The sequence below is a fragment of the Arsukibacterium sp. genome (assembly GCF_033721375.1).
Taxonomy (GTDB): domain Bacteria; phylum Pseudomonadota; class Gammaproteobacteria; order Enterobacterales; family Alteromonadaceae; genus Alishewanella.
In genome coordinates this window covers 115,344-173,014 of record NZ_JAWWAP010000010.1, presented here as the reverse complement: position 1 = coordinate 173,014, position 57,671 = coordinate 115,344, and the positions used below count along the sequence as shown (strand labels likewise).

General features: G+C 51.3%; 50 protein-coding genes (2 of these 50 cut by a window edge). 25 read left to right on the top strand and 25 right to left on the bottom strand.

Annotation, left to right across the window (positions count from 1 at the left end):
• A protein-coding gene (gene gorA, locus R3187_RS16175) for a glutathione-disulfide reductase (protein ID WP_318968097.1) crosses the window boundary here: on the top strand, nt 1-697 show its 3' portion. The gene continues 659 nt to the left of window position 1, outside the view; only the last 697 of its 1,356 coding nucleotides appear in the window; its start codon lies off the left edge, out of view; it ends in the stop codon at nt 695-697.
• An 8-nt stretch (nt 698-705) separates the two neighbouring features.
• The gene (locus tag R3187_RS16170) at nt 706-2,709 is read left to right on the top strand and encodes an alkaline phosphatase family protein (RefSeq protein WP_318968096.1); all 2,004 of its coding nucleotides are present in this window, start codon (nt 706-708) and stop codon (nt 2,707-2,709) included.
• Here R3187_RS16170 and map read toward each other — a convergent pair.
• Nucleotides 2,681-3,484, bottom strand: coding sequence for a type I methionyl aminopeptidase (gene map, locus R3187_RS16165; RefSeq protein WP_318968095.1), 804 nt, complete (start codon nt 3,482-3,484; stop codon nt 2,681-2,683). The genes R3187_RS16170 and map overlap by 29 nt on opposite strands.
• Nucleotides 3,465-3,716 (bottom strand): ParD-like family protein, encoded by a 252-nt coding sequence (locus R3187_RS16160; RefSeq protein WP_318968094.1) that lies wholly within the window; start codon nt 3,714-3,716, stop codon nt 3,465-3,467. The genes map and R3187_RS16160 overlap by 20 nt, the downstream gene beginning before the upstream one ends.
• 238 nt (nt 3,717-3,954) lie before the next feature.
• On the opposite strand from R3187_RS16160, the gene katG reads away from it, so the two are divergent.
• Nucleotides 3,955-6,180: a catalase/peroxidase HPI gene (gene katG, locus R3187_RS16155; protein WP_318968093.1), complete on the top strand. Its 2,226-nt coding sequence runs from the start codon at nt 3,955-3,957 to the stop codon at nt 6,178-6,180.
• Nucleotides 6,181-6,285: 105 nt separating this feature from the next.
• On the opposite strand, the gene R3187_RS16150 is transcribed toward katG, so the two are convergent.
• Nucleotides 6,286-8,736: a TonB-dependent receptor gene (locus tag R3187_RS16150; RefSeq protein ID WP_318968092.1), complete on the bottom strand. Its 2,451-nt coding sequence runs from the start codon at nt 8,734-8,736 to the stop codon at nt 6,286-6,288.
• 189 nt (nt 8,737-8,925) lie between these two features.
• Between R3187_RS16150 and R3187_RS16145 the strand changes: the two genes are divergently transcribed.
• A complete protein-coding gene (locus R3187_RS16145) occupies nt 8,926-9,291 on the top strand; it encodes a MerC domain-containing protein (RefSeq protein WP_318968091.1) in 366 nt (121 codons plus the stop codon).
• Between the two features lie 8 nt (nt 9,292-9,299).
• Here the strand turns inward: R3187_RS16145 and R3187_RS16140 are convergent, their stop codons facing one another.
• The 7 genes from R3187_RS16140 to bfr (R3187_RS16110) all read right to left on the bottom strand — a co-directional run bounded on the left by R3187_RS16140 (nt 9,300) and on the right by bfr (R3187_RS16110) (nt 19,160).
• Nucleotides 9,300-10,376, bottom strand: a complete 1,077-nt coding sequence (locus R3187_RS16140) for a hypothetical protein (protein WP_318968090.1) — start codon at nt 10,374-10,376, stop codon at nt 9,300-9,302.
• 17 nt (nt 10,377-10,393) lie between these two features.
• Nucleotides 10,394-11,461 (bottom strand): hypothetical protein, encoded by a 1,068-nt coding sequence (locus R3187_RS16135; RefSeq protein ID WP_318968089.1) that lies wholly within the window; start codon nt 11,459-11,461, stop codon nt 10,394-10,396.
• A gap of 344 nt (nt 11,462-11,805) precedes the next feature.
• Nucleotides 11,806-14,682, bottom strand: coding sequence for an insulinase family protein (locus R3187_RS16130; RefSeq protein WP_318968088.1), 2,877 nt, complete (start codon nt 14,680-14,682; stop codon nt 11,806-11,808).
• Nucleotides 14,683-14,843: 161 nt separating this feature from the next.
• Nucleotides 14,844-15,734 carry a ZIP family metal transporter gene (locus tag R3187_RS16125; protein ID WP_318968087.1) on the bottom strand — a complete coding sequence of 297 codons (891 nt, stop codon included), beginning with the start codon at nt 15,732-15,734 and terminating at the stop codon, nt 14,844-14,846.
• A gap of 171 nt (nt 15,735-15,905) precedes the next feature.
• Nucleotides 15,906-18,059: a S9 family peptidase gene (locus tag R3187_RS16120; protein WP_318968086.1), complete on the bottom strand. Its 2,154-nt coding sequence runs from the start codon at nt 18,057-18,059 to the stop codon at nt 15,906-15,908.
• A 157-nt stretch (nt 18,060-18,216) separates the two neighbouring features.
• Complete coding sequence (bfr, locus tag R3187_RS16115) at nt 18,217-18,684, bottom strand: bacterioferritin (RefSeq protein ID WP_318968085.1); 468 nt, start codon at nt 18,682-18,684, stop codon at nt 18,217-18,219.
• 2 nt (nt 18,685-18,686) lie between these two features.
• Nucleotides 18,687-19,160, bottom strand: coding sequence for a bacterioferritin (gene bfr / locus R3187_RS16110; protein WP_318968084.1), 474 nt, complete (start codon nt 19,158-19,160; stop codon nt 18,687-18,689).
• A gap of 222 nt (nt 19,161-19,382) precedes the next feature.
• On the opposite strand from bfr (R3187_RS16110), the gene R3187_RS16105 reads away from it, so the two are divergent.
• The 3 genes from R3187_RS16105 (at nt 19,383) to R3187_RS16095 (ending at nt 24,207) form a co-directional block, all read left to right on the top strand.
• Nucleotides 19,383-20,897 carry a S10 family serine carboxypeptidase-like protein gene (locus R3187_RS16105; RefSeq protein ID WP_318968083.1) on the top strand — a complete coding sequence of 505 codons (1,515 nt, stop codon included), beginning with the start codon at nt 19,383-19,385 and terminating at the stop codon, nt 20,895-20,897.
• 86 nt (nt 20,898-20,983) lie between these two features.
• A complete protein-coding gene (locus R3187_RS16100; RefSeq protein ID WP_318968082.1) occupies nt 20,984-22,354 on the top strand; it encodes a class II fumarate hydratase in 1,371 nt (456 codons plus the stop codon).
• A 158-nt stretch (nt 22,355-22,512) separates the two neighbouring features.
• Nucleotides 22,513-24,207 (top strand): amidohydrolase, encoded by a 1,695-nt coding sequence (locus tag R3187_RS16095; RefSeq protein WP_318968081.1) that lies wholly within the window; start codon nt 22,513-22,515, stop codon nt 24,205-24,207.
• On the opposite strand, the gene R3187_RS16090 is transcribed toward R3187_RS16095, so the two are convergent.
• Complete coding sequence (locus tag R3187_RS16090; protein WP_318968080.1) at nt 24,204-25,244, bottom strand: AraC family transcriptional regulator; 1,041 nt, start codon at nt 25,242-25,244, stop codon at nt 24,204-24,206. The genes R3187_RS16095 and R3187_RS16090 overlap by 4 nt on opposite strands.
• An 89-nt stretch (nt 25,245-25,333) precedes the next feature.
• Between R3187_RS16090 and R3187_RS16085 the strand changes: the two genes are divergently transcribed.
• Nucleotides 25,334-26,569, top strand: a complete 1,236-nt coding sequence (locus R3187_RS16085; protein WP_318968079.1) for an alkane 1-monooxygenase — start codon at nt 25,334-25,336, stop codon at nt 26,567-26,569.
• A gap of 34 nt (nt 26,570-26,603) precedes the next feature.
• Here R3187_RS16085 and R3187_RS16080 read toward each other — a convergent pair whose 3' ends face one another.
• Entirely contained in the window at nt 26,604-26,990 is a 387-nt protein-coding gene (locus R3187_RS16080; RefSeq protein ID WP_318968078.1) for an HPF/RaiA family ribosome-associated protein, read from the bottom strand.
• A gap of 206 nt (nt 26,991-27,196) precedes the next feature.
• On the opposite strand from R3187_RS16080, the gene R3187_RS16075 reads away from it, so the two are divergent.
• The 7 genes from R3187_RS16075 (at nt 27,197) to R3187_RS16045 (ending at nt 35,306) form a co-directional block, all read left to right on the top strand.
• On the top strand, nt 27,197-27,943 hold the full coding sequence (locus R3187_RS16075) for an RNA methyltransferase (protein WP_318968077.1): 747 nt from the start codon (nt 27,197-27,199) through the stop codon (nt 27,941-27,943).
• Nucleotides 27,944-28,047: 104 nt separating this feature from the next.
• Nucleotides 28,048-28,932, top strand: a complete 885-nt coding sequence (gene cysM, locus R3187_RS16070) for a cysteine synthase CysM (RefSeq protein ID WP_318968076.1) — start codon at nt 28,048-28,050, stop codon at nt 28,930-28,932.
• A 171-nt stretch (nt 28,933-29,103) separates the two neighbouring features.
• Nucleotides 29,104-30,405 (top strand): porin, encoded by a 1,302-nt coding sequence (locus R3187_RS16065; protein WP_318968075.1) that lies wholly within the window; start codon nt 29,104-29,106, stop codon nt 30,403-30,405.
• Nucleotides 30,406-30,426: 21 nt separating this feature from the next.
• Entirely contained in the window at nt 30,427-32,058 is a 1,632-nt protein-coding gene (locus R3187_RS16060) for a BCCT family transporter (RefSeq protein ID WP_318968074.1), read from the top strand.
• Between the two features lie 39 nt (nt 32,059-32,097).
• Nucleotides 32,098-33,945: a putative nucleotidyltransferase substrate binding domain-containing protein gene (locus R3187_RS16055; protein WP_318968073.1), complete on the top strand. Its 1,848-nt coding sequence runs from the start codon at nt 32,098-32,100 to the stop codon at nt 33,943-33,945.
• 7 nt (nt 33,946-33,952) lie between these two features.
• Nucleotides 33,953-34,696: a 3'-5' exonuclease gene (locus R3187_RS16050; RefSeq protein ID WP_318968072.1), complete on the top strand. Its 744-nt coding sequence runs from the start codon at nt 33,953-33,955 to the stop codon at nt 34,694-34,696.
• 100 nt (nt 34,697-34,796) lie between these two features.
• Nucleotides 34,797-35,306 (top strand): DUF4442 domain-containing protein, encoded by a 510-nt coding sequence (locus tag R3187_RS16045; RefSeq protein ID WP_318968071.1) that lies wholly within the window; start codon nt 34,797-34,799, stop codon nt 35,304-35,306.
• A 100-nt stretch (nt 35,307-35,406) separates the two neighbouring features.
• On the opposite strand, the gene R3187_RS16040 is transcribed toward R3187_RS16045, so the two are convergent.
• Nucleotides 35,407-37,425 carry a PhoX family phosphatase gene (locus tag R3187_RS16040; RefSeq protein WP_318968070.1) on the bottom strand — a complete coding sequence of 673 codons (2,019 nt, stop codon included), beginning with the start codon at nt 37,423-37,425 and terminating at the stop codon, nt 35,407-35,409.
• A gap of 221 nt (nt 37,426-37,646) precedes the next feature.
• On the opposite strand from R3187_RS16040, the gene R3187_RS16035 reads away from it, so the two are divergent.
• Nucleotides 37,647-38,102, top strand: coding sequence for a GNAT family N-acetyltransferase (locus R3187_RS16035; protein ID WP_318968069.1), 456 nt, complete (start codon nt 37,647-37,649; stop codon nt 38,100-38,102).
• A gap of 262 nt (nt 38,103-38,364) precedes the next feature.
• Nucleotides 38,365-40,455 (top strand): TonB-dependent siderophore receptor, encoded by a 2,091-nt coding sequence (locus R3187_RS16030; RefSeq protein ID WP_318968068.1) that lies wholly within the window; start codon nt 38,365-38,367, stop codon nt 40,453-40,455.
• Between the two features lie 50 nt (nt 40,456-40,505).
• Here the strand turns inward: R3187_RS16030 and R3187_RS16025 are convergent, their stop codons facing one another.
• Nucleotides 40,506-41,210 (bottom strand): 2OG-Fe(II) oxygenase, encoded by a 705-nt coding sequence (locus R3187_RS16025; protein WP_318968067.1) that lies wholly within the window; start codon nt 41,208-41,210, stop codon nt 40,506-40,508.
• A 14-nt stretch (nt 41,211-41,224) separates the two neighbouring features.
• On the opposite strand from R3187_RS16025, the gene R3187_RS16020 reads away from it, so the two are divergent.
• The 3 genes from R3187_RS16020 to R3187_RS16010 all read left to right on the top strand — a co-directional run bounded on the left by R3187_RS16020 (nt 41,225) and on the right by R3187_RS16010 (nt 44,518).
• Nucleotides 41,225-41,629: a thioesterase family protein gene (locus R3187_RS16020; protein WP_318968066.1), complete on the top strand. Its 405-nt coding sequence runs from the start codon at nt 41,225-41,227 to the stop codon at nt 41,627-41,629.
• A gap of 83 nt (nt 41,630-41,712) precedes the next feature.
• On the top strand, nt 41,713-43,440 hold the full coding sequence (gene ggt / locus R3187_RS16015; RefSeq protein WP_318968065.1) for a gamma-glutamyltransferase: 1,728 nt from the start codon (nt 41,713-41,715) through the stop codon (nt 43,438-43,440).
• 10 nt (nt 43,441-43,450) lie between these two features.
• Nucleotides 43,451-44,518, top strand: a complete 1,068-nt coding sequence (locus R3187_RS16010) for a cupin-like domain-containing protein (RefSeq protein ID WP_318968064.1) — start codon at nt 43,451-43,453, stop codon at nt 44,516-44,518.
• 31 nt (nt 44,519-44,549) lie between these two features.
• Here R3187_RS16010 and R3187_RS16005 read toward each other — a convergent pair whose 3' ends face one another.
• From R3187_RS16005 to R3187_RS15970, 8 genes are all read right to left on the bottom strand, one after another.
• The gene (locus R3187_RS16005) at nt 44,550-45,101 is read right to left on the bottom strand and encodes an acyl-CoA thioesterase (RefSeq protein WP_318968063.1); all 552 of its coding nucleotides are present in this window, start codon (nt 45,099-45,101) and stop codon (nt 44,550-44,552) included.
• A gap of 21 nt (nt 45,102-45,122) precedes the next feature.
• Nucleotides 45,123-45,473 carry a DUF2288 domain-containing protein gene (locus tag R3187_RS16000; RefSeq protein WP_318968062.1) on the bottom strand — a complete coding sequence of 117 codons (351 nt, stop codon included), beginning with the start codon at nt 45,471-45,473 and terminating at the stop codon, nt 45,123-45,125.
• A 46-nt stretch (nt 45,474-45,519) separates the two neighbouring features.
• Complete coding sequence (locus R3187_RS15995) at nt 45,520-46,869, bottom strand: sigma 54-interacting transcriptional regulator (RefSeq protein WP_318968061.1); 1,350 nt, start codon at nt 46,867-46,869, stop codon at nt 45,520-45,522.
• Nucleotides 46,856-47,452 (bottom strand): hypothetical protein, encoded by a 597-nt coding sequence (locus tag R3187_RS15990; RefSeq protein WP_318968060.1) that lies wholly within the window; start codon nt 47,450-47,452, stop codon nt 46,856-46,858. Before R3187_RS15990 ends, R3187_RS15995 begins: the two co-directional genes overlap by 14 nt.
• A gap of 1 nt (nt 47,453) precedes the next feature.
• Nucleotides 47,454-48,866: a HAMP domain-containing sensor histidine kinase gene (locus tag R3187_RS15985; protein WP_318968059.1), complete on the bottom strand. Its 1,413-nt coding sequence runs from the start codon at nt 48,864-48,866 to the stop codon at nt 47,454-47,456.
• 126 nt (nt 48,867-48,992) lie between these two features.
• Nucleotides 48,993-49,199 (bottom strand): hypothetical protein, encoded by a 207-nt coding sequence (locus R3187_RS15980; RefSeq protein ID WP_318968058.1) that lies wholly within the window; start codon nt 49,197-49,199, stop codon nt 48,993-48,995.
• Between the two features lie 237 nt (nt 49,200-49,436).
• Nucleotides 49,437-50,663, bottom strand: a complete 1,227-nt coding sequence (locus R3187_RS15975) for an adenosine deaminase family protein (protein ID WP_318968057.1) — start codon at nt 50,661-50,663, stop codon at nt 49,437-49,439.
• Nucleotides 50,664-50,750: 87 nt separating this feature from the next.
• Nucleotides 50,751-51,458: a TVP38/TMEM64 family protein gene (locus R3187_RS15970; protein ID WP_318968056.1), complete on the bottom strand. Its 708-nt coding sequence runs from the start codon at nt 51,456-51,458 to the stop codon at nt 50,751-50,753.
• A 149-nt stretch (nt 51,459-51,607) separates the two neighbouring features.
• On the opposite strand from R3187_RS15970, the gene R3187_RS15965 reads away from it, so the two are divergent.
• From R3187_RS15965 to R3187_RS15955, 3 genes are all read left to right on the top strand, one after another.
• Entirely contained in the window at nt 51,608-52,969 is a 1,362-nt protein-coding gene (locus R3187_RS15965) for a M24 family metallopeptidase (protein ID WP_318968055.1), read from the top strand.
• 151 nt (nt 52,970-53,120) lie between these two features.
• Complete coding sequence (locus tag R3187_RS15960; RefSeq protein ID WP_318968054.1) at nt 53,121-53,519, top strand: PA2779 family protein; 399 nt, start codon at nt 53,121-53,123, stop codon at nt 53,517-53,519.
• Between the two features lie 6 nt (nt 53,520-53,525).
• The gene (locus R3187_RS15955) at nt 53,526-54,521 is read left to right on the top strand and encodes a PA2778 family cysteine peptidase (protein ID WP_318968053.1); all 996 of its coding nucleotides are present in this window, start codon (nt 53,526-53,528) and stop codon (nt 54,519-54,521) included.
• On the opposite strand, the gene R3187_RS15950 is transcribed toward R3187_RS15955, so the two are convergent.
• Nucleotides 54,499-55,203, bottom strand: coding sequence for a hypothetical protein (locus R3187_RS15950; RefSeq protein ID WP_318968052.1), 705 nt, complete (start codon nt 55,201-55,203; stop codon nt 54,499-54,501). The genes R3187_RS15955 and R3187_RS15950 overlap by 23 nt on opposite strands.
• 197 nt (nt 55,204-55,400) lie before the next feature.
• Nucleotides 55,401-55,616 (bottom strand): hypothetical protein, encoded by a 216-nt coding sequence (locus tag R3187_RS15945; RefSeq protein WP_318968051.1) that lies wholly within the window; start codon nt 55,614-55,616, stop codon nt 55,401-55,403.
• A gap of 271 nt (nt 55,617-55,887) precedes the next feature.
• Here R3187_RS15945 and R3187_RS15940 point away from each other — a divergent pair, with 271 nt between their 5' ends.
• The gene (locus R3187_RS15940; protein WP_318968050.1) at nt 55,888-56,265 is read left to right on the top strand and encodes a GntR family transcriptional regulator; all 378 of its coding nucleotides are present in this window, start codon (nt 55,888-55,890) and stop codon (nt 56,263-56,265) included.
• 9 nt (nt 56,266-56,274) lie between these two features.
• Nucleotides 56,275-57,132 carry a hypothetical protein gene (locus tag R3187_RS15935; protein WP_318968049.1) on the top strand — a complete coding sequence of 286 codons (858 nt, stop codon included), beginning with the start codon at nt 56,275-56,277 and terminating at the stop codon, nt 57,130-57,132.
• Here the strand turns inward: R3187_RS15935 and umuC are convergent.
• Nucleotides 57,125-57,671, bottom strand: the end of a protein-coding gene (gene umuC, locus R3187_RS15930) for a translesion error-prone DNA polymerase V subunit UmuC (protein WP_318968112.1). Its footprint extends 740 nt past the window's final position; only the last 547 of its 1,287 coding nucleotides appear in the window; the start codon falls outside the window, past its right edge; its stop codon occupies nt 57,125-57,127. The two genes, R3187_RS15935 and umuC, sit on opposite strands and share 8 nt — an antisense overlap.

Sequence of the window (57,671 nt, the reverse complement as noted above, 5' to 3'; positions counted from 1 at the left end):
TAAGCTGCCCTTGCATAAGCATACCAATGTCAGACAAGTAATGAAAAACAGTGATGGTAAATTAACCGTCAGCTGCGAAGACGGTACTGAATTTACTGACGTAGACTGCCTGATCTGGGCTATTGGCCGCGCTCCGGCCACAGCCAACCTGAATTTGCAGGCAGCCGGCGTCCATACCGATAACCAGGGCTATATCCGTACCGACAAATATCAGAATACCAATGTTAAAGGTATTTATGCCGTGGGCGATATTACCGGTGAAGCGCAGCTTACCCCGGTGGCCGTCAAAGCCGGCCGCTTGCTGGCAGAAAGGCTGTTTAACCCGGCGCTGCCCGACGCGCATATGGACTACTCGCTTATTCCAACCATTGTATTCAGCCACCCGCCTATCGGTACTATTGGTTTAACCGAAGCGCAGGCCCGCGAGCAATATGGCGATGCCAATATTAAAGTGTACAGCTCCAGCTTTGCCGCCATGTATAACGCCATAACCAGCCACCGGGCGTTAAGTTGCTTTAAGCTGGTATGTGCCGGTAAAGACGAAAAAGTTGTTGGCCTGCACGGTATTGGCGAGGGCATGGATGAACTGCTGCAGGGCTTTGCCGTAGCGATGAAAATGGGCGCTACCAAAGCAGACTTTGATGCCACTGTGGCACTGCACCCCACCAGTGCAGAAGAGTTTGTAACGTTAAGATGACCGTATAGATGTCAGTATCCGCAGCAGCAATATCTGCCAACAATGCTTTATCTGCTAACAGTACGTTGCCGCTGGTGCTGGCTGGGCCGCTGCTGCGCAAAATAACGCCAACCGGCCTGACGCTCTGGCTGGCAACCAGCCGGCCAGTGCAGCTGCAATTGGATCTTTACCCGGACGGTGAAGATGTACGTCATTTTACTGCAGAACAAATGCAACAGTATTGTCAAAGTATCCGCTCTGCCGGCAAGCTGTTTTTGCAGCTGATTTATATTCCTCTGCAGCAGCCTTTACCGACTGCGCGCTGGATTGGCTACGATCTGCAGCTGGCTGCGCAGCCCGAGACAGATTCAAATGCGCCGGACCAGCAGCCAGAATGGCTTAGCTGGCGCCATTGGGCATCCGATCTGGTATACCCGGGGCGCAGTACGCCGGGTTTTGTTATTCAGCCCAAGCTACACAGCCTGCTGCATGGCTCGTGCCGCAAACCGCATTATGATGCTGCCGATGGTCTGCTGGCAGCCGACTTACATTTACAGCAAACGCCAGCAGAACAGTGGCCGGCGGTATTATTACACAGCGGCGATCAGGTTTATGCTGATGATGTCGCCGCCCCGATGCTAAGAGCAATTCATCAGCTGATTAAGCAGCTGGATTTCGCAGATGAAAGCCTTCCCTGCTCAACGGTCAGCCTGGCATCAGTACTGCATCATAACCAGCCGCACTATTACCACCGTGACAGCCTGCTGCCAAAAACTGCAGCCGGTCAGGCGGTGCTGACTCAGCTGTTTAAAGGCGCCAGAAAACCAGTTTTCACCTCTGACAATGCCCGTAATCATTTGATCAGCCTGGCCGAGGTAATGACCATGTATTTGCTGGTCTGGTCGCCGGCAGGCTGGTTAGCCAATGCCACCGAGCTTACGCCAGATCTTAGCGCAAACCTTACTGAAGATGAGCAACAGCAATACAGTCAGCAGCAGGCTGTTATCCGCCGGTTTGCCGCCGGTCTTGGCAACGTGCGCCGGGTGCTGGCCCATCTGCCCGGCGCGATGATTTTTGATGATCATGATATCAGCGACGACTGGAACCTCAGCGCTGAATGGGAGCAAACGGCTTATCAGCAACCGTTTTCGCGCCGGATTATCGGCAATGCGTTAATAGGCTATCTGTTGTGTCAGGCCTGGGGCAATGCGCCCCAGCGGTTTAGCCAGGACCTGCTACAGCAGGCTGAGCTGGCACTGCACGACAGCGGTACTTTGCAACATCAGCAACTTATTACTGAGCTGCTGCGTTTTAACCAATGGCATTATCAGTGGCCAACCGAGCCACCACTGTTGGTACTGGACACCCGTACCCGACGCTGGCGTTCTGAGCAGGCGCTGGCAAATCCGTCTGGTTTACTGGACTGGGAAGCCATTAGTGAATTGCAACAGGATTTAATCGGCCATGATGCCGTGGTGCTGGTATCGCCGGCACCGGTATTTGGCGTGAAACTGATTGAGGGTATTCAACGGCTATTTACCTTACTGGGCAAGCCCTTGATGGTCGATGCAGAAAACTGGATGGCGCACCGCGGTACTGCCTATGCGCTGATGAATATCTTCCGCCATCCGAAAACCCCAAAACACTTTATTATTTTATCCGGTGATGTCCACTACTCTTTCGTATACGAAGTTAATCTGCGGGGCCGTGACAGAGGGCCGGATATCTGGCAGATCACCAGCAGTGGTTTAAAAAACGAGTTTCCGGGACGGCTGCTGGATATATTAGACCGGTTAAACCGCTGGCTGTATTCACCCCGCTCACCATTAAACTGGCTAACTAAACGCCGGCGAATGAGAGTTGTGCCGCATAAACCAGATAATGCCAAAGCTGGCGAACGGTTACTTAATATGGCTGGTATTGGCCTGGTGGAACTTAATGCCGATGGTTCGCCAAAACGGGTAATGCAGCTTGGCGCCAAAGGCCAGGTTGTGGCCTTTAACATCAACGAAGATGAAGCCCGCTGGGAATAACCATAGTATGCTCTTCCGCGCGTAGTGTCAGCACTTCAACCCCGCTATCGGTTACTGCTACCGTATGCTCCCATTGCGCCGACAGTTTTTTATCGCGGGTGACTACAGTCCAGCCGTCTTTTTTGGTTTTCGTTTTAGCAGTGCCCTGGTTCAGCATCGGCTCGATGGTAAACACCATGCCTGGCTTTAACTGCATGCCGGTGCCGGACTTGCCGTAGTGCAGCACCTGCGGCTCTTCGTGCATTTCCCGGCCAATACCATGGCCGCAGTATTCCCGTACCACACTGTAGCCTTTACTGTTGGCAAATTGCTCAATGGCAAAGCCAATATCGCCTAAGCGGGCGCCGGGTTTAACGGCTTTAATGCCCAGCCACAACGCCTGGTAACAATCCTCTACCAGCTGGCGTGCCAGAAAAGCCGGCTCACCAATGCAGTACATTTTGCTGGAGTCGGCAATAAAACCGTGTTTTTCCAGGGTAATATCGACATTAACAATATCGCCGTCTTTTAACAGCTGCGTCGCCGATGGCACGCCATGACACACCACCTCATTCACCGAGGTGTTCAGCACGTAAGCAAAACCATACTGGCCTTTGCTGGCCGGGCGGGCCTGCAGTTCGTCGACAATATAGCGCTCGGCCAGCTCGTTTATTTGCAGGGTAGACATGCCGGCCGCTATCTTACTGTCCAGCATGGCAAATACCTGCGCCAGCAAGCGACCGGCTTCGCGCTGCAGCGCCAGCTCGTCCGGGGTTTTAAGCTGAACGCCGCTCATCGGCTGCTCCTGTCAGCTCTTGCACAGCAGCAGCTTTGACACCGGCGGCTTTGACATCCGCCTGCTGCATTACCATTTGCAGCAGTTGCTGGTAGTTGTGGGTGGGATGCAACTCGGCCAGCATACCCATTTTCAGCCAGAATTCTGCCTGGGCGTTAATAGAACGCGACATCGCGCCACTGGCTTTACGGATTTCTTCATGTAGTTCATCGGCAATTTTAACAATACCCAAGGTAGTACTCCGCTCTGGTGGCATACCAATGTGGCGGCATGCAATATACGAATCATATATGAAACATATATTCAGGTAAAGCGTCATATCGGCATAGCCAGCAGCCTTAATCTATAATTTCGATTAGTACCGTCAGTTAAAGTGGCTTTAATTGTTTAAAAATCAGGTCTATAGTCATTGGTACAGTTACGGGGCTTGCAGTACGCCCATTTTATAAACAAAGTACAAGGAGCAAGACATGAGCAACGATAAAGCGAGCAGTGGCGGTAAATGCCCGGTAATGCATGGCGGCAATACCCGCTCTGGCAGTGGCGGCACCCTGAATAAAGACTGGTGGCCAAATCAGCTCAATATCAAAATTCTGCATCAGAACGATAAAAAGTCGAACCCGCTCGGTGAAGATTTTGACTATGCGGCTGAATTTAAAAAACTCGACTTAGCGGCAGTAAAACAAGATTTAACCGCTTTAATGACCGACTCGCAGGATTGGTGGCCGGCAGATTACGGCCATTATGGCCCCTTTATGATCCGGATGGCCTGGCATGCTGCAGGCACCTATCGCACGGCTGATGGCCGTGGCGGCGCCAGTACCGGTAATCAGCGCTTTGCGCCATTAAACAGCTGGCCCGATAATGGCAACCTGGATAAAGCCCGCCGTCTGCTGTGGCCGGTGAAACAGAAATACGGCAATAAACTATCCTGGGCCGATTTATTTATTCTGGCCGGTAATGTGGCGCTGGAATCAATGGGCTTTAAAACCTTTGGTTTTGGTGGTGGCCGGGTCGATATCTGGGAGCCGGAAGAAGATATCTACTGGGGCGCAGAAAAAGAATGGCTGGCAACCAGTGATAAACCCGACAGCCGCTACTCGGGAGATCGTGAATTAGCCAACCCGCTGGCGGCGGTACAAATGGGCCTGATTTACGTTAATCCGGAAGGGCCGGACGGCAATCCGGATCCTATCGCGTCGGGCCGCGACATTCGCGATACCTTTGAACGGATGGCAATGAACGATTATGAAACGGTGGCGCTGACTGCCGGTGGCCACACCTTTGGTAAAGCGCATGGTGCCGGTGATGCGACGCTGGTGGGTGTAGAGCCAGAAGGCGGTGCGCTGGAGGATATGGGCTTTGGCTGGAAGAGCAAGTTTAAAAGCGGGATGGGCCGCTACACCATTACCAGCGGTATTGAAGGCGCCTGGACCCCAACCCCGACCAAATGGGATAACAGCTACTTTGACGTATTATTTGGCTATGACTGGCAGCTAACCAAAAGCCCGGCCGGTGCCCATCAGTGGGAAGCGGTAAACCTGGCTGACAAAGACCATGCTCCCGATGCCGAAGATGCCAGCGACAAGGCAAAACTGATGATGACCACTGCGGATATCGCGATGAAAGAAGACCCGGCCTATCGCAAGATATCGGAGCATTTTCACCAGAACCCTGAGGAGTTTGCCGACGCCTTTGCCCGCGCCTGGTTTAAACTAACCCACCGTGATATGGGGCCAAAATCCCGTTATCTGGGGCCGGAAGTGCCTGCAGAAGATTTAATCTGGCAGGATCCGGTACCTGAGGTCGACCATGAACTGGTGAATGATGCGGATATCCGCCAGTTAAAAGACAAGTTGCTGGCATCCGGTTTATCGAATGAGGAACTGGTGTACACCGCCTGGTCGTCAGCGTCTACTTATCGCAACTCGGATTGTCGGGGTGGCGCCAATGGTGCCCGCATCCGGCTGGCACCGCAGAATAACTGGCAGGCTAATCAGCCCGAACAGCTGAAAAAAGTGCTGACGGCGCTCGGGAACATTCAGCAGGATTTTAACGATAGCCAGAGCGGCAATAAAAAAGTATCACTGGCTGATTTAATTGTGCTCGGTGGCGCGGCAGCCATCGAAAAGGCAGCTGAGGCGGCCGGTAATAACATTAGTGTGCCGTTTAATCCAGGCCGGACCGATGCCAGTAGCGAGCAAACCGATGCCGACTCGTTTGATGTGCTGGAGCCGGTGGCCGATGGCTTCAGGAATTATCTGTCGCAGGAATTTAAAGTGACAGCCGAAGAATTGCTGCTGGATAAAGCCCAGTTACTGAACCTGAGCGCACCGGAGATGACCGTACTGATTGGTGGCATGCGGGCATTAAATGCCAACTACAACAACAGCAAAATGGGTATTCTAACCGACAGACCGGGCAAGTTGACGAATGATTTCTTTGTTAACCTGCTGGATATGCAGACTCGCTGGGAGCCAGCTAACAGTAAGTCAGACAGCTTCAATGGCTATGACCGCAAAACCGGTCAGCAGAAGTGGACTGCCAGCCGGGTTGATCTGGTATTTGGCTCTAACTCGCAGCTGCGGGCGTTATCAGAAGTGTATGCGCAGGCGGATGCAACACCGAAGTTTTTAACAGACTTTGTTAATGCCTGGGTAAAAGTGATGAATGCCGATCGGTTTGATTTACGCTAACTGCATCTGAAAAAGTAACTTTAAAGCTGTAACTAAAAACCGCTGCGGGCTTAACCGGCAGCGGTTTTTTTTATTGGTCAAGATACCTTAATTGTATCGCCAGGATCAGAAGCGGCCCCTTACACCCAGCGCCAGTGAGCGGCCTGGCAGCGGCGCTGCATCTTTTAAAAATGAGGTATGAACCCGGGCTTGCTGATCGGTCAGGTTCTGGCCTTTCAGATACACCGTCAGCTCCTGCATCCCGACATCAAAACGATAACTGACGCTGGCATCAAGCAGGGTATAGCCGGCAGTGGCCTGCTCCATTTCAGCAACCTTGTCTTGTTTGAAATAGCGGGTAGCACGTAAATCGGCACTGATTGCATCCTGCTCGAAAGCCATTTCAGCAGCCAGACGCAGCGGTGGAGTGCGGGGCAAGTCACCGCCGTTCTGCAAGCGGGCCCGCACATAGTCCCCCTGCAGGGTCAGTTTAAACGGGTCATTTATTTGCCAGATATACTGGGCTTCCAGGCCGTGCAAGGTCACGTCAGCAGCACCGAACAGATAGACCGGCATTTCAGCTTCATGTTCATCTGCATGCTCATCAACCGGCGCTGCAGGCGTGCCCGGCTCTGCTTCATGTTCTTCTTCATGATGTGCTTCGGCGAACAGGCCGGTATTTTGCTGGTAATAGTAGTTATCTATGCGGTTGTAAAACGCATTTAACACAAAGCCGGTGTCACCACTGAACTTACGCAGGGTAATATCCAGATTATTTGACCGCTCCAACTTAACTGGCGTGCTGCGAACGGCAAACTCTTCGTCTTCCAGCACAAACAGCGCGCCAATTTCATATGACGCAGTACTGATATGCGGCCCAAACGACAGCAGTTCTGCTGCTGACGGCGCCCGTTGCGAGTGTGATACCGACAAACCCAGGTTATAACCGTCGGCAAAATCCCATACTGTACCGGCAGATAAACTGACAGGGCTGAAACGTTGTTTTACCGCAAACTCAATACCGTGCTCTGCCTCATCAGTATGGCCTGACTCTTCTTCATGCTCAGCATGACCATGAACAGCAAGCTCTGGCAACAGCACATTGGGCGCCTGCAGCGTTACACGTTCAATTCTTGCACCAAGTTGTAGCAACCAGTTGCCGATATGCCGTTCTTCCACCCAGCCAAGGGCCAGCATTTCGGTTTCTGACGGTGGGGTAAAGGCTTCTTCACCCAGAGCCTCGAAGTCGCTGAATTTATAATGCAGGCTTAAGCCGCCGCGCCAGTCCGCATAGGTCCGGTGCAACACTTCAACCCGCGCTTCATGACTGCGGTTTTTAAAGGTGGTACCAATTTCACCGCCTTCAATTTCGCTGTGCTGATAATCGGTAAAAGCCAGTTTGGTATTAACGGCGCGGATAAGGCCTGAATCGATATTCAGTTCACTTAACAGCTGATAGCGGTTTTGAGTTAAATCGGCGTATACCTGTTCTTCAGCGCCATGCTCTTCATGATCGTCACCTTCGTGATCATCGTGGTCTTCATGTTCTTCATGACCACCGTGCGAATGCCCCGGAATACCGTACTCACGGTCTAACCGGCCATAAGACACCCCAATAAAGCCGTTATCCAGCAGTAAGCTGCCGCCCAGAGTAAAACCTTTGGCTGTGGCAGCCGTATTGTCGACCCGGCCTTTTACCGCATCCTCATCCGGCTGCGCTTCAGCAAAGCCCGGAATTTTGTAGCTGTCGTTATCACGCCAGAAACCATCGACATACATAGCGACATTATCAACACCGGTTACCAGGGAGCCGGAGGCCAGTTTCCCGTCGTTGACAGAATCACCCTGCAGCATCCATTCAGCCCGGGTGGTGTTGTTGGTTGGAATGCGCTCATCCACCACGTTAACGACACCACCAATGGCGCCACTGCCATAAAACAAGGTCGCCGGGCCGCGCAGTACTTCAATCTGGGTGGCAGTGCTGGTCTCGCTCGCGACGCTGTGATCGGGACCGATGCGGGACGCATCACCGGCGTCGAGACCATTTTGGGTAATCAGCACTCTTGGGCCGTCCAGGCCACGGATAATCGGGCTGCTGGCAACATTGCCATAAAAATTAGAATGGACGCCCACTTCGTTTTTCAGGGTATCGCCAAGGGTTGACGCCTGATTCATTTTCAAAGCATCACCTGCCAGTACACTCACTGGCAATGACGACTCAGTTGCAGAGGCATGAAACGGGCTGGCTTTAACATCGATAACTTCAATGGTGCTGCTGAGCAAGGTCAGACTAACGTCAGCTAAGCCTTGCTGCGGCACGTCAAACCGGAAATTGCGATGACCAAAGCGGCGCGCTTCAATATGCAGTTCTGCTTCACCGGCATGAAGGTTGCTGACAGTAAAGCGACCATTGGCATCGGAAATAACCTGCTGATTTTCACCAATAACGGTAACTTCTGCGTCGGCTACCGGCCGGCCATTTTCATCTGTTACTACGCCGGAAATGGTTTCAGCCAGCAGTGGGCTGGCTGATAAACTGGCCGCAATAACGCTGGCTATCATCGTTTTTCTAAACATTTTGTTCCCCATAAGAATACCGATTTGACAAAAATCGCTGGCAACGATTTTCTGTCAACTAACTGTAACTGCCCGAATAATTGATATGTTATAACATTTTTGAACGTTTTGTTATACTATAACATTGTTTTTTTGCTGGCAATGGCGATTCAGCTTTTGCAACGAGTTTTAAGTTTTCAGGGAGTTACTATGAAAGATCTTATTGCGGCAATGCTCTCTGGGCTCTGTGTGGTGCATTGTTTAGCCCTGCCCGTGCTGTTGGCAGTGGGCAGTTCCGGCTTACTGCTGGGCCTATTCAGCTCTGAATGGTTTCACTATCTGATGTTATTGCCGATCAGTGCCTTACTGGTCTGGAGCCTGCCCGGCGGCTGGTGTGTCCATCGCAGTAAAACACCGTTTATTTTGGGATTAACTGGTTTTCTGTTATTGGTTCTTTCACTGTTTGCCGGCCACGACGCCGAGTTACCCTTGTCGGTAGCAGGTGGTTTGCTGCTGGCCAGCGCCCACCTGCGTAACCGCAAACTGTTACAATCAGCCCGGCAGCAACTGGCATGATGTCGCTGCTACTGCTCTGCCATCTGTTGCAAAAACTGCAGCCGTTGCCGCTCTTCGGCACTGGCCTGAAAAGGCTCATCGCTTAGCTGACTGAGTGAGAAAAACTCCAGCGGATATTCACTTTGTTCACTGTCGCCATAGCGGGTGAGTTCGCCGGGCACGGCCGGCCGGCGCTCCAGCACAAAGCTAGTGAGAATATAAGGGCCTTCCTGCTGGCGCAGCACCGCTTTGTAAGCCCGTAAGGTCAGCTCAGTTTCACCCTCGCTCAGCTTTTCGGTGCTGGTCAGTATCGCCAACGGCTGGCGCTCTGCTGTCAACAAATTAGCCCGTAGCCGGTAAAAACCGGCTTGCTCCACATTAAGCTTTACCGGAATAAGCATATCGCTGCCCACGCCACGGCTGGAACCGACTCCAGTGATGGTGGCGACCGGATGGCTATACACAAAACCGGTTTTCAGGGTTTGCTCGCGGCCATCAGCACTAAATGTAACACTGACTTCCAGCGGGCCATCCCAGCTGTCTTCCGGTTCCAGCTCTGCCTGCCAGTTCTGGTCAGAACCTTGGCTAACCCCCTGGCCGGCGTTGTTCTGCATGGCTTCCGTGGCCAGTAACTTATTGTTTTGCTCACTATGCAGCTGCACACTGACGCTATGTGCCGTCAAACCACTGATCTGCAGGCTCACCGGGATGGTTTCAGGGTAGCTGAAGCGATATTTGGGCAACACTATTGCGGCACTGGCACCGCCTTCCAGCGGTACCTGTTGCACCACATAAACATTAGGGTTTAATAAGTGGCTATCTTCAGCCGACAACGGCCTTGAGTAGCCAGGGTATTCCAGCTCGCTGGCGTAAGCACTGGCCATTAGCTTAAAGCTTTCTGCTATAGGCTCGGGGATACGTTCGGTTACCGTAATAGTCGGGGCACTGGCCGGTTTAGCCGCTGGCGCAACTGCAGCCGGTTCAGTTGGCTGCGCTTCGTCAACTAAAGCAGCCACCGGTAAGGGTGCCACCGGCTCTGGCCATAATAACCACAGGCCTGACAGCAATGCTGCCAGGCCTAAAACTACTGAGACTATCTTTTTCACTGCTTAAACCACACCTGTCAATTCGCCGCCTGATAAACCAGCGCTGACATACTGGTGTTATTGGAATTACGGACAACCCGGTAACGTGAGCTGAATATCCACCAGCCGCGTTTTTCATCATAGGTACTGAACTGCAACCGGTCATTATTGGTATAGCTGGCGCTGCTGCTGGCGGCGGTCACTTCATCCTGCACCCGGTTTTCAATTAAGCCGCCATGACTGTAGCCTTCGCTCATCAGCAACGGATAGTGGTAAGGCATAAAGCTGCGTACACCATTGCTCTGGCTGGCCAGCTTGCCGTCGAATGCCACGCTGGCAGAGCAGCTGCCAAAATTACCTGCCGTTGCAGCCCCACAGGTTGAATGGCTGGCGACCACACCATCGTCGGTACCCGGCAAAAATGGCCCGGTGGCGCCCAGGTAATCTGAGCCGGCACCAACAAAGCGCAGCCGTGGTACCCGGCTGTCCGGAAATGACGCCAGCTGACGGGCACTGTTAACCCGTAAATCGTTCAGCACACCAACGGTACCAGCGTTCGGTATTTCGCCAAGCCAGGCCGCCAGTGCCAGCCGCAGGGTCCAGTCGATAAGGCCTGAACCACTGGCGACATTGACCGCTAAATCGGCCAGCTCAGAGCCGCCACCGGCGCCGGCAAAATCAAAGGTAGCGACAATATTCAGCGGTTGCAGGCCAGCATTTTGCAGCCACAACGCCTGGTTATCGAGCAGATAACGGGTAACCAGATCGCCGGTCGAATGCGACACAAAAATACAACCATTGGCGCAGGTACCGTTTTGAGACATTTGCTGCAGCTTTGGCCAGACATAATCACTGGCTATTTTACCGGTAACCCGCTCATGCGCCGGCCAGTCAATCCGCACGTCAGCCCGATCGCGCCAGTATGCCTGCCAGTAGGCGGCACCGTCACTGGCCACTTCACTGGCATTGGGCCGGCTGGCCAGTTGGTTTGGTTGTAAACCATGCACCAGTACCACCGGGTAACTTCCAACGGCGGCACAGAGTTTAAAGCTGACAGCTAAGCTGCCAAGTATTGCTGCACTAAGCAGCCCAGTTAGTTTTTTCATTACATATCCTCGTCTTTATCTTATTTTTATTAACGAAGGCTTTGATTGCCGTCGCCAGACTGGTAATGCTGTCCAGACTCAGTGAACAAAAATAGAACAGTAGCCACTGATTGCAAGCAGTACTTTTCGGGACTAGCAGCAGCAAAGCTGACTGCTATTTGCAATGGTGTTTTAATAAAATGCTGTCCGAAAATTTACAGCGCAGTGGCGCAGCATTAACAGGTGCTGAACCGGACAGGCAGGATTAGCAAACGCTAACAGGCGTTTAAAGTGATTACTCAAACTATTTTTGCAGCACCAATAAAAAACGCAGCCGAAGCTGCGTTTTGCTGATTAGTCTGTGCTTACTGGGTTTTCATCTGCCGGTGAAACTCCGCCAGATCGGTAATCACTTGCTGGCCTTCGATGTCAGCAAACGGTTGCCCGCTAAAACCGGTACCGCGCATTTGCACTGAAATGCGTGCCGCATCATTATTTAACAGGGTTTGCTGATAAAAGGCTTTTATGTCTTCCAGGGTCAGCTTTTCTACTTCAGCAATCAGTTTTTGCTTGCTGTCGAAGTCAAACTTCTCCTGATACCAGTCGTTGATTAGCGGCGCCATTTCGTCCTGCAGATTCTTCGGCGGCTCTTTTAAACTAACCAGCAAGCTTTGTTTCAACTGTTCGAAGCCCTCATTATCCAGCTGCTGCAGGCTTTGCCAGTATTGCTGCTTAAACTGATCAAACCGCTGCTGCATATCAGCCACCGACTTCACCGGAGTTTGAATATACAAACCAAAACCGGTGTAATCTTCAATGCTGACCGCAGCGCCGCCTACCGCATAGGCTAACTGCTCTTCAGTACGCAGGGTGTCAAAGGCTTTATTAGAGAAATGACTTTGTAACAGCCGGCCCCGCGCCAGTTGTTTAACTGACGGATCCGGATGAATATGCATATCCACCAGTGCAACATCGGCTACCACTAAATCCTGTTGCAGGCTGATCACCTGATCCGGCGCCGGCTGCCATACCGGACTGCGGGTATAAGGCACTGTGGTGCGCTTAGCCGGCAAGGTGGCGGCAACCGTATTAACCAGCTGTTTAACATCTCCCTGGTTATAATTGCCAAAGGCAAAAATCCGCACCTGATGGTTAGCCAGTATTCGCTGCATAAACTGCTGTAAATCTGCCGCCGTTAACTGCTCAGCACTGGCAATTAACTGCTCGTTATTATAGTTACCACCGCGATACAGGCTGTTAAACGCCATAAACGCCTGCTGAAACGGGAAGCGTCGTTCTAAATTACGAATACCCCGGACATAGCGGTCTACCGCCTGACTAAAGCGTTCGGCCGTCACTTCTGGTGTTAACCCTGCCAGCGCCTGCTGCAGCAGCTGCGGTTGCTTATCAGTGAAACCGCCCAGGCTTAGCACCAGACCATTGCTGTCATTCAGCGATAAGTCCATGCCGGCTACCGACGCTTCGGTTGCCAGCACACTTTGTTCCAGATTGTATAAATCCTGCCATAGCGCAAACATCACTTTAGCTTTGATATCCTGAATCGCGGCCGGGCTGTTCAGATAAATATTCAGACGGCCACGCGGCTGACTGGCAAATTCCTGACTGGGATATAACCAGGCCTTAATCCCTTTGTCTTCGACGACCAGTTCAGGTTTAGCAACCTCTGCCGGCGCCCGTAATTCAAAGTTCTCCGGCAATAAGCGGTTTACTGCCGGTAGGTTGGTTGCAACCGGACTTTGCTGCCAGCTGGCTATTTCCTGCTCGCTGATATCGGTGATTTTATAGCGGCCATCATAAAAATGCAGTTCACTGTCCGCCGGTTCCTGCTGGCTGATATACCATACCCGCAGGCTTTCTGGTTTCAGCTGCTGCAGCACCCGGTTGATGGCTTCTGCGTCAAACTTCTCGTAATGATAAGGCGCGTTTACCGCATGCTCTGCCGGCACAAACTGCATGGCATGAGCCAGGTTAGAGACGTAACCGAAACCATCGGTTTTTTCCAGGAAACGAAAGCGGTTCGCCAGACTGGTTTGAATTTCACTGAAGTATTTACTGTCTACCCCCTGGCGCTTAATCAGCTGCAGATACTGCATCACAGTGGCAATAATGGCCTCACGCTGCGCCATACCCGCATCCGTTAAACTAATATCAATAGTCAGACTGCCATAGTTACCGTACGCACTGGGGTTGGCACTGGCCGACAACGATGAAATTAAACCGAGCGCTTTTAGTTGCTGTGCCGGCGTGCCCGGCATTTCAGAGCCGAGCAGATAAGTAATAAATTCGTTGGGTTTAACCGCAAACTCATCGCTGTTATTGGTGATGGTAAAATCCAGCCTCAGCTGTTTAACATCTTCATTTGGCACATAGTGAATCCGTTTAGCGCCAAAATCCTGGTAGTTCAGCTCGGCGTCTACCGCCGGTTTGGCAATTTCTTTGTTTTCAATAGCGGCAAAATGCTTACGGGCTAACAGTTCCATTTCAGCCAGCGGCAAATTACTTAGCAACGCCAGCTTCATGGTATTGGCAGAATAATATTGCTGATAAAACTCAACGGTTTCTGCATGCAGGTTACTGTTTTCTTTATCGCTGAGCGTTTCCAGGTTACCAATTAAAAACCGGTTGGCCGGGTGTTCACCAAACATACTGCGGGCCAGTTTAAACTGACCGAAGAAGTCCATTTCCCGGCGCATCGACCACTCAGCATTGACCGCATTGCGCTCTTTCTCGGTATATTCCGGCAACAGCAGCGGCGCTTTAAAGAAATCAGAGAAACGATCCAGCGCTTCATCGTACGACGGATTATTTATCTGGAACATGTAGTTGGTAATGTCCAGCCAGGTATAGGCATTGGCTGCACCACCATTTTGCGACATAAAGCCGTTGTAAGACGCCGGATCAGGGTAGCGCTCAGTTCCCATAAACAATAAGTGCTCTAAATAGTGCGCCATGCCCTGCTGGGTCATCGGGTCCTGCAGCAAGCCAACACCAACACTGAGTGATGCCGCTGATTTTTCGGTAGTCGGGTCCGACACCAGAATCACTTCAAGTTTATTGGGCAACACCAGAGTTTTGTATTGACGCTGATCATTCGGGCTGACAACTACCTGACCGGCTACCTGTTGCTCAACTCGTTGCTCAGCCGTTACTGCGCTGCGCTCTGCGGCGCAACCCGTCAGCACTGCCAGTGCTACCGCACTGATAACAAATATTTTTTTCATTAGGGCACCTGTTTTTATTTATATTGCCGGAGTATTTGTGAAATTTTGTAGTAGCCAATGTAATAAAAAACGACATCAATAGGCAAGTGAACCGCCGACATAGCATGCCGGCAGATTGTAATAAAATGTGTCGGTGGTGGTTAGCAACCAGAAAGTACCGGTTAGCCCAGTGCGGTATCAAGCAGCATCATCAGCACAAACCCCAGCATCAGGCCGCTGGTAGCCGGCAGCTCGTGGCCCTGACGATGGGATTCCGGGATCATTTCATGGCTGATAACAAATAGCATGGCCCCCGCAGCCAGTGCCAGGCCCCAGGGCAGTAGCAGACTGGAGTCACCCAGCACCGCGGCACCAATCACCGCCATTATCGGTTCAGTTAAGCCCGATAAAACCGCCATGCCTATCGCCAGCATACGGCTGTAGCCAGCGGCCAGCAGTGCCATCGCTACCACCAGACCTTCCGGTATATCCTGAATGGAAATCCCGGTTGCCAGGGCCGTTGCTGCGGCGATATCACCACTGGCGTACGACGCTCCTATTGCCAGGCCTTCCGGCAGATTATGCAGAATAATAGCGAACACAAATAACCAGCTGCGGCGCAGTTTTAAGCCGCGCACCCGGTCTTCTTCCTTAATAAAATGCTGGTGCGGTACCAGTCGCTCAACCAGCAACATTAATGCAGCGCCAAGTAAAATGGCCATAGCCACACTGCCCGAGCTGCGCCAGACAGACGCCCCGCTAAGCTCCAGTATTGCCAAAGCCGGCACAATTAACGAAAACATGCAGGCGGCCAGCATAACGCCAGCGCCAAAGCCAAGCATTACATCATGTAGCTTCTGTGATAAGCGCCGTAAAAATAATGCCGGCAGCGCGCCACCGGCAGTGGCGCCTGCGGCGACCATACCGGCATAAAATGCGTAGCGGACATTTTGCTGTTGCTGCATCAGCAGCACCAGCTGTTGTATTGCGTAGCTGGCACCCAGTAATATAATCAGCGTACCCAACACTTTACGGCCACTTAACCATGGTGACTGCATCAACGATTGCTTCATATTTGCTCCGGCGTAGTCAATTTAGTCAGTATAGGTGGTTTGGCTGAACCCCGTGTACTCCGACTTCTTTCGGACACAAATGATAATAATTATCATTTGACAAGAAGTAAAGTCTTCCCTCACCTCAAAAAAAACCGGGCAGCGCCCGGTTTTCCGATTACAAAAAGAATATTACTTTTCAATACCCAGCAAGTTCAGGATAAACGCATATTCCTGGGCGTACTCCGCCAGGCGGGAGAAGCGGCCGGATTTACCACCATGGCCGGCTTCAATATTGGTTTTAAATAGCAGCGGGTTCTGGTCGGTTTTATGAGTACGTAATTTTGCCACCCACTTCGCCGGTTCAAAATATTGCACCTGCGAGTCATATAAGCCGGTGGTGACATACAGTGCCGGATAAGCCTGGCGGCTTACCTGATCATAGGGTGAGTATGACAGCATATAGTCATAGTAAGCTTTCTGCTTCGGATTGCCCCATTCGTCAAACTCGTTAGTGGTAAGCGGAATGGTTTCATCCAGCATGGTTGTGACCACATCAACAAAGGGTACATGAGCTATCAGTGCCCGGTATTTCTCCGGCGCCATATTGGCAACTGCGCCCATCAGCAAGCCGCCAGCGCTGCCGCCCATACCAAATACTTTATCTTTGGCAGCATAGTTATTGGCCACTAAATGGTCGGTTACCGCTATAAAGTCGGTGAAGGTATTAACTTTCTGCAGTAGTTTGCCATCTTCATACCAATGCCGGCCCATCTCCTGGCCACCCCGGATATGAGCAATGGCGTAAACGAAACCCCGGTCGACCAGCGAAAATACGGTTGAGCGAAATGATGGATCGGATGAGCTGCCATAAGAGCCATAAGCATACTGGTATAGCGGTGCCGTGCCATCCAGCGCCAACCCTTTACGATACAACAGCGATACCGGTATTTTCACGCCGTCAGCGGCGGTGGCCCATACCCGCTCGGTAACATAATTGGCAGAATCAAAATCGCCCAGTACTTCAGTTTGCTTTAGTAACTGCTTGTCGCCGGTCTTCATGTTCAGCGTATAGATTGTTTCCGGCGTGGTCAGCGAGGTATAGCTGTAACGTAACCAATCGGTATTCTGCTCTGGATTTTTTTCAAAACGGGTAACGTAAGCAGGCTCATCTGACGCAACATAGAACGCCTTATCCGGTGCTTGCCACGGCATAATTCTGATCCGGCGCAAACCTTCGCTGCGCTCGCTGATTGCCAGGTAGTTGTCAAAAGCGAGAAAGTCCTCAATAAACACCTGTTTATCGTGCGCCAGCAATGGTTGCCAGTTATTTCGATCTCCCAGTTTATCGGCAGCAACAGTCATTAGCCGGAAGTTCGGCGCCTGCCAGTCCGTTTTCACAATCCAGCGGCCCTGGTGATGCTCTGCCTCGTACTGAAAATCGCGCTGCCGCGGTGCCAGCACGGTAAAGCTACTTGCAGGCTTATCCGTTGGCTGCACCCGGATCTCAGTCGAGACCGTGCTTTCAGAAGTAATCACTACATACTGCTTATCGCGACTATTCGCCAGACTTAAGTAAAAACTATTGTCAGGTTCCTGATATACCGCTTTAGCGTCAGCCGGTTTATTTCCCAGCTTATGTTGCAACACAGTGGTACTTAACAGGGTTACCGGGTCGTTCTGAATAACATACAGGGTTTGGTTATCGGCTGCCCATGCCAAACTGCCGGACAAGCCGGTCAGCTGGTCCGCTAAATCCTGGCCAGTGCGTAAATCGCGCACTTTCAGGGTGTACTGACGCCGGCCGCTACTGTCTTCCAGATACGCCAGCAGGTTCTGATCCGGACTGACCAACCAGTTGGCTACCCGGTAATAATCTTTGCCCTCTGCCAGTTTATTAACGTCCAGCATTATTTGCTCAGTGCCGTCTTTTAGCGACTGACGTGCATAAATCGGGTATTCCTTACTGGTTTCATAGCGGCTGTAGTAGCTGTAGTCACCCTGGGTATAGGGCACCGAGCTGTCGTCCTGTTTAATCCGGCTAATAATTTCATCGGTAAGCTTTTCGGTTAACGGCTGATACGCATCGGCATAGGCGGTAAAATAGTCGTTTTCGCGGTGCAGGTAATCCAGCACTGTTGGCGAGGTGCGGCTGTCGTCGCGCAGCCAGTAGTAAGGGTCTTGCCGGTCGCCGTGAGGCGAGCTGATAGTGTAAGGTTGCTGCACCGCTAAAGGTGGTACCTGCGTTTCACCCGCTAAGGTGGAATTGACAAAAAAGCTTGTGATACTGCCGGCGATAAGCAGCGCAGACAGCAGGTTTTTAGATTTTGGCAGATTGTTATGCATAGGATTAAAGCACTCAATTTAAAGAGATTTGCAAGAACTTAACATAGGTAGCGGCAGGTTAGCTAAAGCTGATTATAAAAAAGTGTAAGCGCGTGTAATAAAAAGCCGGCAGCTGATAATGCTGCCGGCTGTGCTAACATACTCCGCAAGCAGACTGTTACATTTGCGATTGCAGATAGTTGTCCAGACCAAGCATTTTAATCAGTCGCAGCTGCTGTTCCAGCCAGTGGGCATGGTCATTTTCGGTATCATCCAGTAACTGCAACAGCATGTCACGGCTGACATAATCCTGCTCTTTTTCACATAAAGCCATGGTTTTCTTTAGCAATTTAGCCACGGTGTACTCAACGTTTAAATCATTTTGCAGCATGGTGGGCACATCTTTGCCGACATGTATCGCATCGCGATTAGCCATGTCAGGCGTGCCTTCTAAAAAGATAATCCGTTCAATCAGCTTAGATGCGTGGCCTTTTTCATCATCAAACTCGTGGTCAATTCGCTCAAATAGTTTATGCAAACCCCAGTCGTGATACATTCTTGAATGAATAAAGTACTGGTCCATCGCCGCCAGCTCATTGGCCAGCAACTCGTTTAATCCGGCTATTACCTGTTGGTTACCTTTCATAATTACTGCTCTCCCATCTGGGCTTGCAGATAATTAGCCAGCCCCATGACTTTAATCTGATGTTGCTGAGTTTCCAGCCAGTCGAGGTGCTCTTCCTCATATTCCAGTATCTCAGTCACCATATCGCGGCTGACATAATCCTGCTCTGTTTCGCACAGGGCAATTACCTCGCGCAGCAACGGCAGCTGTTCATGTTGAAAATCCATGTCGCATTGCAGCATTTCCTCAGTGTCTTCGCCAATCCGTAATTTGCCCAGGGCTTGTAAATTGGGTAAACCTTCCAGCATTAAAATCCGCTCAATCAACTCATCAGCCTGCTTCATATCTTTAATTGATTTTTTATAGCAAACGTCGTTCAGCGCCTTCAGGCCCCAGTTTTTATAAATACGGGCATGCAGAAAATACTGGTTTATTGAGGTCAGTTCGGCAGTAAGCAGTTCATTTAACTTACTTAGTACTTTTGGATTGCCTTGCATAATCGGGCTCCGGTTAGCATCATGATGCCAATAGCATAGGCCATTCTGGCTTTTTAAGCAAAATTACTTATAAATCATAGCTATACAATTAATAAGTATTCGTATTTTCATCCAGATCATCGCCGGATTATCCTGTAAAACAGCCATCAGTCGCATTGCGACTTCGCAGCAAGCGGTTTTGTCGGTACAGTGATAAGGTAATTTTAACCAAGAGAGCTGTTTATGCTGCGTTTTATAAAAATCAGCGGTCTTATTGCCGCCCTGCTGTCGGCCAGCTGGCATCTGAATGCTGCTGAGCAAATTCAAATTGATCCCGATTCGGTGGTTATCACCGAGCACCGTACTGAAATTAACGGCAAACGGGTTAACTACAAAGCGCATACCGGCACCCAGCCAGTATGGGATGATGAAGGCCACCCGATTGCGACCTTGTTTTATACCTATTATCAGCGCACCGATATTAAAGATACCGCTAAGCGGCCGCTGCTGATTTCATTTAATGGTGGTCCGGGTTCTGCGTCAGTGTGGATGCACGTTGCCTACACCGGCCCGAAAACCCTCAATGTTGATGACGAAGGCTACCCTTTGCAGCCCTACGGTGTAAAAACCAATCCGCATTCTGTGCTGGATGTGGCCGATATTGTGTTCGTTAACCCGGTAAATACCGGCTACTCCCGGGTATTACCAGACAAAGACGGCAAATTGCCCGGTAAAGATCAGCAACAAAAAATGTTCTTTGGCACCAATGCCGATATAACCTATCTGGCAGAGTGGATTAACAGTTTTGTCAGCCGTTACGAGCGCTGGAATTCACCGAAGTTTTTAATTGGCGAAAGCTATGGCACCACCCGGGTGTCCGGGCTGGCACTGGCGCTGCAAAACCAGCAGTGGATGTACTTAAATGGTGTGGTGCTGGTATCGCCTACCGATATCGGTATCAGCCGCGATGGCCCGGTTAAGGCCGCTAACCGCTTACCGTACTTTGCCGCCACTGCTTGGTATCACCAGAAACTGGCAGCCGATTTACAGCAAAAAGATTTGTACGATATTCTGCCAGAAGTAGAAGAATTCACGATTAATCAATATCTGCCTGCGCTGGCCAAAGGCAATATGATTAGCAGTGAGGAAAAACAGCGGATTGCCGAACAGGTTAGCCGCTACTCAGGGATCAGCGTGCAGAATGTCCTGCGCAGCAACCTGGATATCAGCACCAGCTATTACTGGAAAGAATTGCTGCGCGACCGCGGCCAGACCGTTGGCCGGCTTGATTCACGCTATCTGGGTATTGATAAAAATGATGTAGGCGAACGGCCGGACTACTGGGCAGAGCTGACCTCCTGGCTGCATTCCTTTACGCCAGCGATTAACGACTACCTGCGTACCGAACTGAATTATAAAACCGATATTAAATATAATATGTTCGGCCCGGTGCACCCGTGGGACAGAAGTGATGACAATACCGGTGAAAACCTGCGCCAGGCAATGGCTCAGAACCCCTACCTGCAGGTGCTGACGCAATCAGGCTATTATGACGGCGCCACCAACTATTTTGATGCCAAATACAATATGTGGCAGCTTGATCCAAGTGGCAAAATGAAGGACAGGATGAGCTTTAAAGGCTATCGCAGCGGCCATATGATGTACTTACGGGCAGAAGATTTAAAGAAATCGAATGACGATTTGCGTCAGTTCATTTTAAACGCATTACCGGCAGAAGGTCAGGCAGCAAAGTACTAACTTTGCTGTGCCAGCCTTGAGAAGCGGCAGAAAGGATCCCATGCTATAAGTTCAACCCTGACCTTGATTAGGAAAAGGAGCCCGCAATGGCAACCCGGATTGAACATGACAGCATGGGCGAACTGCAAGTGCCCGCCAACGCGCTGTATCAGGCCCAGACGCAGCGCGCCATCAACAACTTTAAGCTAAGCCCGCTTACCCTGCCGCGGGCCTTTATTCAGGCTATCTTACATATTAAGAAAGCGGCAGCCACTACCAACAGTGAACTGGGTGTGCTGGAACCGGCCATTGCCGGCGCTATTATTTTTGCAGCTGAGCAACAACTTGCGCGCACTGAAATGGAACACTACCCGGTTGATGTGTTTCAGACCGGCTCCGGTACCAGCACTAATATGAATGTGAATGAAGTACTGGCCACCCTGGCCAGTGATAAGCTAGGCCAGCAGGTCCACCCCAACGACCACGTCAATGCAGGCCAGAGCAGTAACGATGTGATCCCCACGGCCATTCAGTTAAGCAGTGCCCTGGCCATTCAGAACCAGCTTATCCCGGCCCTGCGCCATATTCAGGCAGCGCTGGTGCTGAAAAGTCAGCAGATTGGTCATATTGTTAAGACCGGCCGCACCCATTTAATGGATGCGATGCCGGTAAAGTTCGAACAGGTTCTCGGTGGCTGGCAAAGTCAGCTGGCCCATGCCGAGCAGCTGCTACAACAGCAATTGCCACGGCTGCAGCAGCTGGCACAGGGCGGCACCGCCGTTGGTACCGGCGTCAATACCCATCCGGAGTTTGCCGGATGTTTTGCTGGCCATTTAAGTACCGATACCGGCCTTAAGTTAAGCTCCAGTAAGGATTTCTTTTTTAATATCAGCTCACAGGATGTCTCAGTAGCCTGCTCTGGCGCGCTGAAAACGTTGGCAGTTGCTTTGCTGAAAATCAGTAATGATCTGCGCTGGATGAATTCCGGCCCACTGGCCGGCCTGGCCGAAATAGAACTGGCCGCACTGCAACCCGGTTCATCCATTATGCCCGGCAAAGTAAACCCGGTTATTCCGGAAGCCGTCGCCATGTTAAGCGCTCAGGTCATCGGTAATGACACTACGATTACTATCGCCGGCCAGTCAGGTAATTTTGAACTGAACGTGATGCTGCCAGTGATTGGTTATAACCTTTTGCAAAGTATCGGGTTACTCAGTAACGGTTGCCAGGAGCTTGCTGATAAAGCGATTCGTGACTTTAAAGTGAACCAGCCGAATATTGAACAATCGCTTGATAAAAATCCTATTCTGGTCACGGCATTAAACCCGGTAATTGGCTACGAAAAAGCGGCCGCTATTGCCAAAAAGGCCTATCAGCAAAAGCGTCCTGTGCTGGAGGTGGCACTGGAGCATACCGATTTAAGTAAAGAGGAGCTGCAGGATTTATTGAACCCGGCCAAACTTACCCATAATCAGTAACTGCTGATACCGGAGAATAACCCACAACCGGATTACTGCTTAGTGACTGGATTGTGGGTTTTATCGCAGCCTGTCGCGCAACAGCCGCGGCTGATGTCACCTTACCTTTATTGCTGCTATAGTAGACGCCAGCTTATTGACAACATTAAAGGTTTTCGATGAAACAAGGTGCCCCCCTGCTACTTGCTAGCCTGTTTACCACCAGTTTGCTGGCCACCAGTTTGTTGGCCAGTACTGTTGCCAGCGCCGACCCGGTACTGCTGCATAATATTAAAGGCTATGGCTTTAACCCGGAACGTGAACTGGTGTCTTTTTCAGCGCTGGCGTTTGATGATGCCAGCGGCAAAGTACTGGCCCGAGGTGACGACGCTGTGACTAAGCAGTTCAGTGGCGCCCGCAAACTGGACGGCAAGGGTAAAACCTTACTGCCCGGCTTAATTGATGGCCATGGCCATGTACTGGGTTTGGGAGAATACCTGAACCAGGCCGATTTGCGTGGCATTGGCAGCGAACAGGCTACAGTGGCGGAAGTCGCCCGCTTTGCTGCCAGTCAGCCACAGGCGCCATGGGTCATCGGCCGCGGCTGGAACCAGGTGCTGTGGGACGATAAAGCCTTTCCGGATAAAAGTTTACTGGATGAAGCGGTAGCCGATCGGCCGGTATGGCTGGTACGAATAGATGCCCATGCCGGCTGGGCTAACAGCAAAGCGCTGGCGGCAGCTGGTATCAGCAAAGATACCCTGGACCCGCCGGGTGGCGAGATCATTCGTGATGCCAACGGTAACCCAACCGGGGTATTAATTGATAATGCGATGCAACTGGTCCAGCAAAAAATTCCGGCGCCAACCAGTGATGACAAAACCGCGGCGCTGCAGCTGGCCTTTAATCATTTATTAGCACTGGGCATCACCAGCGTGCACGATGCCGGCGTAGATTCTGAACTGGCCGATATTTACCAGCAACTGGCCGAAACCAATCAGTTACCCCTGCGTTTATATGCCATGTTATCGGCTAAAGATCCGGAACTGGGCCGCTGGCTGGAGCAGGGTATTGTTGATGATCCGCAAGACTGGCTGGATATCCGCTCAGTTAAAATTTATGGCGACGGCGCATTGGGCAGCCGCGGTGCCGCCCTGCTGGCCGATTACAGTGATCAACCGGGCCAGACCGGCTTACTGGTGACCCAACCCGATGCATTAACCCAGATTATGCAATTGACGATGGATGCCGGCTTTCAGGCCAATGTGCACGCCATTGGCGATCGGGCCAACCGCCTGGCGTTAGACAGGTTTGAACAACTGGCCACGGCTGAGCAGCGACTAGCCGGCCGGCACCGGATAGAACACGCCCAGATAGTGGCACCGAAAGATATCCCCCGTTTTAAAACCCTGAATGTCCTGCCATCAATGCAGGCAGTGCATGCTACCTCAGATAAAAATATGGCAGGCGACCGGCTGGGAGTAGCCCGGTTACGGGGCGCCTATGCCTGGCGCAGCTTTATTGATCAGGGCAGCATTATTGTTGGTGGCTCAGACTTTCCGGTAGAACTGGCTAACCCGTTTCATGGCTTACATGCATCTGTTACCCGTCAGGATCAGCAAAACCAGCCGCCTGGTGGCTGGCTGCCGGAACAGCGTTTAACCCTGACCGAGGCACTGCGTTCTTTTACGGTGGATGCCGCCTATGGTGCCTTTCAGGAAGACACTCTGGGCACCCTTGCTCCGGGCAGCTGGGCCGACTTTATTCTGGTCGACCAGGATATCTTTAATATAGATCCCAGTCAGTTATGGCAGGTACTGCCGGAACAAACCTGGGTGCATGGAAAACTCAGGTATCAGCAAGCGACGGACTAACCCAATTGCCGGTATTGTTGCGGCGAGAGACCATGCTCTCGCCGGAATGCCCGGCCAAAATTGGCCGGATCAGCATAACCCAGCAAATAACCGATCTGCTGTACCGGCAATGCGGTAGTCATTAAATATTGCAGGGCAATTTCTCTGCGCCACTGAGTAACCAATTGCTGATAGCTGGTTTGCTCCTGTTCCAGCCTGCGCCGCAGAGTCCGGCTGGATAATGTGAACTCGGCCGCGGCCTGTTCAATACCCGGGATCCGGCCTTTGGTGCGGCCAAGCATCAGCCGGATTAATCCAGCCATACTCTGACGCTGCTGCCAGCGCTGTAATTCCTGTTCACATTGGGCGGTCAGCTGGCTCTGCACCTGCCGGTCAGCCCAAGGCGAAACTATTGCAAGATCAGCTGCATCAAAAACCAAACGATGTTCTTTCTGATTAAACTCTACCGGGCAGGGAAAAAAGGCCTGATACAAAGCGCTGTAAGTGGGCCTGGTAAATGCAAATTGTACCTGCCGCAATCGGTACTGATGGCCCGAGACAAAATCAAGGATGGCATGTAACGCCACGGCAAAGGTATCGAGCACAAATTGGCGAACATCTGCCAATGGCTGCAGTTCAGTTAACACCAGTGATACCTGCTGGCGTTGTTGTTGCATCGTCAGGCTTAACAGCGGGCTGCGGGTAGGAGTGTATTTGCAGATTAACGCTAACGCCTGCTGCAGATTACCACTACTCATTGTTGCCAGGCCCAACAAGCCGTGCGTGGTAATGGTTAGCTGGCTGCCCAGATACAGCCCCAGCGCCGGCTCTTTTATCTCAGCACAACACTGAGTGATCACTGTCTGAAATTGTTGCCAGCTCAACGTGGCATCAAGCTGGTCCGGCAGCGCAACAGGCAGCCCAGCGTTCAGCAATAGCGTCTGCGGATCCGCACCACGGCTGTGGACAAGATCAAGCAGGTTGCGCAGATAATGGCCAGGCAACACAACCTGACTCTCTGCTACTTTGCTATTGGCGCTGATGCTAACGCTAACCATGCTAAACGGCTGCTCCTGAATAGTGCCGACTGGATCTGTGATAAGCAGTGTAACGCAGTAGTTTCCATCACTGCAGCATCTGGCCGCAAATGACCAGACATTGGCTGCGACTGCCCTGCCAATACAGCAGGTGTTATTTTAAGCTGGCGGTATCCATTGCTGCTGGCCGCAAAAAAATGATTCACTATGTAAAATTCAGTCTGTTTCACCTGCTGACGCTGCCTTTTATTGCCGGCATTACCCTGGGCGGGTACTGGATGGCACTGGGCCTTGCAGCAATATTACTGCTGGTGGTATTTGGCGATCTGTTGCTGGGTGATGACCAGACCGAACCTGACTATCAGATGCCATGGCTGCTCAATGGCCTGGTATACAGCTCGTTGCTGTTTATCTTGCTGATCTTTTTCGCTTTATTATGGACTGTCGCCAGCACAGATCTGTTTGGCTTCGGCCAGCTGGTGCAACAGTTAACCGGCTATGATGCCCTCGCAGCGCGTGAGGCCAACCATTGGTGGCACTTTATGCCGGTATGGCTCGGGGCAGGCTTGCTGATAGCGATAGTGGGTACCGTACCTGCCCATGAACTGACTCACCGGACCGCTGAGCCGCTGGCGATGCTGACAGGCCGCTGGCTGCTGGCGTTCAGCTTCGATGGCACCTTTGCCATTGAACATGTATATGGCCATCACCGCTACGTTGGCACCGTGCGTGATCCGGCCACTGCGCCCCGCGGTCGCACCGTGTATCAGCATATTCTGCACTCCACTATTGCCGGTAATCGCAGTGCCTGGCATATCGAAGCCCAGCGCCTGAACCGTAAGCAACAACCGCTGTTCAGCTGGTACAACCGGGTATTGCGGGCGGTAGCGATGTCATTATTGCTTTGTATTCTGGCCGCTGTACTGGCTGGCTGGGCCGGCTTGCTGCTATTTTGTGCCAGTGCAATGCTGGCTAAGGCCGTACTGGAAGTGGTGAATTACATTGAACACTATGGCATTGAACGCGCAGTCAATCAGCCGGTGCGGCCTTATCACAGCTGGAACAGCAGTAAACGGATCAGCAGCTGGGCCAGTTTTAACCTGACCCGCCACTCGCACCATCACGCCCGGGCGCAATTACCGTTTTACCAGCTAAAAGCCTGTCCGGATGCACCCGATTTACCGACCGGCTATCTGGGTTCGATGTTGCTGGCGCTACTGCCGCCGTTATGGTTCCGGCTGATGGCACCTAAATTAAAACAGTGGGATAGCCGCTATGGCCAGACTGCGCTGTCAGGTAAGCCAGCTGAGAGTCAAGCTGGCATAAAAAAGCCGCAGTGTCGTTAAAAAACCACACTGCGGCTGACAGACTGCTTAGCAGTTAACTGACCTCACCCGGCGATTCTTCCGTTAACGTCGGCTCAGAAAAGTCCGGGCTGCCGGCGCGGCTATGTTTATCGCGCAGCTTACCAATAGCCGAGCTTAACTTGCGCTGCATTTTATCCGCAGCGCCGGTCACCGCCTGGCCCACCGTCGCAGCGTGCTCAGTAATAGCTAGCGGTTCCATCCCTTCCGGACGGGCTTCAAGCAGGCAGCGTTTATCATTGCCATCGTGTTTGGTATTGCCGTTTTCATCACTTAAATGCACTTCAATCCGGGTTACATGGTCAGCAAACCGGCTTAATTTATTCTGCAATGTCTCGCGCACAAACTCGGCCAGCCGCTCATCGGCCTGAATATTACGATCACTGTTAATTTGAATTTGCATAGGCTACTCCTGTTAATAACGCTGAGTCGGGACTCATTTTACAGACCCTGCCCGCGTCGAATGGTTGCATACCACTCTTACTTATCTGGAGACAGTTACTGGTATTCGCAAGGCCAGATAGTGCAATTTCTTACCGATAAAAATCAGACAGCCATGGTAAAGTCTGGTTAAAATAGCTGTAATTTATGCCGATACAAGCCGCAACTATGATAAGTAACAAATGGGCCAAGCTGATTAAGTCGCTGCATCAGAAAAAGTACCGCAAAGCCGAGCAGCTGTTTTTTGTTGAGGGCGAAAAAGCGGTGTTAGAGGTGCTCGCTTCAGGCTGGCCGGTACGCGCGCTGTTTGCCACCGAAGCTTTTACCCAGCAGCATGCCCATGCGCTTAGCACCGTCGGTTTGCTGCAGCAATGCAGTAGTGATGAACTGGTTAAAGTAGGCTCCTTCAGTAGCAACGACGCGGCACTGGCGGTGGTGGAAGTACCGCAATGGCCGCTATTTAGCGCAGAAGCACACAGCTGGACCCTGGTGCTGGATAATATTAACGACCCGGGTAATCTGGGCACAATTATCCGTATCGCCGATTGGTACGGTATTAAGCATATTTTATGCTCGCCCGACACCGCCGATTGCTATAATCCGAAAGTCATTGCCGCAGCCAAAGGCTCATTTTTACGGGTGCAGTTACATTATCTGCCACTTGCCGAAGCATTAGCCCACGCCAGGATGCCAGTGTATGGCGCCTATCTGGGCGGCGACAATGTGCATCAGTTACAGCTTAACGAAAAGGGCGGCTACATTGTGCTGGGCAATGAAGCCAACGGTATCAGCAATCAACTTGGCCGGTGCATCAGTCGTAAAATCACTATTCCGGCTTTTGGTGGCGCCGAATCATTAAACGTCGGCATTGCCGCGGCGGTGATATGTGACAACCTGCTCAGGCTTAGTCGTTAATCATTCAGCATTAACAGCTTGCATCATTAACAGTTATCCTTTAACACTAAAGCCGCTTTGCGCTAAACTGGCGCCATTCTGTTGTCGTTCTCCGGCGGTTTAGTATGACATTTCCCACTATTGAGCATGAAGTTGGCAACACCCGGCTGGTCAGGTTGCAGCGGATGGCGGCCCATACTAACAGTACAGTATTGCTGAAACTGGAAGGCGATAACCCGGCGGGCTCGGTAAAAGACCGGCCGGCGCTGAATATGATTGTCCAGGCCGAGTTACGGGGTGAGATTAAGCCTGGGGATAGGATAATTGAAGCGACCAGCGGCAATACCGGCATTGCCCTGGCGATGGCGGCGGCGATTAAGGGCTATGCCATGACGTTGATTATGCCGGATAATGCTACCGAAGAGCGCAAAAGCTCAATGCGCGCTTATGGCGCTGAGCTGATTCTGGTAACAAAAGAGCAAGGCATGGAGGGCGCCCGCGATTTGGCGCTGCAGCTGCAGGCTGAAGGCAAAGGTATCGTGCTGGATCAGTTTAATAACCCCGATAACCCGGCCGCACATTACGCCAGCACCGGGCCGGAGATCTGGCAGCAAAGCCAGCAGCAAGTCAGCCATTTCGTCAGCAGTATGGGCACCACCGGCACTATTATGGGTGTATCACGCTACTTAAAACAGCAAAACCCTGCCATTCAGATTATTGGCCTGCAACCGGCTGAAGGTGCCAGCATCCCCGGCATCCGACGCTGGCCGGAAGCCTATCTGCCGGGCTTTTTTGATAAAAGCCGGGTTGACCAGATTATTGATATCAGCCAGGACGATGCCCTGAATGCAATGCGCCGGCTGGCACGCGAAGAAGGTATTTTTGCCGGGGTCAGTTCCGGCGGCGCAGTGCATGCGGCTATTCAGTTGGCGCAGCAGCATGACAACGCGGTCATAGTGGCGATTATATGTGATCGCGGCGATCGTTATCTGTCGGCTAATATTTATTAGTTTTCGCCCGCTTTCACGTCAAACCATTACACTACATCATTAAGCTAAATCATTGTTATCGAAGCAGTGTCTGTCCGATTTAGTTGTTATCCGGTTTGGTATAACGGGTTAAGTAGACTATGCTTATTTCGACTGCGCTATCTGTTTTTCCGCAAATTATAAGGCTCGCTTATGAAAACCCACTGCAGAATCGCCCTTGTTGCGGCTGCTGGTTATTTAGTTTCACCAGCATCTTTCGCCGCCACGCCCACCGAAACAGACGAAATTAAACAACAACTTAACCTGTTAAAAGCCCAGATTACTGCGCTGGAAGCCCGCCTGGCCGAGCAGGAGCAACAACAGAGTGAACTGACAGAGCAACAGCAGCAGCTTGCCAGCCGGCAGGACACTGCAAAAGCCACTGATGACAGTGCTGACGGCATTAAGCTGGGTGGGGCTATCCGGACCAATTACAGCCACACCTCGTACAATGATGGCAATAAAAACCGCGGTGGCGATTTTGATTTTGATATTTTCCGGTTAAATCTGAACGGCAGTATCGGTGATGTATTGCTGAATGCCGAGATCCGCTTTTTTGATTATATGTCAGCGGTTAAATATGCTTATGTCGGTTATCAGTTCACTGACGACTGGCAGGTACAGGCCGGCATCACCAAAGTCCCTTTCGGTAACTGGCCCTATAATTCCCACAACTGGTTTTTCAGCACCAACTATTATATCGGGCTGGAAGATGACCACGATTTAGGCATTTTATTTAAACGTAATATCAGTGATAACTGGCAGCTGGATTTAGGCTTCTTTAAAAATGATGAACTCGGCGGGGTCGATGGCTATGTTGAAAGCCGGGCCGATCGCTATTCGTACGATATAGTCGGCGCCCGCTTACCTGGCGACGGCATTTATGATAACCCGGCACAACCGCTGGGTGAATATAATACCTTCAGCGGTCGCTTTGGCTACCACCTGAGCCATGGCGAAGTGAAAACCGAGCTGGGTGTGTCGGCACTGGCCGGGGGCCTGCATAACGGCCAGACCCGGGCCGGCGACTATAACGCCTGGGCGTTGCACAGCAATAGCTATTACCACAACTGGAACCTGCAGCTGCAATACAGCCAGTATCACTATGATATTGACGGCGTTGAACGAATGGCAGTTGGCGCTTATGCCTTTTATGACTCTATTGCCGCAGAAGCCACCTCAGCCACGGTAAACCTGGCCTATAGCATGCCGGTAGAATGGGGCCCGGTAACCGGGCTGCAATTTTATAATAACTACGGCCTGGTCTACGACAAATCTGATGGCAGCCGCGACACCATGATGAATGTGACCGGCGTATCGGTCGCAGCCGGTGGCTTTTTCACTTACTTTGACCTGGTTCATGCCAAAAACCAGCCGTTCGTCGGTGGCAGTGCCAGCGGTGACAGTAGTGAAACCGAACGTCGATTCAATATTAATATTGGCTATTATTTCTAAAATAACAACAAGGATAACCGAATGACAACTGACAAGGATCCGATGATCCCGGATGGTAAAGTTAATCCGATCAATACTGATTATCAGGTTGGCCAGGACAATATCGTCGTGACGCTGGGGCCTTTCGGCCTCGACATTCACAACCGGGTATTTTTAATCTCCGGCCTGTCGATTATCGCTTTTGTGTTGCTGACCCTGATCTTCCAGACTCAGGCAGCAAGCCTGTTCGGCGATATGCGTGGCTGGCTTACCAGCAACCTTGACTGGTTCTTTATCAGCGCGGCGAATATTTTTGTTTTGCTGTGCCTGGTTTTAATTGTCTCCCCCCTGGGTAAAGTGCGACTCGGCGGCACTGAGGCGACCCCGGATTTCAGTTATATTGGCTGGTTTTCGATGTTGTTTGCCGCTGGTATGGGCATCGGCCTGATGTTCTACGGCGTATCAGAGCCCTTGTCGCATTTTAACAGCTCCTTTGCCGGCACTACTGTGGTTGATGGCGTAAGAACAGACTGGGCACCGCTGGCTGGTGCTGCCGGTGACGCCCTGGCCGCCGAACGGCTGGGCATGGCTGCCACCATTTATCACTGGGCGCTGCACCCCTGGGCTATTTACGCCATTTTAGCGCTGGGTTTGGCGTTGTTCTCCTTTAACAAAGGCTTACCACTGACTATCCGCTCGGTTTTTTATCCGTTACTGGGCGAGCGGGTCTGGGGCTGGCCGGGGCATATTATTGATATTCTGGCAGTGTTTGCCACCCTGTTTGGCCTGGCCACCTCGCTGGGTCTTGGTGCCTCGCAGGCCAGTGCCGGTTTAAATTATCTGTTTAACTGGCCAGAGGGTGTTACAACTCAGATTTTACTGGTTATCGGCATTACCATGATCGCGCTGGTCTCGGTACTGGCCGGTTTGGAAGCCGGGGTAAAACGTCTGTCAGAAATTAATATGACCTTGGCGGCGATACTTTTACTGTTTGTTATTATCGTCGGCCCGACGCTGGCCATTCTCACTGGCTTTTTCAGTAATCTGGGCGCCTATCTGCAGCACTTGCCGGCGCTGGCGAATCCCATTGGCCGTGAAGACGCTAACTTCTCGCAAGGCTGGACCGCGTTTTACTGGGCCTGGTGGATTAGCTGGTCACCCTTTGTCGGCATGTTTATCGCCCGGGTATCCCGGGGCCGCACCGTGCGCGAGTTTTTAATCTCAGTGCTGCTTATTCCATCGCTGGCCTGTGTGTTGTGGATGACGGTTTTTGGTGGCACCGCTATTAGTCAGGTGGTGCAGGACAGCTATATGGCCGCAGTTGAAGCGGCACTGCCATTACAGTTATTCAGCATGCTCGATGCGCTGCCACTGGCCGGTATTACTTCCTTTATTGCCATTATTCTGGTGGTGGTGTTTTTCGTTACTTCATCAGATTCCGGATCCTTGGTAATTGATACTATTGCCGCAGGAGGTAAGGTTGATGCGCCGACGCCGCAACGGGTGTTCTGGTGTACCTTTGAAGGTCTGGTGGCGATTGCCCTTATTCTCGGTGGTGGCCTGGTGGCATTGCAGGCGATGGCAGTATCGACCGGCTTTCCTTTTACCATAGTGCTGCTGGCATCCTGCGTGGCGGTAGTGAAAGGTTTAATGACTGAGCCCCGCGGCAACTAAGCGGGGCTGGCCAGGGAAAATATCTGTGGAACACAAGCTGTGGAAATAGAGCAGATTGAAATACTGGAGTTCCTGAAGCGGCACTCGCCGTTCCAGGAGCTGCCTGCTGAGCAGTTGCAGCAGGTGGCTCTCAGTATCGATATTGGCTATTTTAAAGCCGGTAGCGACATTTTGCGCTTTAATGAACCTTTGCATGCCCTGCATCTTATTCGCAGTGGTGCGGTGGAAACGTTTCGCCGTAACGGTGATTTATACAACCGGTTAAGCGAAGGCGGCATTTTTGCTGAGCAGGGTTTATTGCGTGGCGGTAAAGTGCGGTTTCCGGCAACGGCGCTGGAAGATACCCTGATTTACTTTATTCCGGATGAGGTATTTCAACAGCTATTCGACGAAAATGAGTTTTTTGCAGACTATGTTCAGGTCGGCGACAGCGAACGGCGTAAAACCAGTAAAGCCAGTAACCAGGCCCGGGCGGATTTACTTGGCGCAACGGTCAGTACCCTGCTAAGTCGCGAGCCCGTTAGTATTGGCAGCGAGGCCAGTGTCTGGCAGGCCGCTCAGCTAATGACTGAGCAAAATGTATCATCTTTACTTATTTTAGATGAGGAGCAGTACCTGGCCGGCATTATTACCGATAAAGATATCCGTAGTCGCTTAGTGGCACCGGGCTTAAAATCAGAGATACCGGTGACGGATATTATGTCGGCCAATCCGGTAACGATTGAGAAGCAGCAGTATATTTTTGAAGCCATGATGCTGATGCTGCGCCATAATCTGCATCATTTGCCGGTGGTAAAGGGGCAGCAACCGGTTGGTGTAATAGCAATTTCTGACATTATCCGCTTTGAATCGCAAAGCAGCCTGTATGTGGTGAGTCGTATTTTCCGTCAGCAAACCGTCGATGAACTGCAGGCGCTGGTACCCGATGTCCATGCCTGCTTCGTGCGGATGGTTAACGAAGATGCCAATTCGCAAATGATTGGCAGCGCGATGGCAGCCATTGGCCGCAGCTTTAAGCAGCGCCTGCTGGAACTGGCTGAAGCCGAACTCGGACCACCGCCGGTGCCCTATTGTTTTTTAGCGTTGGGTTCGATGGCCCGTGATGAACAACTGGTACTGACCGATCAGGACAATGCGCTAATTCTGGATAACCGCTTCGATGCCAAGCTGCATGACAGTTACTTTAAGCAACTGGCAGCCTTTGTATCTGATGGTCTTGCCGCCTGCGGTTACACTTATTGCACTGGCAAGGTGATGGCGACTAACCCGCAGTGGCGCCAACCACTGCAAGTCTGGCAGCAGTATTTTCAAAACTGGATAACCCAACCCTCTGCCGAACGGCTATTGCACAGCTCGATTTTTTTCGACCTGGATGGGGTATGGGGTGAGCTGAAGTGGGCGGAACAGTTACAGCAGCTGGTCAGCAAGCTGGCGCAAAAGCAGCCCTTGTTTTTAGCCAGTATGACCCGCAATGCGTTAAGTCGAACCCCGCCGCTGGGTTTCTTCAAAGACTTTGTCATGGAGCAGGACGGTAAGCAAAACAATATTCTTAATATAAAGCGCCGGGGCACCGCGCCCTTTGTTGATTTAATCCGCATTCATGCGCTGGCTATTGGCTCAACCGAAAGTAACTCCTTTAGTCGCTTACAACAGATTATTGCCGCACAAGTCCTGCCAAAAGGCCGGGCAGAGGATTTACGCGATGCCTTTGAAGTTATCGCTATGACCCGTATTCGTCATCAGGCCGCTGCGCTACGCAGCGGCGAGGAACCCGATAACAATGTGCTACCCGAGCAGCTGTCAGAATTTGAGCGTAAACACTTAAAAGAAGCCTTTCAGGTGCTGAGCAATGCCCAGAAATTTCTGAAATTTCATTTTAAGGCCTGAGGTAACTATGCTTTATCTCGGACCAGATAAGACTGACAATGCTCAGCAAGACAGCACCAGCAGCAACTGGCAAGACTATTATCGACAGCAGGCCGGCACCGTTAAACACCCGTTGTTACAGCAGTTTTATAGCGGCGGCATGGTGGCTTGCAGTACCCCGATCAGCGAAGTACCGCTACTTGCTATCGACTTTGAAACCACGGGCTTTGACCCGGAAGACAACGGCATTGTCAGTATTGGTCTGGTGCCGTTTAACCTTAAGCGTATTTTCTGCTCCCGTGCCCGCCAATGGTTATTAAAACCCCGCTTTGCCCTGACTGACAATTCCGTTACCGTACACCGGATCACCCATTCTGAAATCAGTAATGCGCCCGATCTCAGTGCGGTATTGCCAGAGCTGCTGCCGCTGCTCGCCGGCAAGGTTGCTGTTGTCCATTACCGGCAAATTGAACGCGATTTTCTGGCTGCCAGTGTAAAAGTAAGGCTGGGTGAGAGCATTTTATTTCCGGTTATCGATACCATGGAGCTGGAAGCCCGCTTGCACCGGACCAAGCCGCTAAGCTGGTGGGATAAACTGCGTGGCCGGCAGCAGCTTTCAATCCGGCTGGATGCCAGCCGCAGCCGTTACCAGTTACCCCCTTACCGGCCGCATCATGCGGTTACCGACGCTATCGCCAGCGCAGAACTATTGCAGGCACAGCTTTGCCATCGTTACAGCCCGGATACGCCGGTCAGCGAACTATGGTGTTAGCGCTTTCTGGGGTTAGCAGTCTCGGGTGTTAAAAACGGCCGCTTGCAATTGCCGTTGGGCAGAGGCATAGTAGCTAAAATAGCTGACAGGTCAGACCACAATGAGCCACAACCCTGCGTCAACCAAACCCAACAAGCTGCAACGCATTGTCAGTAAGTGTTATAGCCTGCCAGCAGCACTGCAGAGCTTTGCCTTAACTACAGTATTTGGCCGGGTTATTAAATTTGCCGGCACCGCCGGGGTTGAAGTGCTGGAGCTAAAAGGTAGCCGCTCGGTATTGCGGCTGAAAAACCGTAAAAAAGCCCAGAATCATATTGGCTCAGTGCATGCCGCCGCCACCGGCTTGCTGGCAGAATCCGCTACCGGCTTTTTAGTCGGCATTCATCTGCCCGACAGTAAACTGCCACTGCTGAAACAAATGCAGATTGATTATGTAAAACGCTCAACAGGCGATTTAACCGCAGTAGCAAGCCTGACCGATGCTCAGGTAACAGCAATGCATACCGATGATAAAGGTGAAGTGACAGTAGCCGTGACCATCACCGACAGTACCGGGATTGAGCCGGTTAATGCCAACATGACCTGGGCCTGGATCCCGAAAAAACGCTAAGCAGTGCTCAGTGCTGTGCGCTGCCTCAACTGGCTAAACTGGCTGAATGGACAGGCCGGCAACCCAGAGTGGCCGGCCTGTTTATAGCGTTGCTTAGCAGTTAGCTGCCAATGACACCGCCGTCATTCTTAGTAACAACTACCGTTGCTGAACGCGGCCGGCTGCTGCCGCCATCCGGCCAGTTACTGGTAAAGGCATCGGGGCTGGAACGATCACCCGGGTGCTGAATATTGACAAACAGCGTTTTCATATCCGGGGTGGCACTGATACCGGTTACCTCAGCGTCTGTCGGCCCGACTAAAAACCGTTTCATCTGCCGGGTTACCGGGTCGGCGACCAGCATCTGGTTGTTACCATAGGGGCCTTCGCCTTGCTGGCTGCCACTCATATCGGTCTGGATCCATAACAAACCGTTTTTATCAAACCACAAGCCGTCCGGGCTGGCCAGATGATTGTCAGCATCCAGCACTAAATCAGTGCCCGGAGTTTCAGTGCCGACATCACCAGCCAGCAGAAAAATATCCCAGTCAAATGCTGTAGCTTCCTGAGTATCGCGCTCCATCCAGCGGATAATATGGCCTGTGCTGTTGTTTGCTCTGGGGTTAGCGGCATCCAGCTGCTCTGCGGTACGCCGAGTGTTATTGGTCAGGGTAAAATACACCTCACCGGTGTCAGGGTGCACCGCGCCCCACTCCGGCCGATCCATCTTAGTGGCACCTGATATATCTGCCGCCAACCGGGTATTGAGCAAGACGTCTGCCTGATCAGCAAACTGAACCCCGGCGGCGCTGGCTTTTGCCTGAAAATCAGCGTGGTTAATATCCAGCGGTAACCATTCGCCGCTGCCGTCATCATTGAAGCGGGCAACATACAACACACCGTCATTTAATAAATGACCGCCCGCGGTATTCTGATAATAAGGCGCACTGGAAACAAACTTATAAATGTATTCAAAGCGCGAGTCATCGCCGGAATATAAAACCAGCGGTTTACCTTCTTCCAGTTTGCCAAAAATAATACCTTCATGGCCGAAGCGGCCAAGCGCGGTGCGCTTCTGTGGCACGCTATCCGGGTTAAACGGGTCTATCTCAACAATCCAGCCAAAAGTATTGGGTTCATTGCGGTAATCATCGCTGGCGCTGGCGCCGACCGTGCTGGCGTTAAAGCGCTGATACTGATCGGCAGCCGGTGTAGCAGTCTCCCAGGCGTAACGGCCATTACTTGCCGATACCCCATACCGTTGATGCTCACGCGGCTGCTCCGCGTCAGTATTAACAAAATAACCTGCCCAGTTTTCTTCACAGGTTAAATAGGTACCCCAGGGCGTAAAACCATTGCCACAATTGTTGAGCGTGCCGCGGGTACGGCTGCCGTCCGGACTGTATTTGGTGATGACTTTGGCACTGCCACGCACCGGACCGGCCAGCTCCATTGGCGTGGCACCGGTGATCCTGCGGTTAAACGGGCTGTTATTTACCAGCGCCCAGCTACCATCTGCCTGCTGCTGAATATGGGCCACACTGACCCCGTGGCCGGCAATTTCCTTGCGAACCTGATCAGCCAGCCGGGGGAAACTGTCAATCCCGTTCGGATGGATCAGGTTGTTATCAATATACTCATGGTTAAACACCAGCAAGCCTTCGCTTGAGCTTTCACCATTGCTGCGGGCATCGATTGGAAAAAAGTGCATGCCGTCATGATGCATGCCCACCTGCTGCTCCTGATCACTGCCACTATTGCTGCCATCTGCCAGATAGGCAGGGTAGCTGCCGGTAAGCGGCGTGCCCCATGGCAGCAGAACATTAGCACTGTAACCTTCAGGTACCATTATGGTATCGGCTCTGCCGGCAGCAACGGCTGCAAACCCCAGCAGTGGCGCGTTGGCCACTGGCGGCACTACCGGCGCCGGCGCAGACTCATTGTCACTGCTGCTGCAGCCAGCAAGTGAGCTACCGATAATAGCGGCTACTGCTGCGCCAACACTGCCCTTTAAAAAGCGCCGGCGCGCTATCCGGCTGGCCATAATGGTTGAAAAATCAGGATTGGCTGAAAAATTGGTTTGCGGGTCGATACCCGAATTGTCGATGGTTAACTTGGTTGCGGTTTTATTGTCGGTCATTATTATTACTCCGGACTTTTATAAATTAACGGGTATGTAAGAACAGGTTGGCTTATTAAACCGACAGTTAATGGCAGATTCGTTACAATTAAATAGCAATTTTGTGATAATTTTCGTTAAGTTCGCCCGGCTGATTACCGCTGGCTACTGGCGTAGCAAGGGTTGCCTCTGATATAGTTCTGACAGCGTGCCTAAGCGCAGTAAAACAGGGAACTTAGTATATGCAATGGCAAGTACAGACTTTTGCCGAACTGGACACCTTAACGCTTTATTCGATGCTGCAACTGCGGGTTGATGTATTCGTGGTAGAACAAAATTGTCCTTATCCGGAGCTCGACGATAAAGACCTGCATCCGCAAACCCGCCATATTATTTTAAAAAAAGGTGACAAGGTGATTGCCTATTCCCGGGTGTTAGCGCCGGATGTCAGCTTTCCCGGCTTTCCGGGAATTGGCCGGGTTTGCGTCTCGCAAACTGCACGCCGGCTGGGCCTTGGCCGGGTATTAATGGACAAAACCCTGAACGTGGCCAAACAATACTGGCCTGATATGGATATTCATATTTCAGCCCAGTGCTATTTACAGCAGTTTTATCAGGAATCCGGCTTTGAAAGTGCCAGTGAACCCTATCTGGAAGATGATATTCCGCATTTAAAAATGATTAAACGGTTACCTTAATCATCATGCCGCCCAGCGCGGCATGGTTGTTCAGACAAGCTACTGGTATCTGCAACTTCTCCTTCAATCAGATCTCAGGGGCGTTATCCTTGTATTTGTCACTGCTATAGCTGACAACAGATCTCAAATTGCCGCTAATTCTATCTCTTTAATATCAACCCAAGCCAGAACCATAAACTTAAACCAAATGAGATTGATTCGTATTTTTAGCTGTGTTTTAATTGCGCCCATTAAATTTTGTCTATTTTCTAAGGGAGTTATTATGCGGACGGTTCTCCGGACTAAATTGTCACCACTGACGCTGGCATTAGCGCTGGCTTCAGTCTCATTAAGTGCTGCGGCGCAGCAGCAGGATACCAATACTGAAAGCAGTGTTGAGCAAAAGAAAATTATGCCTGCGTTAGAAGTTATTCGAATCGTCGGTGACGCTGACCCGATACTGCTACCGCAAACCGGCACAGTCGTTGTTATCGACCGGCAACAAATTGAGCAAATTCAGCCGTTATCTACCGAAGATATTCTGCGTCGCATTCCGGGCATCAACGCCACCAGCGAAGAAGAGACCGCAATTGTTTCAAACTTTGGCATGCGCGGTTTGTCTGCCAGTGAATCAAAATCCTTAGTCCTGGAAGATGGCGTGCCGGTAGCACCGGGTTTATTTATTGGTAATGATCGCTACTTTAACCCGCGTATTCAGCGGATTGAGCAGGTTGAAGTGCTAAAAGGCTCTGCATCACTGCGCTACGGCCCGTCAACCATTGGTGGTGTGGTTAACTACCAGACCAAAACGCCGGATGATGGTGTAACGGTAACCGGCCGTGCCGGCTCGTTCAATATGCAGGAAGTCAGTGTCGAAGCGGGCGGTAAGTCTGCCTCTGGCGATGCCTTTGCCGGTATTGTTGCTACCCACGCCAGCAGTGACGGCTTTATGGACAAAGACTACGAAATGACTGATGTGATGGCCAAAGCCGGGGTTATCTTCAGTAATGAGCAGAAACTGGGTATTAAAGTGTCGCGCTATGAAAACGATGCGAATATTTCCTACCGCGGATTATTGCTGGCCGACTACCTGGCCGGTGCAGATTACAACCCGGCTCCGGATGATTACTTTCTGACCGATCGTACCGCCTTTGACATTAACCACGAATGGACGCTGTCCAGCCAGGCAACATTGAAAACCTTGCTGTACTGGAGCGAGATGAGCCGCGATTACTGGCGTTATAATGTTGATACCGCAGCTTCCAACGAAGCAGGTCGCTGGGTATACACTGATGCGTTAACCGGCAATAACCGCTCATTCGACCGGGTTGGTATTGAAACCCGCTTAAATGTTGACCACAACCTGGCCGGTATGGCTGCTAACAGTGAATTTGGCCTGCGCTTTATGCAGGAAGAAGCCAATGATACCCGGATCCGGGCAGAACGTAGCAGCGATCGCACTGGCCTGAACGATCGTCATCGTATTGATTCAGCTGATAGCGTGGCCGCTTATGCGCAAAGCCGGATTGAGCTGAATGAACAGTTTGCTGTAACACCGGGCTTACGGGTTGAATCATACGAACAAACGCGCGTTGTGTTAACCAGCAACAACGAAAATGCCAAGACCAGCAATACCGAAGTGCTACCGGGTGTTGGTGCAACCTATAACCTGACTGATTCAGCCCAGCTATACGGCGGGGTGTACCGGGCATTTTCACCAGCCTCTAATGGCGTGGCACTGGATGGCCTGACCGATCAGCAACTGGATGGTGAGCGCTCTACTAACTACGAGCTGGGCCTGCGTGGCAAACAGGGCGCAATAAACTATGAAGTTGCCGCCTTTATGATGGATTTCAGTAATCAGGTAGTTACCGGTAACAGCGACCCTAACCTGTCACAATCTAATGCCGGTAAAACCGAGCATCGTGGTATGGAGTTTATGCTGGGCTATCAGCTGGGTGGTGGTTTCAGTATCGATACCAACGCCACCTGGGTACCGACGTCTGAATTTAAAAGCGGTGATAACCAGGGTAACCGCCTGCCTTATGCGCCAAAAATTATTGCCAACCTGGCACTGAATTATCAGCTGGAGCAGTTAAGTGCCGCGCTGACTGCGCACCACCGTGGTGAGCAATATGGCGATCCGGCTAATACTGAGGAGATCCCACAAGGCGCTGCTGGCGGCATCTGGGGTGGGTTAATACCATCGTATACGGTGCTGGATTTAACCGCCCAGTATAATCTGGCAGATAATATCCGGTTATTTGGTGCCGTGAAAAACCTGACCGACAAACGCTATATCACTGGCTTGCGCCAGGGTATTTACGTCGGCCCGGAGCGCTCGTTCGAGCTGGGTGTCAGCTACAGCTTCTAAACTCATATTACCAACTAATAAGCCCCTGTTCTGCAGGGGCTTTTTTTATTTCAGCTTTGCGGCTGGCCATATAACTGCTCAGCGCGGTTAAATAAAATCCAGCTGGTTAAAATATACTTATCGTTCGATACCGGGGTACAGCCACGGTGAGTATGGGTAAAGTAAGCCGGTGCTATTACCATCCGACCGGCTTTCGGGCTGATCGCTTTATTCTGATAGAAAAACTCAGTCTGACCGCCTTCTGCCACATCATTTAAATAAAACATAAACAGCAAGGTGCGGTGCAATGGCTCGTTATGCGGTAACTGCGGGTACACTTCACAGTGCCAGTAATTATAGTTACCCTTGCCTGCCTGGTATTTTTGCGCCTGAATGGGCCCAAGCCGATACAAAGTGCGCATAAAGTCAGCCGCCTTCGGCGCACCAAATTCAGCGTAGTTTTCGTGGGTTATCGCCAGTGGCTGGCCGGTTTGCGGATGGCTGACAGTTAAGCCGACCGGCGCTATCAGCGCAAAATGATATTTGGCAAAGTATTCCGCAGCATACTGGCTGGTCGCGTCAATGATCTGCTGCATGGCTGCCTGATACTCGGGGTACTGGTTTAAATATAAGTCGGTGCTGATTTTTTTACTGGTGTCGACACCGGCACCGGTGCGGCCAGGCACCAGATGCGGACTGTTATCAAAAAGGCTGATTAGCTGTTGGCAAAAGTCTGCGCTTAACGCATTATCGTACACCTCTATAAAATCTGTCATGAGTATTCCTGATTATGTTTAGCGAAGTTATCCAGCCCCGCTTTTCCGAAACTGATGCCCTGGGACATATTAATAATACCGTATTTGCCGTGTGGTTTGAGGGCGCCCGCACTGCGGTATTCCGCATTTTTACCCCAGAACTTAATCTGAAACAATGGCCGCTGATCATCGCCCGGGTGACTATCGACTATCATGCCCAAACTCAGTATGGTGAGCCAGTGGAAATCCGGACTTTTATCAGCCGCCTTGGCAGCAGTTCATTTGATGTGTACCAGGAAGCCTGGCAAAACGGCATTAAATGCGCCACAGGCACCACAGTAATGGTGCAGTTTGATTATCAGCAACAGCAGGCGGTAGCGTTAACCGGACAGCAAAAAACGGCATTATCTACTCATTTACTCAGCCCGGCTGATCGTTAACCAGCGCCCATTGGTCGAAAGACACTGGCTATTCGTGTCGGCAACGGCTAGCGTGGCATAAACAACAACGAAGGTAAATCATCATGAAATTACAATGCTCTGTCAGTTTATTTGCCAGCGCAGCGCTGCTGGCAAGTTGTGCAGTTGCTGCCTATGACCGGGTTACCGGCCACGACTTTGCCAGCCGCTCAGAGGTGATAGCGCAAAATGGTATGGCCGCAACCAGCCACCCGCTGGCTACTCAGATTGCCCTGGATACCCTGAAAAAGGGCGGTAACGCTGTTGATGCAGCGATAGCAGCTAATGCCGCTTTGGGGCTGATGGAACCCACTGGTAACGGTATTGGTGGTGATTTATATGCGATTGTCTGGGATGCGAAAACCGGCAAACTGCATGGTTTAAACGCGTCCGGCCGCTCGCCGCTAAGTTTAAGTTACGACATGCTGGCGCATGAACTGGAAAAGCTTGGCCGTGATGATTTACCGCCCTATGGCATGCTGCCTATCAGTGTACCTGGCGCCGTTGATGGCTGGTTTGAACTGCATAAAAAGTTCGGCAAACTGAAGATGACCAGCATTTTGCAGCCCGCCATTGATTATGCTGAAAACGGCTTTCCGGTAACCGAACTTATTGCGTATTACTGGAACCGTTCAGTTCCGGTACTCAGCCCGCAGCCAGGTGATTTCAAAGGTACCTTTACTATTGACGGCAAAGCGCCGGCTAAAGGTCAGATTTTTAAAAACCCGGCACTGGCCAATACTTATAAAACCCTGGCCAAAGACGGTCGCGAGGCATTTTATAACGGCGAGATTGCGGTAAAAATTGACCGTTTTATGCGCGAGAACGGCGGCTATCTGCGCTTTGCCGATTTTGCCAACCACCGCTCTACCTGGGTAGAACCGCTTGGCGTTGAATATAAAGGTTATACCCTGTGGGAACTGCCGCCAAATGGCCAGGGCATAGCCGCGCTGCAGATGCTGCAGATCCTGAAAAACTTTGATTTACAAGCGATGGGCTTTAATACGCCGGAAAGTATTCATACCCTGGTAGAAGCAAAAAAACTGGCGTTTGAAGACCGCGCCAAATTTTATGCTGATCAGGATTTTCATAAAACACCGCTGCAGGGCTTAATTTCTGCAGAATACGGCGCCGAGCGGGCCAAACTGATTGGCAATCGCGCCGCTAAGCGGGTCGATGCCGGCAATCCACACTTGTATGAAGGCGATACCATTTACATGACCACAGCCGATAAAGACGGCAATATGGTGTCATTAATCCAGAGCAATTACCGCGGTATGGGCTCTGGCGTTGTGGTGCCTGGGTTGGGCTTTGTATTTCAGGACCGCGGCCAGCTGTTCTCGATGGATAAAAACCACGCCAACGTGTATCAGCCGGGCAAACGGCCGTTTAATACCATTATTCCGGCCTTTATCACCAAAGATGGCAAGCCGCTGGTCAGCTATGGCGTAATGGGCGGCGCCATGCAGCCACAGGGCCATGTGCAAATTCTGGTGAATATGGTTGATTACGGTATGAACTTACAGGAAGCCGGTGACGCGGCGCGCTGGCAGCATCTGGGCAGTACTGAACCGACCGACGGCCAGCAGACTTACCTGACTAACGGCGGTTATATTGAAGTAGAGCGCGGCATCCCTTACAGCACCGTGCACGGCCTGATGCAAAAAGGCCACGACGTGCGCTATGGCCTGGGTGGCTATGGTGGTTATCAGGCGATTATGAAAGACCATGAAAACGGCACCTACATCGGCGCGTCAGAATCACGTAAAGACGGCCAGGCAGCCGGTTACTAACGAGGGTTGAATGGCCAGTACCGAGCACAACATGCAACCGGCTTATGCGCTGGAGAATTTACCGGCGCCGGCCGAAGTTAGCGGGGTAACGGCGGCCAATTTCAACCAACTGGTCGCGGCAAATTACCGGCCGGTCGTGCTGCGTGGTTTTGCCGCGCACTGGCCGCTGGTAAAGGCGGCCCGCCAATCTTTGCCTGCTGCTGCAGCCTATTTAACAGCACGCTGCAATAACCAGCCACAGAAGCTGGTAAGTCTTGCCCCCGATACCGGCGGCAGGCTGTTTTATAATAACAGTATCAGCGGCATGAACTTTACGGCCAGTCAGCAGCCGCTGCAGTCAGCAATAGACACCATGCTGGCCGCTGGCACTGGCACTGGCACTGGCACTGGCACTGGCACTGGCAAAGAATACTGTGTGCAATGTGTACCGGTGGCAGATAATTTCAGTACGTTATTACCTGAGCTTACCAACCCGCTGCTGAACCCGGCACCAAAACCATTTATCTGGCTCGGCACCCGGGTAACCGTACCGGCCCATTTTGATGAAGCCAGCAATATTGCCGTAGTAGCGGCTGGCAAGCGGCGTTTTACCCTGTTTCCGCCAGAGCAGGTAGCAAATTTATATGTCGGCCCCCTGGACTTAACACCAGCCGGGCAACCCATCAGTATGGTCAACTTACAGCAACCGGACCTTCAGGCGCATCCGCTGTATGCTAACGCGTATCAGGCCGGCTTATCGGTCGAGTTAGACGCTGGCGATGCTATTTATATCCCAAGTCCGTGGTGGCACAGTGTTACCTCATTAAGTGATTTTAATGTGCTGGTCAATTACTGGTGGAGCACCGCCTATGTCGCCAGCGCGCTGCCACTGCCAATGTTGCTGCATGCTATTCAGGCATTTAATCATATGCCGCCCGCCGAGCAGCAAGCCTGGCAACAGATGTTACAGCATTATTTATTTAATCCTGAGCATCCGTTGGCGCATATTCCGGAAAATGCCAGAGGGGTGCAGGGTAAGCCCACTGCCCAGCTGACTCAGGGGCTGCATCAGTGGCTGGCAGCGCAGTTAAATCGTTAAGCTACCGCTGTGGCTCAGTCAGACAGCTCATTTAGCGGATAGCAGATACATCGACATCAGCATGATCGGTGGCCATAAAGGCCAGCGCTTTGGTTAAATCACCGCCGAACGGTTCAGTGGCAATCCGCTGTTTGCGGGCAATTATCCGCTCGGCTGCTTTTAAATAACGCATCACCTCATCACGGCAGGTGAGTTGCAGCCTAGGCACCTGCAAGGTCGCGCCGTTCTGGTCTTTAGCGATCATAGTAAAGTAGGACGAGTTACAGTGTTTTACCAGACCGGTCTGAATATTCTGAGCGTCAACCCGGATCCCCACCATCATAGAGGTATTACCGACATAATTGACGGAGGCCTGCAAGGTGACCAGCTCGCCCACTTCTATCGGATTGAGAAAATCAACCCGGTCCACCGATGCGGTCACACAATAACTGCCACTGTATTTCGACGCACTGGCAAAGGCTATCTGGTCCATTAACGACAATAAATAACCGCCGTGAATTTTACCGCTAAAGTTTGAATGCGATGGTAGCATCAGCTGCGATAAGGTAATTTCTGAACTGGCCACCGTTTTATAATTCGTCATCGCCAGGCTCCCTGTCCTCTGTTAATTAAGCTGTGCCGGCTTATCCTGCACCAGCACCCAGGGTGAAATAACCACTGCCCATAATTCGGCATTAGTATCAAACCATTGCTGTGCTTGCTTCTCTGTAGTGCGCTCTACAGTGCCGGCGGCCAGCCAGTCGGCAACCTGTGGTTTATCATCACTGCTAAAAGCATAAGCCACTTCAACCAGGTCGTGTTCGGCACTGACGGTAATCACCGAGCCCGCAGCATAAAATTTCTGTAATTGAGGCCAATGGATCCGGGCCGTTTCACTGATAATTTTTGCTTTTATCAGCTCGGGGCTTTCAGCTTCCTCAGCCAGATGGCCGTCCGGTGGGGTTATCGCGCTCATTGCTGTCTCCTGTATCAAAAGCGCCAGTGTAAAACAGCCGCCGCTGTTACTCCAGTGCCTCGTCTTCAGCAGCAACCTGCGCCGCACTTAAATCGTGTTTTTTCAGTAACTTATAAAAGTCTGTTCGGTTGCGACCAGCCAGCTCAGCGGCTCTGGTAACATTGCCTTCGGTCATTTTCAGCACCCGCACCAGGTACTGGCGCTCAAACTGGTCACGCGCATCGGTTAGCGTAGGCCAGTAACTGCTGTTTTGTGATAGTGCCTGCTCAACCAGACTCTGGCCGATAACCGGGCTGTGGGTCAGCGCCACACATTGCTCTATCACATTAACCAGCTGGCGCACATTACCGGGCCACTTGGCGGTCGCCAGGGTTTGCATGGCATCATCAGCAAAGCGGGTCACTTTAACATTATGCCGCTCGGCACTGAGCGCCAGTACATGGCGGGCCAGTAACGGTATGTCTTCCGGCCGCTGCTCCAGGCTTGGCAACTGCAGATTCACCACATTTAACCGGTAGTACAAATCTTCCCGGAAACTGCCCTCTGTCATCGCCTGCTGCAAATCGCGATGGGTAGCCGATAACACCCGGACATTTATCGGGATGCTTTTACTGCTACCTACCGGCCTTATTTGCCGCTCCTGCAACGCTCGCAACAACTTAACCTGCAAAGAGACTGGCATATCGCCGATTTCATCCAGAAACAGGGTGCCACCATCGGCTTCGCGAAACAAACCACCATGCTCCGATACTGCCCCGGTAAAGGCGCCTTTACTGTGACCAAACAATTCTGACTCGAGCAAATGCTCCGGCAGAGCACCACAGTTTATCGCCACAAAATGCTGTTTAGCTCTGGGGCTGGCTTTATGAATGGCTTTAGCCAGTAATTCTTTACCGGTACCGCTGGCGCCGGTGATCAACACGCTGACATCCCGCTGCGCCACCCGGTATGCTTGCTCCAGCAATGCCGCCATCAGCGGGCTGCGGCTGACAATCTCATCGCGCCAGTCAGCCTGCTCAGGTACCGACTGATGCACCGCCTGTTTTAGAATATCCCGCAGTTCAGCGTTATTCAGCGGCTTGGTTAAAAAGCCAAATACCCCGCGCTGCGTCGCGGCCACCGCTTCCGGAATAGAGCCATGTGCGGTCATCAGCACCACCGGCAGCCCCTGATAGCGTTTGGCAATTTCATCAAACAAGCTCATGCCATCCAGGCCCGGCATCCGTAAATCACTGAGTACCACATCAAAGCTTTGTTTATTTAAGATGGTCAGGGCGGTTTCAGCACTATCAGCGCTAACCACCTGATAGCCCTCGCCTTCCAGCCGCAACGTCAGTAACCGCAGCAGACTTGGGTCATCATCAACTAACAATAACCGTGGTTTAGGGTCGGCCATTATTGCCCCCGTTAACGCTCTGGTTAAGTTGTGCTTCAATCTGAGTCAGGGCATCAATCTTTTTCTGCAAATCTTTATTCTTCTTTTGCAGCCGCTCAATATTTTCGTGCTGCTGGGCGTTGAGCCGGGTAAGCGCACTGACAGCTGACTCTGTTTCCAGTAATTTCTGATTAAAAATCAAATCCCAGCTGATAAGCGCGGCCAATCCCGGTGGCAGCATGGCAATTTGTTCGGCTAACTGCATTTGCACCCGCAGCCGGGTTAGATAGGGCGTATCCGGATGCAGTTGCAGAATAATCCGCTGCAGCATTTGCACCGGGTCAGGCTCAGCAACATCAGCCAGTACCTCGCGCCATAGCCCGCGGTTATCGAGCAAACTGGCCCGGTAGTTAACCCAGGCTTGCAGGGTTGCTGCATCGTCACTGAGGCTTAACGCCACTTCCGGGCTGACAAGATTATCCTGCGCTGCTGCCGGTTGTTCTGTTAATTGCGGTTCCACCGCCGGCTCCGGCGTTGGTCGCTGCTGGTTTAACAGCTGGCAGCCAGACAGCGTAGCCAGCAGTAATATCAGCATAATTCTCATGTTACTTTTCCTCCAGCAGTGGCAAGCGCACTCTGATACAGACATCAGCGTATACCACATCAACAATATCGGCATGCCCGCCTAACAACCGGGCGCAGTCAGCCACTATAGATAAGCCCAGGCCAGATCCCTGCACCGCATCGAACCTTGGGGTGGTACCACGCTGAAAGGGTTCAAATAATTTTTCACGCAGCGCAGTGGGTATCGGTGCGCCGTTATTGGCGACATCCAGCACTAACATCTCGTCTTTTTTATACAGTTTAACCCAGACCGGGCTGCCTTCAGCCCCATAGGCCTGCGCATTATTAATCAGATTATCCAGAATGCGCCGGAACAGGGTTTCATCAGTATAAAAACTGCTTAACTGACAATCGAGTTTAATTTGCTGCTGCCGTTGTTGCAGCGACAGGGTATGGTCGGCAAAACAGGCTTGCAGCAGTTGCTGGGGTACCTGATGACTAAGCTCAGGCTTGGCTTGTTGCAACAGCCGGTTGTAATCCAGTAATTGCTCGGTCAGCTGACTAAGCCGGTCAGCGCTGCCGTTAAGCAGCATCACGACTTCCAGTTGTTGCGGATTTAACGGCCCAAGCAACTGCTCAGTTAACAACGCACAGCCTTCGCGGATACTGGATAACGGTGTTTTTAGCTCATGCGAGGCATGGCGCAGTAATATCAGGCGCAATGCTTCAAGCTGCTGCAGACGCGAACTTAACCAGCGCAACTGCTCACCAAGCTCTGACAACTCCCGCGGGCCGTCCAGCTGACCTTCAGGAAAGTGCTGCTGCTGGCCAATGGCGCGGATCATTTTATCCAGCTTTTGCACCGGTGCCGCTACCCGGCCCGAGGCCCACAGCACCAACAGCAGCGTTAACAAGACTAATGCCACGGTTTGCCAGGCCTGACGCTGCTGGGCATCCTGCACCAGCTGTTGCTGATTAACCAGCCGCTGCTCCAGTAAGTCCCATATTTGCTGGCTTATCCGCTGCTGACGCAGCCTGATCTGCTGCAGCAGTTGCTCCAGTGGTGCCCCACTAAGCTGACTGAACTGTGCTGCCAACTGCTGTATATCAGCTTGTTGTTGCTGGCAATCGCTAAGCTCAGGTAAGTCATTGCAAAGCTGGCTGAGGCTGGCCTGCTGGTTACTGATATGGCTTTGCGCCACCCTGGCCAGCGCCTCGGTTTTTACTACCGCGTACTGGCGTACCGCCCGTTCAATATCAACCACCAGGTTTTGCATACTTTCTGCCCGGCGAACGCTGATAACGGCACTTTCTGCCTCACTGGTTGCAAAACGGCTTAAACCGGACAATGCCTTATGGCTTTGCCACATTAGAACGCCCACCGGGATCATCGCCAGCAAAAAGCTCAGAATAACCAGTTGACGTAATGAGGCAGTTCGCAGAGGGAAACGCATAGGCAGTTAAATTCAGAGAAAGTTAGCGTTAGCATAACCTGTTTAACTAAAAAAAACAGGCCAGTAAGGAGGGCTGGCCTGAACAAGCGTTCAGCAAGGAGCTGAACTCATGGGAATAAGTTGGGTTTACTGCGCTTCGCGCGCATAAGCCGGCGTATAACTTACTGCTGCAGAGTGGGTGGCAGTAAAAGTATTCGCGCCGATAACAGCTGCTTGCTGTTGCTCCCAGGCCTGAACACTGGGGTTGTTTAAATCAATCCGACGCAGCATTGTTACCACTAACATCATATTGGCAACCAGGAACATCGTGATAAAAACTAAGAATAAATCCATAACACACCTCCGGTAATTACCTTAGGTGTATCAACTCTTGTGCCAACTTTTATTTTCATTTTAATTTCAAACACTTAAATAAATATTAAGTTGGAAATTATTGATTTGTAGCTAATAGTGTCTGCCATTAGCGACACTATTAGCAACCAGAAAACATAGTTGTTTTAAATCAACAGCTTATACTGTATGCGTTTTGCGACACTATTCGCAACAGACATGCTAACTTGTTGTTTTAAATTAAATAAAACCATACTGCTTAGCAACCCGATCAAAGTAATCCAGGCAGGTTTTGGCGTACTGGCGTTTTTCAACATAGCTGCCAGGGAAAAAACTTTTCTTAAAACCGTATGCCACCATATCTTTTAACCGCTTCAACGGAATATCAAAATTATCCAGTGCCAGCTGATACTCATTACAAACCGTGGTACTCGATACCAGCCGGTTGTCGGTGCAGATAACCGTCGCCATCCGGTTATCCAGCATCGCTTTAAACTGATGCTGGCGAATATCGGTAAGCTGCGGGTTTGTCTGCAGGTTACTGGTCAGACAGACTTCAATGGCAATACGTTTATCGGCGATATAGCTTGCCAGATTACGAATGTAAGCGGCCTTATCGGTAATATCAGTGCTGTGGATCATCTCGGGAATAAACATCGAATAGCCATGGCCAATCCGGTCAGCGTAGCATTCAGTAATCGCTTCAAAAACGCTTTCGGCGCCATAAGCCTCACCAGCATGCAGGGTTTTCAGCATAAAATGCTGATGGGCGTACTCATACACCTCTTTAAACTTACTGGCCGGGTAACCGGATTCCTGGCCGGCTAAATCGAGGCCGACAATCGGCATTGCGTGTTGGTCACGCAGCCGCACACTGGCCCGCACCAGCTCCATCGCCGCCAGTTTAATAACGTCCATTGGCGCAAAGTCGCGCATCAGCTGAAATAAATTGGTGTAATACGGCGAAAAGCCTTTATCGCCGAACATCCGCATCGCGCAATTGATAATGCCGTAACCAAACGGGGGTTTACTGCCACTAAGGACCGCTTCAGTGCGGTTATATTCATCCTGCGCCCGCTTCAAGCCATTATTAACCGCATGCATCACCTGATCAAAATCGATGCCACGGCTTAAATCAATCAGCAATTGCGGTGCAAAACGGACCTCAATGTAGTTAACACCCTCGTCCTGGTTATCAACAGCCAGTTCATACGCAGCCTGCTCTAAATTTTCAGGGTCGCGCAGCACGGCACAGGTATACTGGAAACAATGTAAGTACTCGCCCAGATTCTGGTATTTGTCTTTAAATACCAGCTGTTTTAAACCATCAACACTTTGTGAAGGCAGCCTGGTATTACTGCGCTTAGCCATGTCAATCAGGCTGTCCAGCCGCAAACTGCCATCTAAGTGCAGGTGCAAATCCGATTTTGGCATGGCTTTAATAAAATCAGCAGAATAACGCAGCATAACAGCTCCTTTGAATGGTCTTGCCATAGTGTAACGTAAAACAGCTGTCAGGTTGACCGCAGTATTTGTCACAGCCAGCAGTCACACTTAGCCACGACGCCTTTTTTGCCAGTATTTTTTCAGCCAGCGTGGTCCGAATATCAGTATCAGCATCACCAGTATCAGCACGCTGATGCTGACGGCAACATCCGTTTTGTCGGTGCTTTGCAACAGCGCACTGAGCTGGCTGCCGGCAAAATTAACCAGGGCAATACCCGGTATAATGCCGATAGCCGAGCCTGCCAGATAAGGCCAGAACCGGATATGAGATGCGCCTGCCATAATGTTGGTCAGGGTAAAAGGTGCCAGTGGCAGAATGCTGATCAGGATCATGGTCCGGATGCCACGATCGCCGATAAACCGTGACAGGTGCAGCAAGCGCTGGCCACCAAACTTTAATAACGGTTTCTGGCCGGTAAGCCTGCCAATTTCATAACTGACAATTGCTGAAATCAGCGTACCGAGAGCGGCATAACAAAACCCCCACCAGGGGCCATACAGAAACCCCGTCAGCACCACCAGAATGGTAAGCGGAAACATCAGCAGCAACAGCAGCACAAAAACAGTGACAAGTAATGGCCATAGCCATAACTCGCCATGCCAGCCAGCGGCAGTGGCCACCATTTGCTTCGCTTGTTCTACCGACAGCCAATCGGAGTCCCAGGCTAAGCGCCATAGCAGCGCCAATAGCAGCAACAACAGCAGCGAGCCGCAAAACAGCCATAATGGCCGTTTATTGTTGCCTGTAATACTCATCGATAATACCGTTCCTGCGTTAGTTGACTGTAATAGATTATATGATAAATCTGAGCAAGGGTGGTCTCTGCCCCCTGTCACTGAAAAATTGCAATTGTCGGCTATCTGGATTAAAACAACATAACCGGAATTCAGCTAAAGGCAACTATATGAAAATGCTTATTAAATCAATTGTGCTGGCCGCCTTGCTGCTGGCTCCCCCAGCTAAGGCCAACTCCGTTCAGTACAGCCAGGGCCGGGTGCTACCGTCTGCCGCTGATTATCAGGTCCTCAGTCCACGCCAGCGGGTGGCGGTGGTAAACCGGCTGACCAATCATCGTTTAGAGCAGCTGCTGCCCCAATTAATGGCAGAGGCCGGCATCGATATGTGGCTGGTGATTAACCGCGAATACGCTGAAGATCCGGTATATTTCACCCTGGTACCGCAACCTTCTTTTGCCGCACGGCGCACCACTATGCTGCTGTTTAACCGGCTGGCCGATGGTACTATCGAGAAACTTTCTGTTAACCGCTATCCGCTTGGTGCACCTTATGATTCCGCCTGGGCCGGCGGCAATTTAGCTGAGCAGTGGCAGGCGCTGGCGGAGGAAATAGCCAAACGCCAGCCCAAAACTATCGGCATTAATACTTCTGAGCACTGGCCGGTTGCCGACGGCCTGACCTCAGGTTTGCATCAGCAACTATTAAACGTATTGCCAGCAGATTACCAAAGCAGGCTGGTGTCAGCCGAACAGTTGGTAGTGCGCTGGCTGGAGCAGCGCACAGAAGCAGAGCTGGAGTTATACCCGCAGATTGTCAGTTTAGCCCGTTCAGTTATTGCCGAAGCGTTCAGTAATAAAGTGATTACGCCCGGCGTCACCAGCACCGATGACGTCGCCTGGTATATCCGCGAGCGCTTTGCCCAACTGGATTTGCCGGTGTGGTTTATGCCCAATGTTAACCTGCAGCGCCAGGGCCTGGCCTGCACTGCTGACAACCCGTTTTGTGGGACATCGGGCGTTATCCAGCGCGGAGATGTGCTGCATACCGATGTCGGCATTTGTTATCTGACCCTGTGCACCGACACTCAGGAAATGGCTTATATCCTGCACAATCACGAGACCGCGCCACCACAGGGCTTGCAAAAGGCGCTGGCCACCGGCAATCGCTGGCAGGATATATTAACCGGCGAATTTAAAACCGGCCGCAGCGGTAATGCCATCCTTGCTGCCACCCAAAAAGCAGCTGCCAGTGCTGGCATAACCAGCAGTACTTATACCCATGCTATCGGCGTTGTTGGCCATGCGCCCGGCCCTACCATTGGCATGTGGGATAACCAGGGCCCGACGCCGGTGCAGGGCGCCTGGCCGCTCTATGCCAATACCGCTTATGCCATTGAAGGATACATTAAACAGGCGGTAGCTGAGTGGGATCAGCTGGTGCATATTAAACTGGAACAAAGTGCTTATTTTGATGGTAAACAGGTTATTTATCTGGCGGGCCGGCAAACCCAGTGGCATTTGATCAGGTAGCGACAACCACAGCGGTCAGCTGGCCAGCCTGTTTGCAAAGGCCAGCTTAACCGACTATTCTTCTGATGCTATGCATTGTTAATTTTCAATAAGTTAAAGCTTGTCCAACAAAGACGATTGTCCGATAAACATTAAGTTCAAGGATGTATTCATGATAAATAAACTATTAAAAATCAGCTTCGCAACTGCGATTGCCATGGTCGGCACGTTTTTTATCTGTAGTAGTCAGGCGACAGCAGGCGTATACAGTTCTGAACAGGTGATTGCGGCGCAACAGCACCAGTACAATAAACAGCAGGTGCTGGCGTTTGTTGATACAGCAGAGGTACAGCATAAACTGATTGAACTGGGTGTCAGCCCGGCCGATGCCAAACTGCGGATCGCCAGCATGACTAACGCCGAGCTGGAAGCCTTTAATAATCAGCTGAATGAAATGCCGTCTGGTGGCGTGGTGGGTACCATCGTGACGGTACTGGTGGTCATCGCGGTGCTCGATCTGATGGGTATTACCGACGTGTATCCGTTTATCCGCCCTATCGGCGGCTCTTAGTTCTTTATGCGTTTACCATGGCAGACCGGCCCTACGGCCGGTTTGCTGGTCGTCTTACTGGCTATTGTGCTTAGTACGCTGACCGCCTGTCAGACCCCCCCCCAAACCAGGCAGCTGCTGGCCGCCCCTCCTGCTATTGATCTTTCTCATGCAATTAGCAAGGTACCCTTTTATCCTCAGCAGGAATTCTTTTGTGGCCCGACTACCCTGGCGGAAGTCGCTGCCTTTCACGGATTGAACAAAAGCCCGGACGATATTGCTCCGGCAACTTTTACCCCGGGTCTGGCAGGCACACTGAAAATTGAGATGGCCGCAGCTACCCGCCAGCTTGGTATGGTGGCCTATCAGCAGCGCGCAACGATGAGCCAGCTTTTGAGCCTGATTGCCGAGGATATTCCGGTAATTGTGCTGCAAAACAACTCGATTAGCTGGCTGCCGCAGTGGCATTATGCGGTTGTCGTAGGCTATGACATTGCTAGCAAAGAAGTGATATTGCACACCGGAGTAACCGAAGCGCATCGCCTTAATTTTTCAACATTCGAGCGCACCTGGCGCCGCGCTGATTACTGGATGCTGGCAATGTTACCGCCCGGCAAGACCAGTGAACAACTCGACCCTTTTATTTATACCAAGGCTTGTCAGGACTTAATTGATATTAATCAGACCGATGCGGGTATTGCGGCGCTGGTAACGGCGACCGGGCAATGGCCAGAGTACTGGCTACCCTACTTTTTACTGGGCAATTATTATTTTTCCACAGAGCCACTGACCGCTGGTCGCTGGTTTGAACAAGGTCTGGCTGCTGCGGCGCAACAAGCGCCCTATCTGAACAACTATGCCGTGCTGTTAAGTGAACTTGGCTGTCATCAAAAAGCAACTTTGTTAATTGGTCAGGCCCTGCAACTGGCACCAACAGACAGCAACCTGCTGCAAAGTCAGCAGCAAATCCGTGCTGCACAGCAGGGCAAAGCAGACAGCGTTAATGACACCTGCCCGCGCTAACCCGCGCCAGTTCTGTTTCAATTTCAGTTGTCAGGAGCTGCTGCAAATCCGATTTTGACTTGTGGATCACATGAAAAATTTCGATGGGTGCTGTTGGAATGGTCACGATCGTGGTTTCAGCAACCGGGCTTTTACATGTCAACGAGCTTCTAATCCATAAGAAGCGGTCTATTTTATCCGCTTGGTATAATTCCACCAACTTGGTCCAGCTGCTCACATGGTACTTTTGCGCCGTTATCATTAACTGGAGCTCTTTGACCGTTCTGGCACTTTCCGGGAAAAAAATCAGTACGCCCGGGTTTGTTAAGTCTGCAAGTTTGCATTGAATACCCGGCCGGCAATGCAGCTCCAGTGTCAGCTCATCCAGTTTGGTGAGGGTAATAATATTATCAAGTTTGGCCAGCACGATACCCGTCCGGGCCACGTCTCCATCAACCATGCCGTCTTGCAGCAAACGTAAACCACGCTCGGCTTCCACCACGATAAAATTAACTTTTAATCCAAGATTCTGGTAGGCAGTTCTGATCACCGGCAACAGCACCGTATCAATGACCGGATGGCTGACATAGCTTAAGTTTATGGTCTGCGAAGGCTCTGGCTCAGTCGCAGTCCCGCTATCTGCCACACCATAACATGGCATAAGCAGGCAAACTGCTGCCAACAACGCGGTTCTGATGCCCATTTAGATCCTTAACAACTAAATCTCTGCCAATCCGGGGTGTGCGAATTTACATGCTACTCATTCAGCACATTATTTTTGCATTACGAAGCCATTATAGTTGCAACTGCGTTAAGTTACGCAAGGTTACCCTAACCAGGAACTACTCTTTTCCTCAACTCTGCCAATTCCCGCATCTTGTCAAAAAATGTTTATGGCTTTTACTCGCGCAATGGCACCTCTTGCAGCAGTCTGACAATCTGCGGGTTGTTACCCAGCCGGGCCAGTTCAAGCAGATAGTCTTTTTCCAGCTTTTGCATGGTTTGCCCGGCCACTAACTCTTTTACCAGTGACGTTTCGTTATTGGCGATAGCGGTTTTCAGTGCTTCAAAGTTTGCGATACTGTGCTCATTTTCCCGGGTTTTGCCTGTTACCATTGCTCGTTCTCCTTCTTTGGGTTTACCTTATTTGGCGTTGAGTTTATCAATTAGTTGCATGCGTGTTGATTCGAATAATGTCTGCGTACATTGTAACAATTCTAGATTTTTTCCCAGCACCCTTGCATACGTTGCCTCAATACACTATCTTTCACATGTACCATTTGTAGTATTGGTACATAAGGCTTATACTCACTGAATCTTTTAATCACCGCCATCCCGGAAGGAGCTCTGCCATGTTTATCGTTTATTTCAATCTTGAGCGTGCCCAATGATTGCGATCGACCTCAATTCGCAGGTTCCCCTGTTCAACCAGTTAATCCAGCAAATTAAAGCGGCTATTGAACAGAAGCTTTTGCTGCCCGGTGATCAGCTTCCGTCGATCCGGCAGCTTGCGTCGGAGCTGGATATCAATACCAAAACCGTCGCCAAAGCTTACAGCTTATTGGAAAGAGACAATGTTATTGAATCAAAAGGATACAGGGGAAGTTTTGTCCACCCTCATGCCCGAAAAAACAGTAACGTCAATATTGCTGAATGGTTGAACGCCGAACTAACTAAAGATATAGCCCGCTATCGATCCACCGGCGCTACAGATTCCGAAATCAGAATCGCTTTCAGTCATGCGATTTCAACTGACAAAAGCTAAGGAAATATTATGCTTAACTGGCAATCAGATTTACCGTACTTAGTAATATTAATGCAGGTTGTAGTAACCTTTGCAGTGGTACCTGTTATTAGCTACCTGCGTTTTGTTGCTGTCGCCCAGAAACTTGCTGACTCTGCCGATACTGTTGCACAAACTGTTTTAGCGCAATACATCCGCAACTCGCGTTTTGTCTTTATGCCGCTGACTCTCGCCTGCTTAGCTTTCGGGCTGACAGTGTTCTGGCAAGCGTATACCAGCCGCAATGAGTTATTTAACTGGGATAACCAGGCAGGACTGATGGTATTATTCTTCGTTGCCATTATTCCAGTCCTGCATCTTATCCTGCAGAACAAAAAACTGTTTGCCATCATGTTGCAGTTTACTGACAGTATCCGCACCGCATCCCTGAAACCAGTGAAATGGTATCAGCTAATGTCACGCTCTTTATTGTGGATCCTTGTTATGGCGCAGGTATTGCTGATTGCGACCGTATTTTATTTTGTCATGCATCCATTTAAGGGGTTTGCTGGCTATACCAATCTGTTAGGTGCCCTTGTCCTGAACGTGGTTTTTATCGCGACGCTGCTCACTATTTATCGCAACAATAAGTTTGGGGCAATTAAACACCCCGAGCAGCGGCGCGTAATCAAATCCAAACTGTTAGATGTTAACCTCTTTGTCTGGATTATGGCCCTGCTGAATCTGTCGTTAACTTTGTGGTTATCAGGTATGCAATGGCTTGAATTCAAACTGTTAGCACAATCATTGTATTTGCAGTTTGCCATCATCATGATGGCCTACACATTTACATTGCCCGGCAGCTTAATCAACGAGCATAAGCAATTATCACCTGCCACTACTATCTGACTATCGGCAGCTGTTGCCAGTTGGTGGTATAGGCCGGCGACAGCAGCTCGCGTTTCATGCTCCATTCCTGCTTAGCGCCCTGACTGGCAAACCAGATGGTCTTACTGTGTTTGGCGTTAAGTTTATCCATTAGTTGCATCAGTTTCTGATCGGCTGTGGTTTGCCGGTCAGTAATCGCCGGCTGATCGAATAAGCCGGGCTGATACACCCCGGGGTCATAAAAATCGGCCAGCATCACTCCGGCTTTGGCATAGCGGTAGCCCTCTACCCATAGCGCATCGAGCAGCTGCATGGCTTTGGCTAAAAACAGCCGGGTATCGCTGGCAGGCGTGTCCAGTTCAATACTTTTACTGGCGCTGTACGGCGTATCGTTATCGCTGAACGCACTGGTGCGCAAAAACACCGTCAGATGTTTTGCTTGCTGCTGTTCATGGCGCAGTTTACTGCAGGCCCGACTGATATATTCACTGATCGCCTCGCGCATCTGTTGTTTATCCGTTATCCGCTGCCCGAACGAACGGCTGGAAATAATCTGCTTT

Bases quoted from the DNA above. Each gene is read 5' to 3' on its own strand.
- R3187_RS15985 (WP_318968059.1), bottom strand. From the start codon at position 48,866: ATGCGTTTCCCTCTGCGAACTGCCTCATTACGTCAACTGGTTATTCTG.
- R3187_RS15960 (WP_318968054.1), top strand. From the start codon at position 53,121: ATGATAAATAAACTATTAAAAATCAGCTTCGCAACTGCGATTGCCATG.
- R3187_RS16040 (WP_318968070.1), bottom strand. From the start codon at position 37,425: ATGACCGACAATAAAACCGCAACCAAGTTAACCATCGACAATTCGGGT.
- R3187_RS15980 (WP_318968058.1), bottom strand. From the start codon at position 49,199: ATGGATTTATTCTTAGTTTTTATCACGATGTTCCTGGTTGCCAATATG.
- R3187_RS16030 (WP_318968068.1), top strand. From the start codon at position 38,365: ATGCGGACGGTTCTCCGGACTAAATTGTCACCACTGACGCTGGCATTA.
- R3187_RS16060 (WP_318968074.1), top strand. From the start codon at position 30,427: ATGACAACTGACAAGGATCCGATGATCCCGGATGGTAAAGTTAATCCG.
- R3187_RS16035 (WP_318968069.1), top strand. From the start codon at position 37,647: ATGCAATGGCAAGTACAGACTTTTGCCGAACTGGACACCTTAACGCTT.
- R3187_RS15965 (WP_318968055.1), top strand. From the start codon at position 51,608: ATGAAAATGCTTATTAAATCAATTGTGCTGGCCGCCTTGCTGCTGGCT.
- R3187_RS16120 (WP_318968086.1), bottom strand. From the start codon at position 18,059: ATGCATAACAATCTGCCAAAATCTAAAAACCTGCTGTCTGCGCTGCTT.
- R3187_RS16090 (WP_318968080.1), bottom strand. From the start codon at position 25,244: ATGGTTAGCGTTAGCATCAGCGCCAATAGCAAAGTAGCAGAGAGTCAG.
- R3187_RS16170 (WP_318968096.1), top strand. From the start codon at position 706: ATGTCAGTATCCGCAGCAGCAATATCTGCCAACAATGCTTTATCTGCT.
- R3187_RS15955 (WP_318968053.1), top strand. From the start codon at position 53,526: ATGCGTTTACCATGGCAGACCGGCCCTACGGCCGGTTTGCTGGTCGTC.
- R3187_RS15970 (WP_318968056.1), bottom strand. From the start codon at position 51,458: ATGAGTATTACAGGCAACAATAAACGGCCATTATGGCTGTTTTGCGGC.
- R3187_RS15945 (WP_318968051.1), bottom strand. From the start codon at position 55,616: ATGGTAACAGGCAAAACCCGGGAAAATGAGCACAGTATCGCAAACTTT.
- R3187_RS15935 (WP_318968049.1), top strand. From the start codon at position 56,275: ATGCTTAACTGGCAATCAGATTTACCGTACTTAGTAATATTAATGCAG.
- R3187_RS16010 (WP_318968064.1), top strand. From the start codon at position 43,451: ATGGCCAGTACCGAGCACAACATGCAACCGGCTTATGCGCTGGAGAAT.
- R3187_RS16095 (WP_318968081.1), top strand. From the start codon at position 22,513: ATGAAACAAGGTGCCCCCCTGCTACTTGCTAGCCTGTTTACCACCAGT.
- R3187_RS16025 (WP_318968067.1), bottom strand. From the start codon at position 41,210: ATGACAGATTTTATAGAGGTGTACGATAATGCGTTAAGCGCAGACTTT.
- R3187_RS16145 (WP_318968091.1), top strand. From the start codon at position 8,926: ATGAAAGATCTTATTGCGGCAATGCTCTCTGGGCTCTGTGTGGTGCAT.
- R3187_RS16020 (WP_318968066.1), top strand. From the start codon at position 41,225: ATGTTTAGCGAAGTTATCCAGCCCCGCTTTTCCGAAACTGATGCCCTG.
- R3187_RS16100 (WP_318968082.1), top strand. From the start codon at position 20,984: ATGGCAACCCGGATTGAACATGACAGCATGGGCGAACTGCAAGTGCCC.
- R3187_RS16130 (WP_318968088.1), bottom strand. From the start codon at position 14,682: ATGAAAAAAATATTTGTTATCAGTGCGGTAGCACTGGCAGTGCTGACG.
- R3187_RS16005 (WP_318968063.1), bottom strand. From the start codon at position 45,101: ATGACGAATTATAAAACGGTGGCCAGTTCAGAAATTACCTTATCGCAG.
- ggt (WP_318968065.1), top strand. From the start codon at position 41,713: ATGAAATTACAATGCTCTGTCAGTTTATTTGCCAGCGCAGCGCTGCTG.
- R3187_RS15950 (WP_318968052.1), bottom strand. From the start codon at position 55,203: ATGGGCATCAGAACCGCGTTGTTGGCAGCAGTTTGCCTGCTTATGCCA.
- R3187_RS15975 (WP_318968057.1), bottom strand. From the start codon at position 50,663: ATGCTGCGTTATTCTGCTGATTTTATTAAAGCCATGCCAAAATCGGAT.
- R3187_RS16075 (WP_318968077.1), top strand. From the start codon at position 27,197: ATGATAAGTAACAAATGGGCCAAGCTGATTAAGTCGCTGCATCAGAAA.
- cysM (WP_318968076.1), top strand. From the start codon at position 28,048: ATGACATTTCCCACTATTGAGCATGAAGTTGGCAACACCCGGCTGGTC.
- bfr (WP_318968084.1), bottom strand. From the start codon at position 19,160: ATGCAAGGCAATCCAAAAGTACTAAGTAAGTTAAATGAACTGCTTACT.
- R3187_RS16045 (WP_318968071.1), top strand. From the start codon at position 34,797: ATGAGCCACAACCCTGCGTCAACCAAACCCAACAAGCTGCAACGCATT.
- R3187_RS16125 (WP_318968087.1), bottom strand. From the start codon at position 15,734: ATGAAGCAATCGTTGATGCAGTCACCATGGTTAAGTGGCCGTAAAGTG.
- R3187_RS16135 (WP_318968089.1), bottom strand. From the start codon at position 11,461: ATGAAAAAACTAACTGGGCTGCTTAGTGCAGCAATACTTGGCAGCTTA.
- R3187_RS16105 (WP_318968083.1), top strand. From the start codon at position 19,383: ATGCTGCGTTTTATAAAAATCAGCGGTCTTATTGCCGCCCTGCTGTCG.
- R3187_RS16000 (WP_318968062.1), bottom strand. From the start codon at position 45,473: ATGAGCGCGATAACCCCACCGGACGGCCATCTGGCTGAGGAAGCTGAA.
- R3187_RS16150 (WP_318968092.1), bottom strand. From the start codon at position 8,736: ATGTTTAGAAAAACGATGATAGCCAGCGTTATTGCGGCCAGTTTATCA.
- bfr (WP_318968085.1), bottom strand. From the start codon at position 18,684: ATGAAAGGTAACCAACAGGTAATAGCCGGATTAAACGAGTTGCTGGCC.
- R3187_RS16085 (WP_318968079.1), top strand. From the start codon at position 25,334: ATGACCAGACATTGGCTGCGACTGCCCTGCCAATACAGCAGGTGTTAT.
- R3187_RS15990 (WP_318968060.1), bottom strand. From the start codon at position 47,452: ATGAGAATTATGCTGATATTACTGCTGGCTACGCTGTCTGGCTGCCAG.
- R3187_RS16080 (WP_318968078.1), bottom strand. From the start codon at position 26,990: ATGCAAATTCAAATTAACAGTGATCGTAATATTCAGGCCGATGAGCGG.
- R3187_RS15995 (WP_318968061.1), bottom strand. From the start codon at position 46,869: ATGGCCGACCCTAAACCACGGTTATTGTTAGTTGATGATGACCCAAGT.
- R3187_RS16050 (WP_318968072.1), top strand. From the start codon at position 33,953: ATGCTTTATCTCGGACCAGATAAGACTGACAATGCTCAGCAAGACAGC.
- katG (WP_318968093.1), top strand. From the start codon at position 3,955: ATGAGCAACGATAAAGCGAGCAGTGGCGGTAAATGCCCGGTAATGCAT.
- map (WP_318968095.1), bottom strand. From the start codon at position 3,484: ATGAGCGGCGTTCAGCTTAAAACCCCGGACGAGCTGGCGCTGCAGCGC.
- R3187_RS15940 (WP_318968050.1), top strand. From the start codon at position 55,888: ATGATTGCGATCGACCTCAATTCGCAGGTTCCCCTGTTCAACCAGTTA.
- R3187_RS16065 (WP_318968075.1), top strand. From the start codon at position 29,104: ATGAAAACCCACTGCAGAATCGCCCTTGTTGCGGCTGCTGGTTATTTA.